At 59.1% G+C, this 56,911-nt stretch carries 54 protein-coding genes, 1 tRNA gene, 2 pseudogenes and 1 riboswitch; of the genes and pseudogenes, 30 read left to right on the forward strand and 27 right to left on the reverse strand.

Translation table 11 applies throughout. The features are described from left to right. On the forward strand, positions 1 to 279 hold a 279-nt coding region (locus tag NB231_RS02990), incomplete at its 5' end, for a LysR family transcriptional regulator (RefSeq protein WP_004999652.1). Positions 280 to 315: 36 nt separating this feature from the next. Here NB231_RS02990 and NB231_RS02995 read toward each other — a convergent pair. The 5 genes from NB231_RS02995 to NB231_RS03010 form a co-directional block, all read right to left on the reverse strand. Next, positions 316 to 1,098, reverse strand: coding sequence for a DNRLRE domain-containing protein (locus NB231_RS02995; RefSeq protein WP_004999654.1), 783 nt, complete (start codon positions 1,096 to 1,098; stop codon positions 316 to 318). Between the two features lie 208 nt (positions 1,099 to 1,306). Further along, positions 1,307 to 1,525, reverse strand: a complete 219-nt coding sequence (locus NB231_RS17375; protein WP_332247687.1) for a type II toxin-antitoxin system HicA family toxin — start codon at positions 1,523 to 1,525, stop codon at positions 1,307 to 1,309. Positions 1,526 to 1,639: 114 nt separating this feature from the next. After that, positions 1,640 to 2,842: an NO-inducible flavohemoprotein gene (gene hmpA / locus NB231_RS03000; protein WP_004999656.1), complete on the reverse strand. Its 1,203-nt coding sequence runs from the start codon at positions 2,840 to 2,842 to the stop codon at positions 1,640 to 1,642. A gap of 44 nt (positions 2,843 to 2,886) precedes the next feature. Beyond that, positions 2,887 to 3,609, reverse strand: coding sequence for a transposase (locus NB231_RS03005; RefSeq protein WP_004999658.1), 723 nt, complete (start codon positions 3,607 to 3,609; stop codon positions 2,887 to 2,889). Between the two features lie 76 nt (positions 3,610 to 3,685). Continuing rightward, entirely contained in the window at positions 3,686 to 4,390 is a 705-nt protein-coding gene (locus NB231_RS03010) for a ZIP family metal transporter (protein WP_408634397.1), read from the reverse strand. A 288-nt stretch (positions 4,391 to 4,678) separates the two neighbouring features. Here NB231_RS03010 and NB231_RS03015 point away from each other — a divergent pair, with 288 nt between their 5' ends. From NB231_RS03015 to NB231_RS03040, 6 genes and pseudogenes are all read left to right on the forward strand, one after another. After that, complete coding sequence (locus tag NB231_RS03015) at positions 4,679 to 5,497, forward strand: ion transporter (protein ID WP_004999661.1); 819 nt, start codon at positions 4,679 to 4,681, stop codon at positions 5,495 to 5,497. 202 nt (positions 5,498 to 5,699) lie between these two features. After that, positions 5,700 to 5,942, forward strand: a complete 243-nt coding sequence (locus tag NB231_RS03020) for an addiction module protein (RefSeq protein ID WP_004999662.1) — start codon at positions 5,700 to 5,702, stop codon at positions 5,940 to 5,942. Further along, entirely contained in the window at positions 5,939 to 6,253 is a 315-nt protein-coding gene (locus NB231_RS03025; protein ID WP_004999664.1) for a type II toxin-antitoxin system RelE/ParE family toxin, read from the forward strand. The genes NB231_RS03020 and NB231_RS03025 overlap by 4 nt, the downstream gene beginning before the upstream one ends. A 120-nt stretch (positions 6,254 to 6,373) precedes the next feature. Beyond that, complete coding sequence (locus tag NB231_RS03030; protein ID WP_004999665.1) at positions 6,374 to 7,192, forward strand: hypothetical protein; 819 nt, start codon at positions 6,374 to 6,376, stop codon at positions 7,190 to 7,192. Positions 7,193 to 8,060: 868 nt separating this feature from the next. Then, a pseudogene (locus tag NB231_RS17385) lies at positions 8,061 to 8,252 on the forward strand (IS4 family transposase); the annotation flags it as partial. 580 nt (positions 8,253 to 8,832) lie between these two features. Beyond that, entirely contained in the window at positions 8,833 to 9,786 is a 954-nt protein-coding gene (locus tag NB231_RS03040; RefSeq protein ID WP_004999668.1) for an IS5-like element ISNmo4 family transposase, read from the forward strand. 143 nt (positions 9,787 to 9,929) lie between these two features. Here the strand turns inward: NB231_RS03040 and NB231_RS03045 are convergent, their stop codons facing one another. Continuing rightward, positions 9,930 to 10,574, reverse strand: a complete 645-nt coding sequence (locus NB231_RS03045) for a hypothetical protein (protein ID WP_004999669.1) — start codon at positions 10,572 to 10,574, stop codon at positions 9,930 to 9,932. Between the two features lie 164 nt (positions 10,575 to 10,738). Here NB231_RS03045 and NB231_RS03050 point away from each other — a divergent pair, with 164 nt between their 5' ends. Next, positions 10,739 to 10,945, forward strand: coding sequence for a phage integrase N-terminal SAM-like domain-containing protein (locus NB231_RS03050; RefSeq protein WP_004999670.1), 207 nt, complete (start codon positions 10,739 to 10,741; stop codon positions 10,943 to 10,945). A 21-nt stretch (positions 10,946 to 10,966) separates the two neighbouring features. On the opposite strand, the pseudogene NB231_RS03055 reads toward NB231_RS03050, so the two are convergent. From NB231_RS03055 to NB231_RS03065, 3 genes and pseudogenes are all read right to left on the reverse strand, one after another. Further along, positions 10,967 to 12,061: pseudogene (locus NB231_RS03055) on the reverse strand (ribonucleotide-diphosphate reductase subunit beta); the annotation flags it as partial. Positions 12,062 to 12,152: 91 nt separating this feature from the next. Continuing rightward, the gene (locus NB231_RS03060; protein ID WP_084766217.1) at positions 12,153 to 14,969 is read right to left on the reverse strand and encodes a ribonucleoside-diphosphate reductase subunit alpha; all 2,817 of its coding nucleotides are present in this window, start codon (positions 14,967 to 14,969) and stop codon (positions 12,153 to 12,155) included. A 116-nt stretch (positions 14,970 to 15,085) separates the two neighbouring features. Then, positions 15,086 to 15,224: riboswitch (adenosylcobalamin (AdoCbl) riboswitch) on the reverse strand. A gap of 59 nt (positions 15,225 to 15,283) precedes the next feature. Continuing rightward, on the reverse strand, positions 15,284 to 16,210 hold the full coding sequence (locus tag NB231_RS03065; protein WP_004999673.1) for a LysR family transcriptional regulator: 927 nt from the start codon (positions 16,208 to 16,210) through the stop codon (positions 15,284 to 15,286). A 108-nt stretch (positions 16,211 to 16,318) separates the two neighbouring features. On the opposite strand from NB231_RS03065, the gene metE reads away from it, so the two are divergent. Beyond that, a complete protein-coding gene (gene metE / locus NB231_RS03070) occupies positions 16,319 to 18,613 on the forward strand; it encodes a 5-methyltetrahydropteroyltriglutamate--homocysteine S-methyltransferase (protein ID WP_040663006.1) in 2,295 nt (764 codons plus the stop codon). Positions 18,614 to 19,142: 529 nt separating this feature from the next. Then, positions 19,143 to 19,826, forward strand: coding sequence for an MlaC/ttg2D family ABC transporter substrate-binding protein (locus NB231_RS03075; RefSeq protein WP_004999677.1), 684 nt, complete (start codon positions 19,143 to 19,145; stop codon positions 19,824 to 19,826). Here NB231_RS03075 and NB231_RS03080 read toward each other — a convergent pair. Genes NB231_RS03080 through NB231_RS03090 form a run of 3 tightly spaced genes read right to left on the reverse strand, consistent with a single transcriptional unit; the run spans position 19,777 to position 24,183 of the window. Then, a complete protein-coding gene (locus NB231_RS03080; protein ID WP_004999678.1) occupies positions 19,777 to 20,946 on the reverse strand; it encodes a lipocalin-like domain-containing protein in 1,170 nt (389 codons plus the stop codon). The genes NB231_RS03075 and NB231_RS03080 overlap by 50 nt on opposite strands. 1 nt (position 20,947) lies before the next feature. Then, positions 20,948 to 23,461, reverse strand: a complete 2,514-nt coding sequence (locus tag NB231_RS03085; RefSeq protein ID WP_004999679.1) for an FtsX-like permease family protein — start codon at positions 23,459 to 23,461, stop codon at positions 20,948 to 20,950. Beyond that, the gene (locus tag NB231_RS03090; RefSeq protein ID WP_004999680.1) at positions 23,458 to 24,183 is read right to left on the reverse strand and encodes an ABC transporter ATP-binding protein; all 726 of its coding nucleotides are present in this window, start codon (positions 24,181 to 24,183) and stop codon (positions 23,458 to 23,460) included. The genes NB231_RS03085 and NB231_RS03090 overlap by 4 nt, the downstream gene beginning before the upstream one ends. A gap of 237 nt (positions 24,184 to 24,420) precedes the next feature. Between NB231_RS03090 and NB231_RS03095 the strand changes: the two genes are divergently transcribed. From NB231_RS03095 to NB231_RS03105, 3 genes are read left to right on the forward strand one after another with little or no spacing between them, the layout of a single operon-like run. Further along, positions 24,421 to 25,215: a hypothetical protein gene (locus NB231_RS03095; RefSeq protein ID WP_040661686.1), complete on the forward strand. Its 795-nt coding sequence runs from the start codon at positions 24,421 to 24,423 to the stop codon at positions 25,213 to 25,215. Next, a complete protein-coding gene (locus NB231_RS03100; RefSeq protein WP_004999682.1) occupies positions 25,212 to 26,384 on the forward strand; it encodes a M48 family metallopeptidase in 1,173 nt (390 codons plus the stop codon). The genes NB231_RS03095 and NB231_RS03100 overlap by 4 nt, the downstream gene beginning before the upstream one ends. Continuing rightward, positions 26,381 to 26,980 (forward strand): hypothetical protein, encoded by a 600-nt coding sequence (locus tag NB231_RS03105; RefSeq protein ID WP_156776879.1) that lies wholly within the window; start codon positions 26,381 to 26,383, stop codon positions 26,978 to 26,980. The genes NB231_RS03100 and NB231_RS03105 overlap by 4 nt, the downstream gene beginning before the upstream one ends. A 28-nt stretch (positions 26,981 to 27,008) precedes the next feature. On the opposite strand, the gene NB231_RS03110 is transcribed toward NB231_RS03105, so the two are convergent. Continuing rightward, entirely contained in the window at positions 27,009 to 27,986 is a 978-nt protein-coding gene (locus NB231_RS03110) for a YbgA family protein (RefSeq protein ID WP_050756140.1), read from the reverse strand. A 95-nt stretch (positions 27,987 to 28,081) separates the two neighbouring features. On the opposite strand from NB231_RS03110, the gene NB231_RS18240 reads away from it, so the two are divergent. Further along, complete coding sequence (locus NB231_RS18240) at positions 28,082 to 28,381, forward strand: DUF3634 family protein (protein ID WP_156776880.1); 300 nt, start codon at positions 28,082 to 28,084, stop codon at positions 28,379 to 28,381. A gap of 101 nt (positions 28,382 to 28,482) precedes the next feature. Here NB231_RS18240 and NB231_RS03115 read toward each other — a convergent pair whose 3' ends face one another. After that, positions 28,483 to 29,463, reverse strand: coding sequence for a YihY/virulence factor BrkB family protein (locus tag NB231_RS03115; RefSeq protein WP_040663012.1), 981 nt, complete (start codon positions 29,461 to 29,463; stop codon positions 28,483 to 28,485). A 367-nt stretch (positions 29,464 to 29,830) separates the two neighbouring features. Between NB231_RS03115 and NB231_RS17390 the strand changes: the two genes are divergently transcribed. Genes NB231_RS17390 through NB231_RS03130 form a run of 3 tightly spaced genes read left to right on the forward strand, consistent with a single transcriptional unit; the run spans position 29,831 to position 31,494 of the window. Further along, a complete protein-coding gene (locus NB231_RS17390) occupies positions 29,831 to 29,989 on the forward strand; it encodes a YqaE/Pmp3 family membrane protein (RefSeq protein WP_004999687.1) in 159 nt (52 codons plus the stop codon). Next, positions 29,986 to 30,381 carry a DUF4112 domain-containing protein gene (locus tag NB231_RS03125; protein WP_004999689.1) on the forward strand — a complete coding sequence of 132 codons (396 nt, stop codon included), beginning with the start codon at positions 29,986 to 29,988 and terminating at the stop codon, positions 30,379 to 30,381. Before NB231_RS17390 ends, NB231_RS03125 begins: the two co-directional genes overlap by 4 nt. 39 nt (positions 30,382 to 30,420) lie before the next feature. Further along, on the forward strand, positions 30,421 to 31,494 hold the full coding sequence (locus tag NB231_RS03130) for an endonuclease/exonuclease/phosphatase family protein (protein ID WP_004999690.1): 1,074 nt from the start codon (positions 30,421 to 30,423) through the stop codon (positions 31,492 to 31,494). A 145-nt stretch (positions 31,495 to 31,639) separates the two neighbouring features. Here the strand turns inward: NB231_RS03130 and NB231_RS03135 are convergent, their stop codons facing one another. The 5 genes from NB231_RS03135 to NB231_RS03155 all read right to left on the reverse strand — a co-directional run bounded on the left by NB231_RS03135 (position 31,640) and on the right by NB231_RS03155 (position 36,570). After that, a complete protein-coding gene (locus NB231_RS03135) occupies positions 31,640 to 32,650 on the reverse strand; it encodes an NAD-dependent epimerase (RefSeq protein WP_004999691.1) in 1,011 nt (336 codons plus the stop codon). A 30-nt stretch (positions 32,651 to 32,680) separates the two neighbouring features. After that, positions 32,681 to 33,958: a Vi polysaccharide biosynthesis UDP-N-acetylglucosamine C-6 dehydrogenase TviB gene (tviB, locus tag NB231_RS03140; protein ID WP_004999692.1), complete on the reverse strand. Its 1,278-nt coding sequence runs from the start codon at positions 33,956 to 33,958 to the stop codon at positions 32,681 to 32,683. 98 nt (positions 33,959 to 34,056) lie between these two features. After that, positions 34,057 to 35,088: a Wzz/FepE/Etk N-terminal domain-containing protein gene (locus tag NB231_RS03145; protein WP_004999693.1), complete on the reverse strand. Its 1,032-nt coding sequence runs from the start codon at positions 35,086 to 35,088 to the stop codon at positions 34,057 to 34,059. Positions 35,089 to 35,343: 255 nt separating this feature from the next. Then, positions 35,344 to 36,009: an MlaC/ttg2D family ABC transporter substrate-binding protein gene (locus tag NB231_RS03150; protein WP_004999694.1), complete on the reverse strand. Its 666-nt coding sequence runs from the start codon at positions 36,007 to 36,009 to the stop codon at positions 35,344 to 35,346. A 123-nt stretch (positions 36,010 to 36,132) separates the two neighbouring features. Beyond that, complete coding sequence (locus NB231_RS03155) at positions 36,133 to 36,570, reverse strand: PRC-barrel domain-containing protein (RefSeq protein WP_004999695.1); 438 nt, start codon at positions 36,568 to 36,570, stop codon at positions 36,133 to 36,135. Positions 36,571 to 37,227: 657 nt separating this feature from the next. On the opposite strand from NB231_RS03155, the gene NB231_RS03160 reads away from it, so the two are divergent. The 5 genes from NB231_RS03160 (at position 37,228) to trxA (ending at position 42,606) form a co-directional block, all read left to right on the forward strand. Then, on the forward strand, positions 37,228 to 37,797 hold the full coding sequence (locus NB231_RS03160) for a PRC-barrel domain-containing protein (RefSeq protein WP_004999696.1): 570 nt from the start codon (positions 37,228 to 37,230) through the stop codon (positions 37,795 to 37,797). 350 nt (positions 37,798 to 38,147) lie between these two features. Next, positions 38,148 to 39,701: a glucan biosynthesis protein gene (locus tag NB231_RS03165; RefSeq protein WP_004999697.1), complete on the forward strand. Its 1,554-nt coding sequence runs from the start codon at positions 38,148 to 38,150 to the stop codon at positions 39,699 to 39,701. Beyond that, positions 39,688 to 41,658 (forward strand): glucans biosynthesis glucosyltransferase MdoH, encoded by a 1,971-nt coding sequence (mdoH, locus tag NB231_RS03170; protein ID WP_156777073.1) that lies wholly within the window; start codon positions 39,688 to 39,690, stop codon positions 41,656 to 41,658. The genes NB231_RS03165 and mdoH overlap by 14 nt, the downstream gene beginning before the upstream one ends. Positions 41,659 to 41,848: 190 nt before the next feature. After that, entirely contained in the window at positions 41,849 to 42,205 is a 357-nt protein-coding gene (locus tag NB231_RS03175) for a DsrE family protein (protein WP_004999699.1), read from the forward strand. 77 nt (positions 42,206 to 42,282) lie between these two features. Beyond that, entirely contained in the window at positions 42,283 to 42,606 is a 324-nt protein-coding gene (gene trxA / locus NB231_RS03180; RefSeq protein WP_004999701.1) for a thioredoxin, read from the forward strand. A gap of 23 nt (positions 42,607 to 42,629) precedes the next feature. Here trxA and NB231_RS16610 read toward each other — a convergent pair whose 3' ends face one another. Further along, a complete protein-coding gene (locus tag NB231_RS16610; RefSeq protein WP_198007223.1) occupies positions 42,630 to 43,211 on the reverse strand; it encodes an acyloxyacyl hydrolase in 582 nt (193 codons plus the stop codon). A 49-nt stretch (positions 43,212 to 43,260) separates the two neighbouring features. Continuing rightward, entirely contained in the window at positions 43,261 to 44,352 is a 1,092-nt protein-coding gene (locus NB231_RS03190; RefSeq protein WP_232210375.1) for a hypothetical protein, read from the reverse strand. Positions 44,353 to 44,625: 273 nt separating this feature from the next. Between NB231_RS03190 and NB231_RS19365 the strand changes: the two genes are divergently transcribed. Together NB231_RS19365 and NB231_RS03195 are read left to right on the forward strand one after the other, a co-directional pair. Continuing rightward, positions 44,626 to 44,844: a hypothetical protein gene (locus NB231_RS19365; RefSeq protein WP_232210376.1), complete on the forward strand. Its 219-nt coding sequence runs from the start codon at positions 44,626 to 44,628 to the stop codon at positions 44,842 to 44,844. Between the two features lie 657 nt (positions 44,845 to 45,501). Further along, on the forward strand, positions 45,502 to 45,861 hold the full coding sequence (locus NB231_RS03195; protein ID WP_040661694.1) for a hypothetical protein: 360 nt from the start codon (positions 45,502 to 45,504) through the stop codon (positions 45,859 to 45,861). A 403-nt stretch (positions 45,862 to 46,264) separates the two neighbouring features. Here the strand turns inward: NB231_RS03195 and NB231_RS03200 are convergent, their stop codons facing one another. Beyond that, a complete protein-coding gene (locus tag NB231_RS03200) occupies positions 46,265 to 46,507 on the reverse strand; it encodes a hypothetical protein (protein ID WP_004999705.1) in 243 nt (80 codons plus the stop codon). Positions 46,508 to 46,916: 409 nt separating this feature from the next. Then, entirely contained in the window at positions 46,917 to 47,585 is a 669-nt protein-coding gene (locus NB231_RS16615) for a PilZ domain-containing protein (RefSeq protein ID WP_198007225.1), read from the reverse strand. Positions 47,586 to 47,730: 145 nt separating this feature from the next. On the opposite strand from NB231_RS16615, the gene NB231_RS03210 reads away from it, so the two are divergent. Further along, positions 47,731 to 48,282, forward strand: coding sequence for a CsgG/HfaB family protein (locus NB231_RS03210; protein WP_004999707.1), 552 nt, complete (start codon positions 47,731 to 47,733; stop codon positions 48,280 to 48,282). 147 nt (positions 48,283 to 48,429) lie between these two features. Here NB231_RS03210 and NB231_RS03215 read toward each other — a convergent pair whose 3' ends face one another. Beyond that, the gene (locus NB231_RS03215; protein WP_004999708.1) at positions 48,430 to 49,377 is read right to left on the reverse strand and encodes an HlyD family secretion protein; all 948 of its coding nucleotides are present in this window, start codon (positions 49,375 to 49,377) and stop codon (positions 48,430 to 48,432) included. 8 nt (positions 49,378 to 49,385) lie between these two features. After that, a complete protein-coding gene (locus NB231_RS03220) occupies positions 49,386 to 49,730 on the reverse strand; it encodes a DUF3302 domain-containing protein (RefSeq protein ID WP_004999709.1) in 345 nt (114 codons plus the stop codon). A gap of 134 nt (positions 49,731 to 49,864) precedes the next feature. Here NB231_RS03220 and NB231_RS03225 point away from each other — a divergent pair, with 134 nt between their 5' ends. Then, positions 49,865 to 50,575, forward strand: coding sequence for an HAD family hydrolase (locus NB231_RS03225; RefSeq protein WP_004999711.1), 711 nt, complete (start codon positions 49,865 to 49,867; stop codon positions 50,573 to 50,575). Next, the gene (locus tag NB231_RS03230) at positions 50,572 to 52,839 is read left to right on the forward strand and encodes a multiheme c-type cytochrome (RefSeq protein WP_004999712.1); all 2,268 of its coding nucleotides are present in this window, start codon (positions 50,572 to 50,574) and stop codon (positions 52,837 to 52,839) included. The genes NB231_RS03225 and NB231_RS03230 overlap by 4 nt, the downstream gene beginning before the upstream one ends. 218 nt (positions 52,840 to 53,057) lie before the next feature. Here NB231_RS03230 and NB231_RS03235 read toward each other — a convergent pair. Continuing rightward, positions 53,058 to 53,134: transfer RNA gene (locus NB231_RS03235), tRNA-Glu, on the reverse strand. Positions 53,135 to 53,244: 110 nt separating this feature from the next. On the opposite strand from NB231_RS03235, the gene NB231_RS03240 reads away from it, so the two are divergent. From NB231_RS03240 to NB231_RS03250, 3 genes are all read left to right on the forward strand, one after another. Next, complete coding sequence (locus NB231_RS03240) at positions 53,245 to 54,885, forward strand: AAA family ATPase (protein WP_198007226.1); 1,641 nt, start codon at positions 53,245 to 53,247, stop codon at positions 54,883 to 54,885. Positions 54,886 to 54,969: 84 nt separating this feature from the next. Further along, entirely contained in the window at positions 54,970 to 56,109 is a 1,140-nt protein-coding gene (locus NB231_RS03245; RefSeq protein ID WP_004999714.1) for a flagellar hook-length control protein FliK, read from the forward strand. Further along, entirely contained in the window at positions 56,096 to 56,437 is a 342-nt protein-coding gene (locus tag NB231_RS03250) for an EscU/YscU/HrcU family type III secretion system export apparatus switch protein (protein ID WP_004999715.1), read from the forward strand. The genes NB231_RS03245 and NB231_RS03250 overlap by 14 nt, the downstream gene beginning before the upstream one ends. A 215-nt stretch (positions 56,438 to 56,652) precedes the next feature. On the opposite strand, the gene NB231_RS03255 is transcribed toward NB231_RS03250, so the two are convergent. After that, a complete protein-coding gene (locus NB231_RS03255; RefSeq protein WP_004999705.1) occupies positions 56,653 to 56,895 on the reverse strand; it encodes a hypothetical protein in 243 nt (80 codons plus the stop codon). Positions 56,896 to 56,911 lie beyond the last annotated feature (16 nt).

Below are 56,911 nucleotides of genomic sequence, written 5' to 3' on the forward strand. Positions count from 1 at the left end.
GGTTGCAGTACGGCTACCGTGACGCGGCAAGTGCAGGATTTGGAGGCGCGGCTTGGTGTGCGACTCCTGGTCCGCATGACCCGCTGGGTTCGTCCGACAGATGCTGGCGCGACCTACCATCGGCACTGCCAGCGCATTCTCGAGGATTTGGCCGAGGCCGACGCCCAGGCCTCCCGCCAGGCGCTAGAGCCGTGCGGCGTGTTGCGGGTCAGCGCACCGCTGTCATTCGGTTGGCACCGTCTGGGGGCGGCCGTAGAGAGAAGGCGACCCCGACCCTAGCCTGCCCCCATTTTCTCTTCAGAATGACGCACTACACTAGCCCTGACGATGCGTGAAACGCCTCAGGCTTCCCCAGATTCCGAGAAATGCGCCGAGCGCGGAAACGATCGCAACAATAGTTTTCATAAATCGGGCCAGTTCAGTATCTTCCCGCTCATAGGTGACGCGCAAGGTCGGCACGCCTGTCCTACCGAAACCAGCACGCTCACGGGACCAGAATCGCACGAACCCCACCGATTCTTTGGAGCCAAACTGTTCTTCGGGAATGATCTCACGCTCACCGCCTGTCAGCTTCGGAATTCGAAAGGCTGAAACAACAAATGTTAACCGCGAACCGCCGCTTCGAACCGCCTTAGAGACGCTCTGAGCGACATCCCATTGGAATAGCTGCGGAAGCTCGGTGCCGTCGATCGCCACGACGTCTTCTGCTTGCTCCAGAGCGGGGCATGCACGGTTGCTCCAGGCCATCTTCGCTTCTATCCAGCTGGAGTCTGAACATCGCGCCACGCTCACAAGGAAGTGGCTATCCGCACGGGCAAGCCCGGTTGACTGCGCAAAGAGGCTTACGGTTGCTCGTGTGACGCGTGTCTTTTTGAAAAAGGAGGACTTGGGGATGTCGGCCAAGCCAAAGCGGATATAAGCGACTATCCGCCCCACTTTACGGCCACGGCCAACGCCAGCCTGAAGAAGGGCGATGCTAGCCGTATTGCCGTCGGGATTGCCCTCAAACACATACACGTCGGCCTGGGCGGGAATGATCTCTGTGGATACCGCCAGTGCAGTCGCCGGCATCATGACGACGGCGGCGGAAAGCAGCACCGCCAACGGAGTCGCCCGTGTGTGTCTACTCCCGATTTGAGCGCGACTTGATGGCATGACCCATTCCCTTACACACAAATCAGGATGCCTCCGTGGGCCTTCACCAAACCATCCGCTCTACATGTGGCATCTAATTAATTGGCCGGAGCATCCGGCGCATACGCGGAGTAGCTTGTCTCGTTCTTCTCAACCACGAGAAGGTATCTTACTACTTCAACCCCACCTGCTTTAGCACGCTATTGAGGGTCCCGGCGGCCAAGTCGTCTCCCGGCCTGCTGGATACAGCCACAAGTCCACGCTTTGTGGGATGCTTGAATTGGCAGTGGCTACCTCGGGCCGTACTTGAAACCACCCATCCGACTCGAGCGTTCGCACAATCTCTCACACCTGCATCCGTGAAGCATGCCTCAAGCGTTTCCTCTTGCATAACGGTGTCGGCGATGAGCGGTCCCGTGTCCGGCCTTGATTGATCCGCCCGATAGACCACTAGAAAACGGTGGTCTGCCTCCTATCGCGGGTCATTTGCATACCGGCTGACTCGTTAGTCGGCCAGGGATTTGGTGGGGCCAAACACCTCGTAGAAAATGACCTCGTCCGCCACATGTAGCATTTTCAGCTGGAGGTACACATCCTTCATCATTGCCAGCGGCCCGCACAGATAGAACTCAGCCTCGCCGATCGGCAACGCGGCTTCAATGGCATCCAGATCAATGCGGCCCTGGTAGTGATAACCTTCACCCAGGTGGTCATTTTCCTCGGGATGCTCGTAAAACACATGCGGCGACACCTTTTGCGCCGCCGCCAGTTCCTGCAGGCGCCTGGCAAAGCTGTGATGGCTGCCGCGAGAGGTGGCGTGCACAAAATGGATGTCACACTTTGAGTTCTGTTCCAGTAGGGTTTCCAGCATGGACTGCATCGGGGTAATGCCGACGCCGCCGCTGATAAGCACCAGCGGCTTGCCGCTGTTCTGGAGGTAAAAATCGCCAAAGGGGTTGCTCAATTGCACGCTGTCACCGACATCGAGCCGGTCATGCAAATAGTTGGAGACCACGCCGTCGGCAACCTCATCGCTTTCGCGTTTCACCGAAATGCGGTAGTGATTGCGGCTGTTGCTGTCCGACAGACTGTATTGGCGGATATGCCGCTGCTGGCTACCCTCGGGGGTGAGGTAGACGGCAATGTATTGACCGGGCTCAAAAGCTGCCAAGGCTTCCCCGTCTGCCGGTTGCAGGTAGAATGAGGTGACCAGCTCGCTTTCCGTTTCTTTCTTAACGATGTTGAAGGTCCGGGTATCGCGCCAGCCGCCCGGCTGTGCCGCTTTTTGCTGGTAGATCTGCGCTTCGCGCTCAATGAACACACCGGCCAGCACACCATAGCCCTTGGCCCAAGCGTCGAGCACTTCCGCCGGCGGCTGCAGCGTCTGTTCAATGGCCTGCAGCAATGCAGCGCCTACCAGCGGGTACTGCTCTGCAATGACCCCCAGACTGGCGTGCTTCTGGGCGATGCGCTCGACTTCGCCGGCGATGGCCGGCAGGTTATCAACATGGGCCGCGAAAGCATACACAGCGCGCGCCAGCGCCTGCTGCTGGTTGCCGCTTCTCTGGTTGCTCATGTTGAACACATTGCTTAACTCAGGGTTTTGCTCAAACAGCAGCTGGTAAAAACGCCCGGTGATATCCTTGCCGTGGGTGGCCAACAGCGGCGCGGTACTTTTGATGACTTCGATTTCCTGAGCGGATATCATGGCTACCTCAAATTTTTTAGGGGACAGACCACAATTTTAGTCTGTCACCCTCCGTCAAATAAACCCGACGACTTTGACTCGCTCTGCTTCTGCGGCCGTCCGGATTTTCCCCGCGTCACCCGCCGCCCCAGCGCGGCCGTCACCTGTGCCTGGAACTGTGAACTGCCCAGGGCAAAATTGCCATTCGTTGCGGCGCGAATCTCGTCGACTGTCCCAGGATCAAGTTGGTAGCGGAAAAGCTCCCGATAGGCGGCTTGCCGAGCCTCGGCGTTATTACCCAAAGCGGTATAGAGCCGGTGAGGTGTCAACAGTGTCGAGAGCTCGCCCTGGGCGTTGGCACGGTAACTCGACCAGGGATATTCGCCCGGATGCCTGACCATGTTCGCGCGGACTGGATTGAGCTCGATGTAGCGATAGCAGCTCAGCACGTAGCCCTCTTCCTGCGTCAGGCAAGAACGAAAGCGACCCTCCCAGAGGGTGCCACTGCGACCCGTGGTTCGATTGACGTACTGGACGTAGCGCTGTCCCAACCGTTTCATCAGCTCGCTGGCTCCGCCCGAGGCTCGAGGTGTCAAAAGCAGATGGACATGATTGGTCATAAGTACGTAGGCATGGATGGCACAAGCGCTCGCCCGCGCGTATTCCTCCAGCCAGCCGAGGTAGGCACGGTAGTCCTCTTCGGCGAAGAAACACGCTTGGCGATTGTTACCGCGCTGAATCAGGTGCAACGGAACCCCGGCCAGGGTAACCCGTGGGCGTCTTGGCATGAGCCTTTCCTGCTTGATTGAATCGAGCGACAGATTACCAATTAAATAGGGGTCCGTCCCCTATTATTTTTATTCCCTAGCTGACCAGCGCATGTCCGAGCATTCCCACCATGAAGCCCGACACGGCGCCGAGTGGCGGCGCCCAGTGCTGCTCGAGGTACGCTTGGGGCGCGAGATCCTCAAAGGTGAAGTAGAGTATGCCGCCCGCTGCGAAAAGCATGACGGCGCCGAGCACATCGGGCGCCGAGCGCAGGTAAACCAGGCCGAGCCACGCTGCAGCAGGGCCGAGAGGCACAAGAGCGCAAAAGGCCACAAGCACGGTAGTGGCACGCATTTTCGTCGTTAGCCGAAGCTCGCGGTAAGCGTTGAAACCTTCCGGGTAGTTTTGCAGCGCGATAAGAATGGCCAACAGCAGACCAACCGCCGGCTCGGTCGCGAGCGTCGCACCCATGGCCATCGCTTCCGGTACAAAGTCGAGCAGCATGGCCATGAGCTGTGCGACGCTGCCGCCCCCTCTCTCGATCAGCCGATCGAGCATAAAGAACGCGCCCCCCCCGCTGCCAAAGGCTGCCAGAGCTTTCCACGTTGGCAGGTGGCGCATGCCCTCAGGCACGAGCACCAGGGCGACGGCTGCCAGCAGAGCCCCACCTCCGAAAGCGATGACGGAATGGCGAAATTCGGTCTCGAGCCACTCGGGCTGGATATGCTCGAGACGCGCCGTCATGCCGCCGAGCGGGATTGCCGCGCCGGCGAGGGAAGCGTATAGGACGGCCATTGTCATTTCGCTCAACACGACATCACCTGGCTCCATTCGCCCGGGGGCTCAATGGGCAACGCTCAAGGGCTGGGCATTCGGCGAAACACGGTCCTCGAGCCCTTCATCGCGACCTTAGAGATTGGGAGCGAGCCGTCGGATAGCGGCGAAACTCGTCCGTGCCCCGCCATAACCCCAAAACACCGGCCAAGGCATGCCGATGTATCAATTGATGCACCGCCGGCCATCTCCACCAGGACGGTTCTTCCGGTAAGCTAGCTACCGCGCCCGACAATCCCGATGCACAGATAAACAATGAGCGATACACCGTCCCACCACACATTACGCGAGCGGCTCTACGAAATCATCTTTGAGGCCGAGACGGCGGCTGGCAAAGCGTTCGACCTCGTCCTACTGCTGGCAATCGTACTCAGCATTGGCGCCGTGCTGCTGGACAGCGTACCGGAGATCAACGCCCGCTATGCCAGCTTGCTGAACACGGTCGAGTGGACCTTCACGCTGTTGTTCACCCTCGAGTACGCGCTGCGCCTCTACTCGGTACGCAACCCGATAGCCTATGCGGTCAGTTTTTATGGCGTTGTGGATTTCCTCGCGATACTTCCAACGTACCTGAGTTTGATTCTGACGGGCGGGCAATCACTGATTGTGATCCGGGCGCTGCGGCTGTTGCGGGCGTTCCGCATCCTGAAGTTGGTGCAGTTCGTAAGCGAGGCCGCGCATCTCAGGCGCGCGCTAATGGCCAGCAGCCGCAAGATCCTGGTCTTCCTAGGCGCAGTGCTGACGCTGGTACTCATCATCGGGGCCATGATGTATTTGATCGAAGGCGGCACGCACGGATTTGACAGCATCCCGCAGGCTGTCTACTGGGCAATCGTCACGCTGACGACGGTGGGCTATGGCGACGTGGTACCACACACCTCTGTCGGCAAGTTGCTCGCCTCCCTGGTGATGGTGCTGGGCTACGGAATCATCGCCGTACCGACCGGAATCGTTACGGTGGAGCTCGCCAATGCGAGCCGCATCTCCGTCAACACGCGTGCCTGCCCCAGTTGCGGCCGCGGCGGCCACGACCTAGATGGAAACTTCTGCAAATATTGCGGCGGGGAGCTTTAGGCGCGGGGTTAAACCATCAAAAACTATCATCGAATAATAGGGGACAGACCACTGTTTTCTCACTTCCAGGTACAAATTGCGGCCTGCGGCCGCGCGGGGACAAACAAAACAGTGGTCTGTCCCCTATTGCACTATTGCCCCACCTTGTTAGGTGCACCCTTCGGCTGTAAGCTAAAAAATGCCTTCTAGCGCCGGAGGATGCATGGATACAGACACTCTAGCCAAGCTGCGTTCCGAAGTACTCACCCTCTCGGAAGACGAACGCGCAGAACTCGCGTACGAGCTCGTGAAGAGCCTTGATGAGCCAGCCGATTCCGATGCGTCCTCGGAATGGGACAAGGAAATCCTGCAGCGTTTGCGCGCCATCGCTACCGGCACAGCGAAGCTCGTGGACCGTGACGAGTTACGGAGAAGGCTTGAGAAGCGGCTCAGATCTCCGCAGTGACTCGTGTCCGAATTCTTGAGCAAGCGGCGGAAGAGGCTATCGAAGCCGCGGCTTGGTACGAGTGCGAACGTCCAGGTCTGGGCGCCGAATTCGCACAGGCTATCGAAGCGGCGCTCGATCTGCTCGAAGAGGAAATTGTTCCTCTCACCAATTTGCCCGGCCAAGCTGGCCGGGAGGGAGCTAAACGGCTCGTTCTGAGTCGATTCCCCTATGACATCATCGTCCGGCAGCAGCCCGAGGAGCTAATTGTCATCGCCGTCGCTCACCATTCTCGACGCCCTGGTTACTGGCGAAAGCGTCTGCGCACCTAACGAGTGGACAATTCGGCCGGCAAGCTATCAGCAAGCCGTGGTCTGTCCCCTATTGTCCCCATACTATTGTCCCCATATCGCTACTCCGTTGGCCGTCACGCTGTGACCTATGGGTGATCTATGCCTGACAATGGATCCACGGTCGATTTAAGTCCTGAGGACGTAAGCCGGCTCTACGGAGCGTTGCGCTCCGAGCTCAATGCCCTGTCCGTGCAAGATATCCGAAACACGGCGGCAGCAGCGGGCATCGACGTCTCGCGCATTACTGCGAAAGCAGAAGCGCTATCCGGTCTTGGAAGCAGGGCGGAAGTTATGCCGGCGGTGGATCGCCTTTTCGGGGAGTTGACGGCGACCGCTAAGATCGCCGCATTGCGGGTGTTAGCCGAGCGTCTGGTCGCAAGCAATGCTGAGCTTGCGAGCAATGTTCAAGGAATTTTGGGACGGCACGGATATCAGTTCATATCTGGGAGCTTCGTCCCTGTCGGCTTGATCGATGCGCGAGAGCAGCATTTCCTTCCACCATCCGCGTCCTCTGAACTCGCACGCGCAATGGCACGATTGATGGCAGGTGATGACAGCGGGGCCATTACGGCCGCCTGCGGGGCGGTCGATCTCGCAACCGGCACGATCTACGAACAGCAAGGTCTAGGCAACCCTGGTCAGGTATCGTTCCAAGCCAAAGTAAACACCGTGCTGAAAAAACTCGTGATTTTTGAGGGAATGCATAGCGAGTACCTCGCAATAGGTATGTCGCCAGCGGATGCAGACGAACTCGTCGCGCATGTTCGGTCTGCGACCAACTACGCGGCACAATCGCTCCAGGTTCTTAGAAGAACAATGGGCGATGTGCACGGGTCGCGGCCGGCGCTTCGTCGAACTGCCTATGATGCAATCAAGTGGGCTTCCGCTATTTGCGGATTGCTGGATGGCCGCGAGTGAAGACGGCGGCCAACAAGTTCATGCAGCCGACGCTCGTACCTCGCGCGGCTGATAAACGGCGTTCGTCGGCGCTGCGCGCCGCCCATCAACCGTTCGAGCCGCACCGCGCTGCGCACGGCTACGCCCCTGTGACAGGTCCGTGTCGCTTCGCGACACTCCCCTGTCAAGGGGTGCCGCTCAACTGCGACCCGTTAGGTTTCATATGAAACTAAACGGATGGCAACGGATCGGTGTCGTGGCCACAGCTCTGTGGATAGTCGCAGTCATTACTGTTGCGAGCGTGGAACGTTGGGGCAACCCAGCGTCCGTCTTCTCGTCAGAGTATGTCTTTCGCTTTGTCGAGCACATCCCGACTGCCGAACAACCCCTACGGAAGCCCGATTCAAAAACGGGAGAGTTGCGTGGGCCGACGCAGGTTGAGGCAAGCCTTTCGCCGTTGCCAATCCTTCGCGCTGCCCTTGTCCCACCCTTGGCCGCTTGGTTTCTTGCGTATCTAGTGGTGTGGACAGTTCAATGGGTCAAAAAAGGACTCAAGACCAGCTAAAGAACGGCAATTGCGCCCGCAAACATGAAACCTAAGGTAAATAGGGGACGGCAGCGGCTTGGCAATGCCGCGTACTTTAGTGGGTGGGACCCCCACCTGGGTAACCGTTAGCCACGGGCCCGGTATTGAGCCTTGCTGCGCGCCTGGTAACAGGCGTGTAGATGCGTAGGTACAAGAGCAGGCGAGGTGCAAGGGTAACGGGTGAAGCCGACCTTGAAGGTGTAGAGCCCCGAAAAATTCAGTTGGAGAGTGCCGACGGGTTTGTCCCTCCGGCAGGCAACAACCCATGCCGCGTCAAGATTGTAATAGGGGACAGACCACTGTTTTATCCTCAACAAAAAGCCTATACCCAGGCAAGTGCCGTCTCTCAATACTGTGTTACGCCTGATTGCTCAGCGCGGGGGCTTTCTCGCCCGCAAGCACGATGGCGAACCGGGAGCCAAAACCATCTGGCTCGGCCTGCAGGAGATCGCCGTCTTCGTCGAGGGTGCCCGCTATGCCCGACAGCTCAACTAGGTATGACGATGTGTGTAATGGGATGGGTTAAAAGCCCCCCGGTTACCCAATTAGAAGGCTAGCGCCAGCTCCAGAGCCAGCAGAGCGCAGCAGCTCAACATTATCTGGTTGCAGTAGTTCAAGTACTGTACGTAAGGCATAGTCCTGACTGCCCCGCTTCCGCCGCTGCGGTATTGAACCTTCATTCCGTTGTTAACCAATTTCATCCCTCCATGATGCGAGGCATTTCGTATCGTACTGTCTAGGCAGTCGCAAATCGCAGAGAGCTCCTGCGTACTTTTGAAGGGAGCGCAACGATTGGCCTTATTCGTAGAAAGGTATTTCTTTAATGTCATTTGTTCGAACGTGTCGAAATCTCGGCCGCAACTTATGTTATTCAAACATGCAAGGACCACCACGGTAGTCGTAAGAGTCTCAAACGCATTGCCATAAAATAGCTTGGTTCTCGAAAACGCATATGATGACGCGACGTGGTTGTCCGGTATACCCAAGCCGCACTGCAAGTTCGTTAGGGAGACTCTGAACTATTCCCGGCCACGCCAGTATAATTGCGGCATTGCCACCGACCCAGGCGGAACCGATGAAACAAACCACCTTTGCTTCGATGAGTTTTGCGGCCAAGAAGCGGCGCACGCGCCGGGAGAAGTTTCTCGCCGAGATGGAGCAGGTGGTGCCTTGGGCAAAACTGGTGGCGCTCATTGAGCCGCACTACCCCAAGGCGGGCCGGCGTGGTCGCCCGCCGATGCCGCTTGAGTCGATGCTGCGTATTTATTTCATGCAGCAGTGGTACGCGCTCTCCGACCCGGCCATGGAGGATGCGCTCTATGAGATCGAGTCGATGCGCCGCTTCGCCGGGCTTGAGCTCATCGACGACGCGCTGCCCGACGAGACCACGATTTTGAAGTTTCGCCGCCTGCTGGAGCGCCACGGCCTGACTGCCCAGATGATGAACGTAATCCACGACGTGCTCGCCGAGCGCGGGGCGCTGCTCAAGGGCGGCACTATGGTCGATGCCACGATTGTGCACGCTCCGGCCTCGACGAAGAACAAGGCGCGCCGGCGCGACCCGCAGATGCACCAGACGCGGAAGGGCAATCAGTGGTATTTCGGCATGAAGATCCACGTGGGGGCCGATGTCAACAGCGGCCTTGCTCACACGGTTTCGGTGACTGCAGCCAACGCCTCGGACATCAGCCAATTGCCGCGCCTGCTGCGCGAGGACGACCGCGCGGTCTTTGGTGATAAGGGCTACGTCGATAACACCCTTAAGCGCGCGGCGCGCCGGGCGGGTGTCTACTGGGGCGTGTCCTTGAAGGCAAGCTCCAAGCACAAACTCACCGGTGCGAACAAGCGCACCAACCGCAAGCGCTCCTCGGTCCGTGCCCGGGTGGAGCACATTTTCCGGGTGATCAAGCGCCAATTCGGTTACACCAAGGTGCGCTACAAGGGGCTTGCCAAGAACGCCGCACAGGTGTTCACGCTGATCGGCCTGACGAACCTGTATCTGGTGAGGAGGCAACTGATGACGAGCTGACAGGCAAACTCCGCCTGCTTGCTCCGAAAAGGGGTTCAGCGGCGCCAAACGGCCCCGTAAATCAGCACTCGGCGGCGGGAAACCGAGCATTTTTACCCTTCCTCTCGTCAGAGACGAATGCGTTTGACTTCAGCTCGAATAGTTCAGACGTTCCTTAGAGTCTGTGACATATCATTGAAGCAAGAGAAGTATTCTTTGAACGTTTCGAAATAGCGCTCCAAATGCTCTTTCTGAAGGTTTTCTTTGTAGTAGTCACGAAAACGGCCTAATTGTTCGGGCTGTGTCTTTGCAAGGCGCTCGCATAACTCGGCTGCCTCCTGGAACAGATGATACTTATTCGGAAGAAGCATCCGGCTGCAAAAATCAAAAAGCACGTAATTCAATTGCGGCGTATCTTTGTACTCGCCGCCCCCATACTCAGACAGAAACCTTTCCGCGATATCCGTCCGATCTCTTAGCGTAAGAGACCATCCCTTTTTTACGGTTGACCAAATCTCCGGTATGCCTTTCTGCTGTAACGCCCACTCCCGGTACTCATTCACAGAGGAAAACGCAGGCAACTCTATTCCGGAATTCCTTTGAGCCTTTGAGAGTTCACGTGTGTGCTCAAGAGATGGGAAGGCGAGGTCACGGTGGATATCTTCTTCCGGGATTGGGAAATCAGGGCTCAAATTGACGACTGTTCCTTCGCCGCTGCCGGCCACACAGTTATACAGTTCGCTGATCTCTACGGAAGCTGTTGCGGGAAAGCAATGCATCCCAATAACCATTTCCTCTTGGCATTCCATACACCTAAATGTGTGCTCTTGGTATGGGTTATGCCCTACCTGAATCCTTACGGTGTGAGCATGGTGGCAAGTAGCGCATTCCAAAAAATGCCGCACAATCATCCTGCCCCCCTTTCTAAATGCTTAGCTGTTACACGTCGAACCCAAGGATTGGGAAAAGCGTCATGGCACAGGAGCCTCGCCTGCTCGATCAGGCCCGCGATCGCGTCCGCTTTCGCCACTACAGTATCCGCACCGAGCAAACCTATCTGGGATGGACTCGTCGTTTCATCCTCTTTTACAAAAAACGTCATCCGCGCGAGATGGGGACGCCGGAAGTCGAGAGATTTCTCTCGGCACTGGCGACTGAGTACAACGTGCGGCCTGAATAGAAATTAGGCCCTCAGCACCCCCTACTCCCAACTCAACGCCCCACCCGTGCGATATTCAGTGACCCGCGTCTCAAAAAAATTCTTCTCCTTTTTGAGATCCACCAGCTCGCTCATCCATGGCAGGGGGTTTTCGGCGCCCGGGAACGCCTCGGTGAGGCCGATCTGGGCAAGCCGCCGGTTGGTGATGAAGCGCAGGTATTCCTCGATCATAGCGGCGTTCAGGCCCAGCACGCCGCGCGGCAGGGTATCGCGGGCGTAGTCCACCTCCAGCGCCATGCTCTCGAGGATGGTGCGCTGGGCGGTGGCCTGAAACTCGGCGGTCCAGAGATGCGGGTTCTCCTGCTTGATCTGGTTGATGACGTCGATGCCGAAGTTAAGGTGTATGGACTCGTCGCGCAGGATGTACTGAAACTGCTCGGCGGTGCCGGTCATCTTATTGCGCCGGCCCATCGCTAGTACCTGGGCAAAGCCGGTGTAGAAGAAGATCCCCTCGAAGCACACGTAGAAGGCGATCAGGTCGCGCAGCAGCCGCTGGTCCGCCGCCGGCGTGCCGGTGCGGAAGTCCGGGTCGCCGAGGCTTTCGGTGAACGGCAGCGCCCATTCCGCCTTGCGCGCCACCGAGGGCACCTCTCGGTACATGTTGAACACCTCGCCCTCGTCCATGGCCAGCGATTCGATGACGTACTGGTAGGCGTGCGTGTGCAGCGCCTCCTCGAAGGCCTGCCGCAATAGGTATTGCCGGCACTCGGGGTTGGTGATGTGGCGGTAGACGGCGAGCACCAGATTGTTCGCCACCAGAGAATCCGCCGTGGAGAAAAACCCCAGGCTGCGCTTGACGATGGTGCGTTCGTCCTCGGTCAGCCCGTCGCGGCGCTTCCACAGCTCGATGTCCCGGCCCATGGGGATCTCCTGGGGCATCCAGTGGTTGGCGCTGCCCTGCAGGTACTTCTCCCACGCCCAGTGGTACTTGAACGGCACCAGCTGATTAAGGTCGGCGCGGCAGTTGATGATGCGCTTGTCGTCGACGCGGATCCGCGCGGCACCGCGCTCGGGCGCATCGAGGCCCGTGGGGCTGCTTGCAGCCGATACGGGTGTTTGGGCGGTTGCGGCGGCGGGCTCGTTCCAGTTCAGCATGATCGGTATTCTCCTTCCTTGATCTTAATGTGGTGCGTCACGACGGAGGCAAAAGCGAGTTTCGTACCCGCCCCTACTGGCAAGCCTCGCATTCCGGATCATCGACGGCGCAGGCCGGCGCCGCGGGTGCGGCGGCCACCCGGTTGAGGGCGCCGTCGGCGACGGTGGACTTCTCCACGTGCGTCGCCCCGAGCGAGCGCAGGTAATAGGTCGTCTTCAGTCCGCGGCGCCAGGCGTTGCGGTAGAGGGCATCGAGCTTCGGCCCCGAGGCCTCGGCCATGTAGAGGTTCAGCGACTGCGACTGATCGAGCCATTTCTGCCGACGGCTCGCGGCCTCCACCAGCCAGTTGGGGTCGATCTCGAAGGCCGTGGTATAGAGCGCCTTGATCGGCTCGGGTACCCGCTCGATGGCCTGCACGGAGCCGTCGAAGTATTTGAGATCGTTGACCAGCACCGCATCCCAGAGCCCGCGCGCCTTGAGCGCCTCGACCAGATGCGGATTCACCACGGTGAACTCGCCGGAGAGATTCGATTTCACGTAGAGGTTGCGGTAAGTGGGCTCGATGCTCGGCGAGACGCCGACGATGTTGGCGATGGTCGCGGTCGGCGCGATGGCCAAGCAGTTCGAGTTGCGCATGCCGGTGCGCCGGATGCGCTCGCGCAGGGCGTCCCAGTCGAGCGTGGTGGAGGTGTCCATGGTGAGCGGCTCGCCGCGCTGCTCGGCGAGCAGGCGAATCGAGTCGATGGGCAGGATGCCCCGGCTCCACAGCGACCCGGCGAAGCTCGCGTACGCGCCGCGCTCCTGCGCCAGCTCGCTGGAGGCCTGGATGGCGTAGTAGCTGATCGTCTCCATGGAACGATCGGCGAAATCCACCGCCTCCCGGGAGGCGTACGGCAGGCCGAGCCGATAGAGGGCGTCCTGAAAGCCCATCACCCCGAGTCCCACCGGCCGATGGCGCATGTTGGCGCGACGGGCCTGGGGGACGCTGTACCAGTTGATGTCGATGACGTTGTCGAGCATGCGCATGGCGGTGCGCACGGTGCGCTCCAACCGCGCGGCATCGATGCCCTCGGCGCCGACGTGGGCGGCGAGGTTCACCGAACCGAGATTGCACACGGCGATCTCATCGTCCGAGGTATTGAGCGTGATCTCGGTGCATAGGTTGGAGGAGTGCACCACGCCGGTGTGCTGCTGCGGCGAGCGGGCGTTGCAGGCGTCCTTGAAGGTGATCCAGGGATGGCCGGTCTCGAAGAGCATGCTGAGCATGCGCCGCCACAGTGCAACGGCGGAGACGCGCTTATAGTTGCGGAGCTCGCCGCGCTCGGCCTGCGCCTCGTATTCGCGGTAGTGGGCCTCGAATGCCGCACCGTAGAGATCGTGCAGATCGGGCGTCTCGTCCGGCGAGAACAAGGTCCAATCCGCCTCGTCGATCACCCGGCGCATGAACAAATCCGGCACCCAGTTGGCGGTGTTCATATCATGGGTGCGGCGGCGCTCGTCGCCGGTGTTCTTGCGTAATTCCAGGAACTCTTCGATGTCCAGGTGCCAAATCTCCAAGTAGGCACAGACCGCTCCTCGTCGCCTCCCCCCCTGATTGACCGCGACCGCCGTATCGTTGGCCACCTTGAGAAACGGCACCACACCCTGGGAGCGGCCGTTGGTGCCCTTGATGTGGGCACCGAGCGCGCGCACAGGGGTCCAGTCGTTGCCGAGCCCGCCGGCGAACTTGGAGAGCAGCGCATTGTCGCGGATGGCCGAGTAGATGCCGTCCAAATCGTCGGGGATTGTGCTGAGATAGCAGCTCGATAGCTGCGGGCGGCGCGTGCCGGCGTTGAACAGCGTGGGCGTGGAGCTCATGAAGTCGAACGAGGCGAGCAGCCGGTAGAATTCCGCGGCGCGCTCCTCGCGGTCGATCTCATTGAGCGCAAGGCCCATGGCCACCCGCATGAAAAACGCCTGCGGCAACTCGAAGTGCGTGCCGTCGTAGTGCAAAAAATAGCGATCATAGAGGGTCTGCAGGCCAAGGTAGCCGAACTGGCGATCGCGCGCCGGCTCGAGCACCCGTGCGAGCCGCTCCAGATCGAATTCGAGCAGCCTGGGGTCCAACAGTTCCAGTTCCACCCCACGGCGCACGTAGGCGATGAAGTAGTCCGGATAGCGCTTGGCCATCTCTTCGAAGGTGGCCCCCGCCTCGACTCCACCGAGAAAACTCAGCGCCTCGCGGCGCAGCGTATCCAGCAGCAAGCCCGCGGCGACGTAGCTGTAGCCCGGCTCGCGTTCGATCAGCGTGCGGGCGCACATCACCAAGGCCGTGCCGAGCTCCGCCTCGGGAATCCCGTCATAGAGATTCCGGTGGGTCTCCGCAACGATCGCCTCCGGCTCCACCCCGGCGATGCGCTGGCAGGACTCCTCGACGATGCGGCGCAGACGGGCCTCGTCAAGCGGTACTTGGCCGCCGTCCGCCCGAGTCACGCGCAGGCGCTCGGCCTGCGCCGCCACAGGCTCGGCCTGGTCTTGCCGGGCGCGGGCTCGCTCCTCGCGGTAGAGCACGTAGGCACGCGCCACGCGGTGCTCCCCGGCGCGCATCAGCGCCAACTCGACCTGATCCTGGATATCCTCGATGTGGACACGGCCGCCGGCGGGCTGGCGACGAGTCAGCGCCTCGACCACCTGGCCGACCAGGCGCTCTACCGTCTCGCGGATGCGTTGCGAACCCGAGGCGTTGGCGCCCTCGACGGCCAAATAGGCCTTGGTCATGGCGACCGTGATCTTGCCCGGGTCGAAGCCGGAGACCTGGCCGTCTCGGCGGATGACGTGAAGGTCTCTGGCGCGGGATTCAGGGTGTTCGAACGATTCAGCTGGCAGGGAAACGGCACTTTGAGCCGGCATGGTCACCTCCGGTATCAGATCCTTCGATCGGAGGAACCCGCGCGCAGTCACCGGGCAGGGCAGCCCTTAAAGCGGAATGCACCCATACCGGGAGCCTTTGACGCGAAGGTCTCCTACAGTCGGACACCGCCGTAAACGGCGGCGCCCTTCGTCTCGGGTGGTGGTCGGGCTTCGCGGTCAAAACCGCATTACCGTTGCGCGACAGCCCCGGATTTGCACCGGTGTTCCCCACCCCCTGCTCTACTAAATATAGGGCAGATAATAAGACTTAATCCCAATATATTGGGTATATGGGTCGAAGGCAAGATGATTGTTCAGGCTTCGAGCGGCTCGATTCCGCTCAGCCGCTCGGCGGTTACCGCGCGTGCAAGCCTCAGGAAGGCATCGATGAACGGGGCCTCCCGGCTCTCCTCCCGGACCGCGGCATACAATGGGCTCCAGAGCCCGCTACGGCCCAAGGGGCGGGCGACCAGCTGTCCCTGATCCCGGTATTCGTCCAGCGCCCAGTTCGGCAGGGCCGCCACGCCGCGCCGGCTCACTACGAGCTGAATGATCATCACCGTGAGCTCCGAGGTACGCACGGCCGCCGGCTCCACGCCGGCCGGCTCGAGAAAGCGGGCGAACACATCCAGACGGCTGCGGCACACTGGATAGGTAATCAGCGTCGCGGCGGCCAGATCCTGCGGCGCCAACCAGGCCTTGCGCGCCAAGGGTGAGCCGGTATGCATCGCCAGGAGCACCTCGTGGCGGAACAGCGGCTCGTAGTGAATTCCCCGCAGATCCGGGTCCGGATCGGAGGTCACCACCAGATCGATTTCGCCACGCACCAAGGCCGGCAAAGGATGGAAGCTGAACCCGAGTGAGAGGTCCATTTCCACCCCCGGCCAGTCCTCGCGGTAGTGGTCCATGGTGGGCAGCAGCCACTGGAAGCAGCTGTGGCATTCGATGGCGATGTGCAGCCGGCCCTGCCGGCCGAGCGCCATGCCCGAGAGCCGCTGCTCGGCCGCCACCACTTCGGGCAACAGCCGCTCGGCTAGGTTCGCCAGCATTTCGCCGGCCGGACTGAAACGCAACGGCCGGGATTGGCGGAAGAACAGCGCCGTATCGAAGTGCTGCTCCAACGCCTTGATCTGGTGCGACAAGGCGCTTTGGGTGACATGCAGGCGCGTCGCGGCCCCGGCCAGACTGCCGGTGGCGCGAATCGCCTGCAAGGTACGTAGATGGCGGAGTTCCAGGTACATGGGAAGTCTTAATATGAAAAATACTAATGTAATTTCTGAATAATTTGAAATTGTCTCATGTTCAGGGAACGTCGACACTAGATGATTAGCAAATCATCGGAGAATACTGTGGCCACGACACATGCATTGGGCTTCCCGAGGATCGGAGCACGCCGCGAACTCAAGCGTGCGCTCGACGCCTACTGGCGGGGTGAGATCGATCAGGACACGTTACGGCGCACCGGGGTCGAGCTGCGTTCCCGACACTGGGCGTTGCAAGCCGAGGCCGGCCTCGACCTCGTGCCGGTCGGGGATTTTTCTTACTACGACCACGTGCTGGACACCTCCGCGCTGCTCGGCGTGATCCCTGAGCGCTTCGGCCGGGAGGTCGGCGAGGACGGCATCGACCTCGACCGCTATTTTCGGATGGCCCGCGGCCGGGCGCCGCGCGGGGAGGACGTCACCGCCTGCGAGATGACCAAGTGGTTCGACACCAACTACCACTACATCGTCCCTGAATTGGCCCATGATCAGCGTTTCACGCTGCATGCGCGCGGGCTCGAGGCGCAACTCGACGAGGCCCACGCCAAGGGTCTGCGCAGCAAGCCCGTGCTGATCGGTCCCCTCACCTATTTGTGGCTGAGCAAGGTTCGCGACGAGCCGTTCGACAAGCTCACCCTGCTGGAGCGACTGCTGCCGATTTACGCCGAGCTCCTCCACCGACTCGCCGGTCGCGGCATCGAGTGGGTCCAGATGGACGAGCCCATTCTGGTCTGCGATCTCGACGCAGCCTGGCAGGCCGCCTTCAAAGCGGCTTACCAACAACTCGCAGCCCAACACCACCCCCGACTGCTGCTAACCACTTATTTCGGTGGGCTGGGCGCCAATCTGGAATGGGCCCTGCAACTGCCGGTCGGCGGCGTGCACGTGGATCTGGTGCGGGCGCCGGAGCAACTGAGCGAAATTCTGCCGCGGCTTACCGAGGAGAAAGTGCTCTCCGCCGGAGTGATCGATGGCCGCAACATCTGGCGCACCGATCTCGAGGCTTGGCTCGAACCGCTGGGGCGTGCTCAGGAGCAACTCGGCGAACGGCTTTGGCTGGCACCGTCCTGCTCGCTGCTGCATGTGCCGGTGGACCTCGCCGGCGAGACGCGGCTGGATGATGAGCTCAAAAACTGGCTCGCCTTCGGGGTGCAAAAGCTCGAGGAGGTGGCGCTGCTGGGCCGGGCACTGCGCGAGGGCCGCGCGAGCATTGCCCAAGCTCTGGAGGCCAACCGCGCCGCGCTCGCCGCCCGGCGAGAGTCGTCGCGCATCCACAACGCCGCCGTCCAACAACGGCTCCGCGCTGTCAGCCCCACCATGAGCCGGCGCGCTTCGCCCTATTCGCAGCGCGCGCCGTTGCAGCGCGCCCGCCTGAAGCTGCCGCTCCTACCTACGACCACCATCGGCTCGTTCCCGCAGACGCAAGCGATCCGAGCGGCACGCCGTGACTATCGAGCTGGACGGCTGGAGCGGGCCGCCTACGAACAGCGCATGCGCGCTGAGATCGAGCACACCATCAAGACGCAAGAGGCATTGGGGCTGGACATGCTGGTCCACGGCGAGCCCGAGCGCAACGATATGGTGGAGTACTTCGGCGAGCTGCTGGAGGGTTTCGCCAGCACTCAGCAAGGCTGGGTGCAAAGCTTCGGCTCACGCTGCGTCAAACCACCCATCATCTACGGGGATGTCCGCCGTGCCGGTCCCATGACAGTGGAGTGGATTCGCTACGCCCAGTCGCTGACCGAGCGCCCGGTCAAGGGCATGCTGACCGGGCCGGTCACCATCCTGCAATGGTCGTTCGTGCGCGATGATCAGCCCCGCGCCGCGACCTGCCAACAAATCGCCCTGGCGTTGCGCGGCGAGGTGGGCGACCTGGAGGCCGCCGGCATTCGGGCGATTCAGGTGGACGAGCCCGCCTTGCGCGAGGGGTTGCCGCTGCGCGGCAGCGAGCGGCCGGCGTATCTAGACTGGGCCGTGCGCGCCTTCCGCTTGGCGACCGCGGGCGTGCGGGATGAGACCCAAATCCACAGCCACATGTGCTACTCCGAGTTCAATGACATCATCCAGGCCATCGCCGAGCTGGACGCCGATGTGATCACCATCGAGGCCGCTCGCTCGGATATGGAGCTGCTGGCCGCGTTCGCCGAGTTCGAATATCCCAATGAAATCGGTCCCGGCGTCTACGACATCCATTCACCACGGGTGCCGAGTGTCGCGGAAATGGCGCAGCAGCTGGAGAAAGCCGCCGAGGTCATAACCCGGCAGCAGCTCTGGGCCAACCCGGACTGCGGCCTCAAGACCCGCGCCTGGGAAGAGAGCAAGCCGGCGCTTGCCAACATGATCGCGGCCGCCCAAGAGCTACGCGCTCGCATCGGCGGCTGAAACCGGGTCTCAGGCGGGCTCGAGTCGCTGCACCAGCGCGCTCAGCACGGCGGTGCAGCGACCGACCATCTTGAAGCTCGCCTCGTCATCCACCCGCGTTCGGCCTTCGTTCAGCACAGCAACGGGGGTGCCCTGGCCGCGCGCACGAAGCGGCAGCCCGACCAGACCATGAGCGAGGAGCCGATCATCTCAGCCGCGCCTACCGGGGCAGCAGGCGTCAGGAGCCGCCATTCGAACTCGGCGAACACCGCTGCAGTGGCTGGGAAACCCGCCCTGCCCTGAAACCCGACCGGCCGGTCAGTCGGCGGCTCGCCGCCTACGTACCCAAAGCTCGTATTTGCTCATACCGACGCGCCGCTCCTATGCGGGGGCTTGGCGGCCGCACGAGTCCGCACAGGAGGCTGGATCGTAGCGCGCTGCAATATTAGCCTATAAAGTTCATACCACGGATCGATGGGTAGAGTGAGCACGGCAAGCCCGTGACGATGTGCCTTTGAATCCTTAAGGCATGCAATATTAGGTGAAGCCCATGACCAACCCCGATTGGTTCGTAATCGCATTGAGCCGCGCACCCATGCTGATGGCGGCCGGTTTGTTGATGTTCAGCCTGTTGGTAAGCGCACAGGCCAGCGCCAGCGACCGTCCCGATACCGCGGTGCGCGCAATGATCAGCGTGGCTCTGCGTGAGCTGAAACGGTGGCTTGCCAGGCTGCGCAGCGAGGGTGATGCCGTGCTAACTCGGCAGCTAATCGAACGCATCACCTTGCCGCATCTTGACCTCACCCGCATGGCCCGCTACGTGCTCGGATCTTATTGGCAAAGCGCCACGCCGTCGCAGTGCGAACGGTTTCGACGGGCCTTTCGTGCGCATTTGCTCCAGCTCTGCAGCCGGGCAATGGCAAAGCATGCCACCGAGCTCACTCAATTCGTCCATGATGTCCGCGTCCATTATCGCCTGGCGCGCTATGACGTGGCTCGCCGCACGGCCACCGTCCAAGTGATCGCAGTGACTCAGAGCTTGGGCTGGGTGCAACTCGAACTGCAGTTGCATGACCACGACGGCAGCTGGAAAATCTACGAAATAACCTCATCCGGTATCAACATCCTGGTTGGCATCCGCTCGGATCTTCAGGCCCAACTGCGCTGTGGCGATCTGGAGACCGTCATCCGTCGGCTGGAGCACCGGGTTGGTCTTCCGAACCATAGCCCGTGAGCTCGAGATAGCCACGGCCACTGATATTTTCGCCGACTACCGATACCGCCCCTTCCCAATAGCGCACGCGCAGATCGAGCTCCTGGTTGGGCATGCGCGCCTCTACGTCGAACTCCAAGTGTTGCGATGGCACCTGCACCCGCCAGGTCACCGGATAAGACACGCCGGTGGCTTCACTGCGCCAATAGCGCAAGGGCGTCAAGGTAAAGTCTGCCGCTGTGAGGTGCTGCGACTCTCCCCTCTTACCGATCACTGTGCCGGCGGAGTGCGGATCAGCGGAACCGTCCCGCCGGCGCAGGCGATAGAGCATGAGGTCGCGACCGTCGTCGAGCTGCAGCGAGAGCCAATCCCAGCCGGCCTGGTCGGCCGCTAATACGCTCGAGCTCCACTCGCGGTCCATCCAGGCGGTTCCGCTTACCGGATAGGACTCGCCCTCCAAACTGAGCGTGCCTTGCGCCTGCAACCGGGTATACGAGTAATAATAGGAGGCGTTGCCGGGATCGGCGCTTTTACGACTGTAGCCGGCATCCCCTTGAAGCACCAAGGGCTTGGCGCTGCTCAGATGCAGATCGATCCCCACACCTTCTTGCTCGGCCTGCAATCGGGCCGGGAAAAGGCTGTCCACCGACTGAGCCCGCACCTGCCAATCGTCGAGCCAAACTCGCACTGGATGAGTCTGCGCACCCGCCAACCCCACGGCACCGCGCTGCGAGCGCTTAAAGAAGCGGAAACGCTCGGGCTTGATATCGCTTACGGCGAAATTGGCCACCCACATCTGCCGCGTAGCCCAATCCGACGCCCTCGGGGGCATTGACGGCGCCATGGCGAACCGAAAGAAGGTGAGTTCGAAACCGAAGGGACGCCCCTGCGCCGTAGCGAGGTTGCCGGTAAAATACCACCACTCGATCCGGTAGTCGGGGTGGGCGCCGTGGTCCTCGGGAAACTGCATCGGCCGCGGACCGGTCACCTTGGCATAGCCTGCCATGTCATCATCCTCGGGCGCGCGGAAAGCCGCTGCCTTAGTGACCGATTGCTGATCGGGATCGGCCGTATCGGCGATGAGCCACCAGCCTATTCCGACGAGAACGGCCAGCGCCAAGGCAGCGAGCAAATAACGCACGTTACTCCTCCCGCAAGCCGCGAGCCGGCAGTGTGCGCGCCGCCCGCCAGGCCGGATAGAGGGCGGCGAGCAAAGCCGCGCCGATCGCCAATCCGACCCCTTCCAGCAGCGGCATGGGGCTAATTGTGAACTCCATGCTCCAGCCGAAAGCCCGGTGGTTAATGACGAACACGAGCAGCCAGGCGAGCAGCAAACCCATCGGGACCGAAAACAGCCCGGCCGCCAGCCCCAGCACCCCGCTTTGGGCGGTAATCAAGCCGCCAAGCTGAATTCGGGTGAAACCGATGGCGCGCAGCACCGCGAGTTCGCGAGACCGGTCGAGCTGCAACGCCATCAATGCACCCACCACACCGACGAAGGCCACCATCGCCGCCAGCAAACGCAGCACCGAAGTAATGACGAACTCTTGATCGAAAACCGCCACCGAGTGCTCTCGGATCGACTGGGTGTCGCGGACCCGAACTCCGGCCAAACCGGCGACAGCCGCCTCCAGACGCTGGTGCACCGCGCCCCGCTCGCTACCGGCGGAGAGATAAACACCCAGCCCCGAGAGCCGATCGTCAGCAAACAGCCGCTGGTAGGCCGGCCGATAGATCAACACCACACCATAAGGCGATCCGTAGTCCCGGAAGATGCCAGCCACCCGGAAGGTGCGCTCACCGAGTGCGGTGCGCAACGCCAATGTCTCCCCTACCTGTAAGCCGTGCTTGTAAGCATAGGGCTCGCTGATCAGCACACCCCTACCGGAGCGAAACGCCAGCCAGGCGGCTTCCCGATCACCGGCGCGGATATCGAAGCTCTGCCAGCCTCGCCGTTCGAGGCCCAGCGCCCAGATGGCCGTAAAGCCGTCCGCGCTTGGTAGGCGATAATGGCGGGAGCGGGTTATGTAGGCTACCCCGGGCAGGGATTCGATGCGTTTGGCAAGGGCATCATCCACCGTACCACCCTCCTGCGTCGTGGCGATGTAGAAATCGGCGCGCAAGGACTGTTGTAACCAGACGATGAAGCTGCCCCGGAAGCTATCGATCATGACCGCCACCCCAATCACGGCCGATATGGCTACCGCCAGCGCGGCAATCGCCACTCCGGTACGGCTGAGCGAGGCGGCCACGCCGCGCAGCACCAGACGTGCAATCGGCCGTTGCGGAACAAGCCGAGCCATCGCTGTGGTCAAGCGAGCAGAGGCCAACGGGGCCAGCAAAGAGGCACCCAGTATCACCGCGAACAGGCCAGTGAAGGCGGCAATCAGACCGGAGCTGGCCACTAGGATCACGCCTCCGGCAAGCAGCGCCACCCCACCAAATCCAGCCGCCCACCGGGCGCCGCGATGCGCCTGACGCTCCAGTTCGCTTCGATCCATTGCCGCCCGGGGCGGAACCGTTGCCGCCTCGAAGGCTGGCGGTACGGCGGCCAGCATCGAGCCAACGATTCCGAGCAGAAACCCTTTGGCAAGGCTGAAGGGCTCGATCTGAAAGCGCATTATCGCCTCATGGAACGAGCTATGTGTGCTGCTGCGGCCCACCAGGTCGACCAGTCCGACACCGAGCACCAATCCCAGCAACACACCAAACGCCGTACCGAGCAGCCCGATGAGCGCGGCGTCGCTCAGCACCTGGGCAAGAATCTGCCGGCGGGTTGCCCCCACGGCACGCAATATGCCGATCATCCGACGCCGTTGCACGACCATGAAGGACATGGTGTTGAATACCAGGAACAGGCCGATCACCAAGGCGAGCAAGGAAAACGCCGTCAGGTTGATTTGAAAGGCGGCGCGCATTTGCTGCATCGCGTTAGCCCGCGCCGCCGCCGGAACCAGAACAATACCGGGCGGCAGCGCGGCGCGAACCCGGTTGACCGCGTCGGCGTTACCAAGGATCAAATCGATTCTTGACAGTCGGCCAATCCGGCCGAGTACCTCCTGAGCGGTGGCGATATCCGCAAAGGCATAGCCGCTCAAATCATGATCGGAATCCTCTGCCACGGCCACCACATGCAGACGTCGTTGCTGCCCGCCGACTTGCACGGTAACCGTACCTCCGGCTACCACACCGAGGCGCTGCGCCTCTTCCGCCGGCAATACGACGCTCCCGGGGTCGAGCAACAAGTCCTGGAGTATTCCCTGCTCGCCTTCGCCCTGCTGTGGCACGGCGCTTGCACCCCGCAATGGGGCGTCCACAATGGGGTCGATGCCAAGCAACGTGAGCGGCCGATTGCCGGCCGCCGCAAGCGTGACACCGCCTGCCAGCACCGGCGCGGCTTGCTGTACGCCAAGCCGCGTGCGCAGTTTGACGTAGAGCGCTTCCGGCAAGCCCTCGGGACCACCAAAAATCTGGTGGGTGATCCGCCCGGTTACCGCCTCCATGGACTGACGCATGGCCGTGCCCGCGCTCTGATTGGCCAAGTCCATGCCGATCACCACAGCCACGCCGAGCGCCACACCGGCCACCGCCAGCAGCAACTGCACCGGATGGCGCCACAGAGCACGCCGGCCGGCGCGCAACACGCTTTGCGTCACTCACGAACCTCCAACAGCCGGCCCTCGTGAATAGTCAGCATACGATCGGCCTTGCCCGCCACCTCGCGGCTGTGGGTCGCCATGACCAGCGTCTTGCCGCTGCTGCGACAAAGCTCATCGAGCAACGCCACCACTCGGGTCGCATGGTCCAGGTCCAGATTACCGGTCGGCTCGTCCGCTAGAATAAGATCGGGCTCGTGCACCAACGCTCGGGCCACCGCGACCCTCTGTTGCTCGCCGCCGGAGAGTTGGTCCGGGTAGGCCTCTTCCAAGCCCACGAGTCCGACCCGATCGAGCCATCGCCTAACCGTGTCCGCAGCACCCGTCAACCCATTGAGCTCCAACGGCAATAGCAGGTTCTCGCTCACCGTGAGCGTGGAAATCAAATTGTAAGCCTGGAAAATGAAGCCGATGCGCCGCCGGCGCAAGAGTGTAAGCTCCCGGTCACTGAGCGCACTGAGTGAGTGGCCATCCACACTCACACAGCCGCTGCTCGGGCGATCGAGCCCGCCGAGGAGATTCAACAGCGTGGACTTACCGGAGCCGCTGCGACCAACGATAATCAAAAACTCGCCGGCCCCGATGGTGCCCGATAGGCCGTCGAGCACAACCCGGCCTTGTGGGAACTCATAGCGTTTACCGAGATCGCGGAACTCGATCAACGGCGCACCGCACGGACGGCGGGACGCCGCACGCCCTACCTCTGCCAGTGGAGCTGCCATATATCGCCACCCTGTCAGGACTGCCCCGGCGAGCATGCCATTGCAGCTCACCCCCTTGCCGGTCCAGGCCGCTGGCCTGTGCCCATATGTCGATACGCTACCATTTTGGTTCGATCGAAGCGGTCAGCCAACGCGCACGTGGGCTTAAATCATTTATTTAGACTACGAATTACTTTGAAGATATCCAATTAAGACGTTAGCGACGGCATAGACTGGTCACCGAGTAGTGGTGCCGTCATGATTAGGAGTGAGCTGCCCAAGGAGGCACAGGATCGTTATGGATTTTGCGCGGTATATGGAATGCGGCGGCTTGGTAAGTATCGCCTGACGCGCGTGCTGGCAGCGCTGGTGGGGCCGCTTGCGCTGGCGGCGTGCATCCAGGTGCAGCCGTATCTGGCGAAAGGGGTTCCTCCGGCCACGAAACCCGTGCGGGTATTGCTCATGCCGCCCAACGTCGCGGCCCTAGAACTGACCACGGCCGCAGCGCCCTTGCCGAGAGCGGACTGGACCGAGCTGGCGCAGGATAGCTTGGTAGAGGCCGTCGCCGACACCCTTAAAAAGCACGGTGCGCAGATGATCCGCTACCGTCGCGCCACGGAAGTTATGCCGTATGCCGAAGATCACCTCGAGGCGATCGCGCTGCACGAGGCGGTACTGCAGACCATTCTGACCTACCGCTATGCGCCTGCGCAGCAGCGGGCCGCGTTGCCGACCAAGCCGGAGGGGCTGGACTGGACACTGGGCGAGAGCGTGACGCGGATTAAAACCGATTATGCTGCAGACTACGCGCTTTTCCTGACCTACCGGCAAGCCACCTCCACGGTCGAACGTGCTCTGTTCGCGGTGGTTAGCTTCGTACTGTTCGGATTTATCCAGCCCACCAGCCAATCGATAGGGCTCGCCTCATTGGTCGATCTGAACACCGGAGCGATCATCTGGACCAACCTGTTGCAGGGTCAGTCGCTGGATGTCAATCGCCCGGATGGTATCCGCGATCGTGTTGAGCAACTGCTCTCGGGGCTGCCGCTATGAAGCACTGCCCGCTCGCTATACTGGTCCTGACGGCCGCGCTCGGCGGATGCGCGGTCCAGGTCGCGAAGCTGGAACCGGGCCGAGCGCAGCCGACAGAAGTCTCCGAAAGGGGCTTATGGTTCGCCTCGCGCAAATCTGAACAAAGCGTGGCGATCTCCGGCCGGCGCGTTAAAAATCCTCGGCTCGAAGAGTATGTTGCGGGCGTGCAATGTCGGGTCAGCGCGGCTTATTGTCCAGAGATCCGGATCTATACCATGCAGATCCCAGACTTCAACGCTGCAATGGCACCCAACGGCTTCGAGCAGGTCTGGACCGGGCTGCTGCTGCGGGTCGAAAACGAGGCCCAACTGGCCACGGTGCTCGCCCACGAAACGGCCCATTACACGCTGCGGCACGCCCTAGAACAGTTCCAAACCACCCGTCGGACCGCCAATCTGCTACTCGCTACCCAGCTCGGCCTGCTTTTTGGGGGTATCGGTGTCATCAGCGCAGGACCGGTCGGATTCAGTACCGGCAATATCGGCCAATTGATCGCCATGGGCTATCTGGCCGCCTATTCACGAGAACAAGAGGCCGAGGCAGATCGACACGGCTTCGAGCTGATGGCCAAGGCGGGTTACGCCCCCGGCGAGGCGGCCAAAGTCTGGGCGAATCTCATCGAGGAACAGCGCGAATGCGCTCTGCCGACCCCGCCGGCCCTGTTCGCAAGCCATCCACCGTCGGCAGAGCGGCTGCAGAGCCTGCGGCAATTGGCGGAACGATCCGGTAGAAGCGGAATCACCGGGCGCAGCGATTTTCTCGCAGCGACACTGCCGCAGCGCGGCAAGTGGCTGCGGATGGAGCTCGCCACGCGACGCCTTTGCCGCGTACGCGTGCTGCTCGAACGACTGATCGAGCAGGGAGAGAATCTCGGCGAACTGTACTACTATCGGGGCGAGCTGTACCGGTTGCGCGGTGGGACGGGCGATTTTGAACGCGCGGCCGAAGCCTATCGCAAGGCTCTGGATTATCCAAGCGCACCCGTTGCGACCCACCGCGAACTCGGACGCGTCCTGTGGCGCGCTAACCGGCCGATCGAGGCGCGCCAAGCCTTTCGCCGCTACCTGAAGATGGCGGAATCAGCCGACGACGCCGCCATGATCGGGGCCTATTTGGAGCGGTTGCCGTGAGTAGTGCGCCCCCTTGCCTTTTGGTGCTACTGGGCCTCGGTGCCGCAGTGCTCACTGCGTGCGGCGATCCGCTCATGGTCAAACCCGGCGAGCACGACGAGATCGGTGAGGCGTATCGGGTCGACCCGCAGATCGAATGGAGCCGCCAGCAGGACCGCAAGCTGCAAATCTGGACCGTGGATGGACCACTGCTCGAACAGCTGCGCCTGTATGCGGACATCGCGGACGGGGACTCCTTGCTCCCAACACCGCGGCGTTCGATATCGAAGCAGAAAGGGGAGCAGCGGCCGAAATATCACAAAGGCATGCGGGCCCATGATGTGATGGAACTTGTCGCCACCACCCTGGCGCAATCCGGTGCGGTCGATGTTGGAGCCGGGCGATTACGGCCCGCCGAATTCGGTGGGCGATCAGGCTTTCGTTTCGACTTGCGCTTTGAGTCGGATCTCGGTGTGGCGTATCGGGGGCTTGCGGCAGGAATGATTACCAAAGACGGCCGCCTACACCTCATTCTGTATATGGGCGCACAACCACATTACTTCGACGCTTACGAAGCCATTATCCAACGCATCCTGAACTCAGTCGTTTTGCTGTAAGCGCAGCGAATATCTGGGATCAAACGGGTTAGATGTGATTCCAGAGGCTGAGCCCCGCCGGTTGCCAGCTCAGATAGAGCTGCTTGTCGATATAAGGTTCAGGATGGCGCCGAAAGTGATGGCGCAGCAAGGTCACCGGCACGATGAGCGGCACCACGCCCTGTCGGTAATCGTGGATGAGAGCCACCAGCTCGGCCTTGTCTTCGCTATCTAACTGCCGCTTAAGGTAACCCATCACATGAAAGAGCACATCAGTGTGCTGAGATCGGGTAGCGCGGCAGGCCAAGGCGTTCATAAAACCCGCGCCGTATTCGACCGTCAACGGCTCGATGGGCTGACTTCCCACCTGGGCGATGAGGCGCCCGAGCCCCTTCGCACGATGCGTACCGTGCGCCATGAGTATCAGCTTGTGCCGGGTATGGAACGCAACGAGCGCCTCGGGTGTTACCCCTTCTTCCAGCAACTCCTGCCAGCGTCGATAGGCATAGAGTCGCTCGATAAAGTTTTCGCGCAACGCCGGATCATTCAGCCGCCCTTCCTCCTCGACGGGCAATAACGAATTTGCCCGCATAATCTCGGCGGCGTAGATTCCCCGACCGCTGCCCCGCAGCGAGCCGTCACGCCCATAGACCTTGACCCGCTCCATGCCGCAGCTCGGGGATTTACTCTTGAAAATATAGCCGCTGATATCGCCAAGCTCCCGGGCCATTCGGCGCGCGTATTCGGCGAGTGGACTCGTCACATCCGCAGACTCGTGGCGCGTACCGACGGCCTTTGGCCTCTGCGGTTCACCCACTAGACGAATCGGCTCGCGCGGTATACCCAAACCAATGGCCACCTCGGGACAGACTGGTACGAGCTCGAAATACCGAGCCAGCCGATCCGACACGAATCGATCCCGCTTGTGCCCCGCATTGAAGCGCACTGGCTCTCCTAGCAAGCAAGCGCTGACACCGACCCGAATCCGCCGCTCGACACGCTGAGACCGACTGTTTGACCCGTCCAGCGCATTTCCAACTGCGCCATCCAGGTTGGCTGAACGAACCGCTGCAGGTATTCTTCTGGTCCTCATCAGTAGTTATCGCTGCATAAGAGTCTGACATGAACAACACATTACGCCCCATGCTCAGCCGATTCCAATCGGTATATCGGTTGGAAATCAGCAGCCGAGCGGTCTACATCAAGCATGGTAAGCCACCACAAGGCTTTGTCTCCGCGGTTTCCGAGGTGGTGCGCCTGCATGGCATAGACAGTGGATTGATCGAATGTCTCGGCCGCGGCTGCAGTGCACGGCTCCGTTTCTCCAGAGGATTCCCCGAACGGGGCCGGCAGGCGATCCGCAATGTCTGGACACCTCCGAGCACACCACCCCCAAAAGGGGGACGCCGGGCGCGGGGTTAAGACGTGTCTGCCATCTCCTGGATGGCCGCCGCGCCAACCCATCCTGTTACAATTACCCATCGCAGCCCACGCCGGATTAATACTTTGCGGCATCGCCGCCATTATTTATCCTTATCATCCAATGCTTCCCCAAGAGTATCGGCAACATAAGCACCGCGCTGCCCCATGGAGCGAGGTTCCCCTTTAGTCGTATCGACCATCGTCTGGTGTTCCATCTGGGCATTTAGCTCAGCTCCAAAAAGAATCACGAATGCCGTCAAATAAAACCATAACAAAAGAATTATGATGGCACCAACCGAACCATAAGTGTTGGCATATTTACCAAAATTTCCCACATAAAAAGAAAACAACATGGAAGTGATAACCCAAAGCACTGTAGCTGCTATTGAGCCAACACTAACCCAATTCCATTGAGGTTCGCTCCGGCTCGGACCATAGCGAAACAGCATAGCTAGCCAGAAAACGAAGCAACCTGACAAGAGCAACCAAGGAAAAAACGACAGCACTGTCGACAAAGCGCCCGGAAGATTTAAAATGCTTAACAAGATTGGTAAAGTTACAATAAGACCAAGGGCTAAAACAACCAACATAATCATGCCAAAGGTAATCATCAGGGCAATCTTGTTAAATTGCAAAAACCCTCTCTTTTCCTTTTCATTATAAACTATGTTTAAAGCAAGCATAAATGCTTTTGTTCCTCGTGTCGCGCTCCAAACTGCAAACAACACACCGCTAATAACTCCTGCGCTCATTGCGGATGTTGCGCTTGCTGTGATTCTCTGCAATTGCTGGCTAATCAACAGCTGTGCCTCTTCCGGCAGGATTCCACCATAATGCGTAAACTGCTGTTGGACATCAGCCGGATTAGCAACTAATCCATAGAGTGAAACAATTGCAACCAATGCCGGAAATATAGACAGCAGAGCATAAAATGCAACCCCCGCAGCAATAATGGAAATATTGTGATTAGTGATGTCATCCTTAAGGCGCAACGCAATATCTCGCCATCCATTTAGAGGAATCTCCCAGGGTCGGCGAGCCATTCTTCCTCTCTCATGAAAAAAAGCTTTTTTTTGCCTCATCTCATGCACCCTCATAGAGAATTAATAGGGACGCCTCTAAGTAGTAAACACAATATAGCCAAAGAGCGCCATACCTATCGGCCTTACTCCATCTCACCAAGAGACTGCAGTCCAATTTTGGCAGTACATCGATGTGGAGCCTTGGGTGAGCAAATGCCTGCTCGGCTCCACAAAGGTGTGCCACGATAAAGGTGTGCCACGATGGCGCTTGCCAAGAGCGCCGCACTGGTTGTCTAATGACCCTAGAGATCGGTGCTGGGAAACAAAACGTTTTTATACTCTTTAAACTCTCAGCGCTCTCGGTAGAGACCAACACACCTGATCTCAGCGTGGAGAGATCGTTGCAACGCAGTTGTGAGGAAAACAAATGGATTTAATCCGCATTATATTCGCAATTCTGTTGCCGCCGCTTGGCGTCTTTCTGCAAGTGGGCCTAGGCGGCGCGTTCTGGCTGAATATTCTGCTTACTCTGCTCGGCTACATTCCCGGCATCGTGCATGCGGTCTGGATCATCGCCAAGCGATGAGACAAGGTGAAATATTCTCTGCAACGCAGTCGCCTGAGACGTTAAAGCGTTTCAGGCGACTGCAGCGTTTGGCACAGCTGCTGGATAGCGAATTCCAGATACCCGGTACCCGCTGGCGCTTCGGGTTGGATCCACTGATCGGACTGGTACCCGGACTTGGCGATGCCGCAAGCGCCGTTATCTCACTGTGGCTCATTGCGGAGGCCAAACGCTTGGGCGCGCCTTCGGCAAGCCTACGGAAGATGCTCCGAAACGTGCTGGTAGACTCCGTAGCGGGTAGTATTCCCGTACTGGGAGACGCGTTCGATGCCGGTTACAAGGCCAATTTGCGCAACGTGGCGCTGCTCGAACGCGCACTCTTCGAGCCTGGGCGAAAAGAGACCACAGGATAATACCCTCCCTTACCCAACAACAGCAGCGCACCTGGAACCATGCTATCGGAAACCGTCAAAACGCTCGTGGTAACCCTCGCTCTGGTTCCGGCGCTGGCAACAGCCATTCCGCTAGTACGCAAAACCGATTGGTGGATCCGGTTGTTCGATTTCCCGCGCCTGCAGGTCGCAGTGATCGGGGTAGCGGCATTGGCTATTTATCCATGGGTGTTCGAATATTCAGTGGTTGATTATACGGTCCTGACCGCCGCGTTCGCAGCGACCCTCTGGCAGCTCCACTGGATCTTGCCTTACACGCCACTGGCCAAAAAACAGGTGATGACCGCCCGCAAGACGGTACCGCAAGAAAGAGTCAGGCTGCTGGTGGCTAACGTGCTGACACCCAACCGACGGGCACCGGACCTCCTGCACCTTATCGAAAAGGCAGATCCTGACGTCGTCTTAACGCTGGAGAGCGATGCGTGGTGGGAGCAGCAGCTTACCGCACTCGAGCCGCGCTACCCTTATTGTCTCAAGTGCCCGCTGAATAATCTCTACGGCATGCATTTGTATTCACGCCTGGAGTTGGTCGATCCCGAGATCCGCTACTTGGTCGAAAAAGATATCCCCTCTATGCATGCCGAGCTTGTGTTGCGTTCGGGCCATCGCTTGGAGCTGCATTGCCTGCACCCCGTCCCGCCGAGCCCGACGCAGAACGAGACCTCGGCGGAGCGTGACGCGGAATTGCTGATCGTAGGTAGGGCAGTAGGACAAGGCAATCGCTCGGTCATCGTAACGGGTGATCTCAACGACGTCGCTTGGTCCCGAACCACACGGCTGTTCCGAAAAATCAGCGGCTTGCTCGATCCGCGCATCGGGCGCGGACTATTCAGCACATTCCACGCCGAATATCCGTTCCTACGCTGGCCGCTGGATCACTTATTCCACTCGGACGATTTCACATTGGTGTCGATTCGAAGGCTGCCTTACTTTGGCTCCGATCATTTCCCAATCCTAATCGAGTTGCAGCACGAGCCTCGCGCCGAACCGCATCAACAAGCACCGTCAGCCGACGCCGAGGATCGACGCCGCATGCATGAAAAGATCAACGCGGTCGCCCACACGCCACTGTAACCCCGCGACCGGCGCGAGAGCCGCTCGTCAAGATGCTCCATGAGCTTTAAAAAACAATCGCTTGGCCCGCCCCGTTCAACAAATACCGAACCGCATGGACCATAACGGTTTGTTTGCTGGACGCCGGGCCAGTTTGAGCTCGATCTCAGGCGCCCTGATAATAAGCCTGATACCACTCCACGAAGCGCTCCACACCAACCTCGACCGGGGTATTCGGCTGGTAGCCGACCTCATCGCTCAACGCACTGACATCGGCCCAGGTATCCGCCACATCGCCCGGCTGCATCGGCAGCAGCTGCTTATCAGCCTTGCGGCCCAGGCAATCCTCCAGCAGCTCGATGTATTTCAATAGCTCCACCGGGCGGCTGTTGCCGATGTTGTAGAGCCGGAACGGCGCATGAGCAGTGGCCGGGTTCGGATGGTCGCTCCGCCACGTCGGGTCGGCGGACGCCACCATGTCGCAGGCATGCACCACACCCTCGACGATGTCGTCGACGTAGGTGAAATCCCGCTTATGGTGGCCGTAATTGTAGACCTCAATGGGGCGCCCCTCGAGGATGGCGCGGGTAAACTTGAACAACGCCATGTCGGGTCGCCCCCAGGGGCCATAGACGGTAAAAAAGCGCAGCCCCGTGGTCGGCAACTGGAAGAGATGGGAATAACTGTGCGCCATCAGTTCGTTGGCACGTTTGGTGGCCGCATAGATGGCGAGCGGATGGGAGACGTTTTGGTGCTCGGCAAAGGGCATCTGCGTATTGGCGCCGTAGACCGAACTGGTCGATGCGTAGACCAGGTGCCCGACCGCGTTGTGCCGACACCCTTCCAACACGTTCATGAAGCCGACGACATTGCTGTCGACGTAGGCGTGCGGATCCTCGATCGAATAGCGCACACCGGCCTGCGCGGCGAGATGAATGACGCGGTCGAAGCGTTCGTGGCGAAACAACGCGGCCATGCCATCGCGCTCGGCCACATCCAGGCGCACAAAGCGGAAGCGGTCTCGATCCTCGATACGCGCTAGGCGTGCCAGCTTGAGATCGACGTCATAGTAGTCGTTGAGATTGTCGAGCCCGACCACCTCGCGGCCACGGTCGAGCAGGTATTTCGCAACATGATAACCGATGAAGCCGGCGGCTCCGGTGACAAGGAACTTCATATCGTTGAACCTTTCACTGACACGAGGCGGTCATAGCCGGCCGTCCACCGCGTATTCGGGAAACATATACTTGATATCGTAAAGCACTCCGCGCGGCTTGAGCAGGGTACGGATCCGCTGCACGCCCATCTCTCGAAACTGATCGTGGGCAACGGCCAGGATCAGGGCGTCGTATTGGCCGCTTTGCGGCTCATCGATCAGCGTCATGCCGAACTCTTCCCTCGCCTCATGCGGATCGGCGTTCGGATCATAAACTTCGATGTCTGCACTGTACTCGCGTAGCTCGGCGATGATGTCGACCACCCGAGTATTGCGCAAATCCGGACAGTTCTCCTTGAAGGTCAAGCCCATGATAAGCACTTTGGAGCCGACCACCTGCAGCTTGTGCTGCGTCATGAGCTTGATGACCTGAGCGGCCACGTAGCTGCCCATACCGTCATTGATACGCCGCCCGGCGAGGATTATCTCCGGGTGATGGCCGACGGTCTGGGCCTTGTGGGTCAAATAGTATGGATCGACACCGATGCAGTGCCCCCCTACCAAACCGGGCCGAAACGGTAGAAAATTCCACTTGGTGCCGGCCGCCTGCAGCACCGCCTCGGTGTCGATGCCAAGCCGCTCGAAGAGCATCGCGAGTTCATTGATCAAGGCGATGTTCACGTCTCGCTGGGTATTTTCAATGACTTTCGCCGCCTCGGCAACGCGGATGCTGCCCGCCAGATAGGTGCCGGCTGTAATGATCGAGCCATAAAGGTCGTCGACGAATTGCGCGATCTCGGGCGTGGAACCGGAGGTGACCTTGACAATGCTGGAGACGCGGTGCTCGCGGTCGCCCGGGTTGATGCGCTCGGGACTGTAGCCGGCGAAGAAGTCATGATTGTAGCGTAAACCCGAGACCCGCTCGATGACCGGCACACAAACTTCCTCGGTTGCACCCGGATAGACCGTGGACTCGTAGATGACGAGATCACCCGCGGTGATGACCCGCCCCACCGTTTCGCTCGCGCTGCGTAGCGGCTGCAGATCCGGCTGGCGATGACCGTCGATCGGGGTCGGAACGGTAACAATATAGACGTTACGGTCCTGCAGATCCGCAACGGCCTCCGTATAGCGCAGCCGCCGAGCCGCGGCGAGCTCCTGAGGCATCACCTCGCGGGTGCTATCCCGCCCTTCGGTGAGCTCGGCGATGCGTGCCGCATTGATGTCAAAACCGACGGTGTCGAGCTGCTTGCCGAACTCGACCGCAAGCGGCAAGCCGACGTAACCAAGGCCAATGACCGCGATGCGGGCCTCCTCAAGCTGGATCATCCTATATCCCCCCTAACTTCCTGAGAACCCAGACACTCGCCATGGCGCGGCGAATGGGCTGCACTCGACTCCACGATGCCAAAACCAAGACGTGCCGTTTAGCGCTTAGTGCTCGATTTCATCACAGCATTAGCCCGGGCGAGAAATTCGGTAAAGAAGGCGGCGAACACCCCCAGCATAAGTCCCAAGACGCCGGCGAGCGCCAAAATCACCACAGGACCCGTTCCAATCGGCTCCGGCAATCGTTGTGGCACGAGCACCGCCCGGGTCGGCTGCAGGGCCGCTGCTCGTGCCTCGATCTCCTGCATGCGGAGCTGTTGCGTGCTTTGATCGACTTGATTCTGCTTGAGCCGGCTCAGAATCCCGTCGCGTTGTGCCGGAATCCATTTCCCAAGCTGCTCTTGAAGGTCCGCGATGGTCTCCTGGAGCGTGCGGATGTCCCCGTTGAGCACGATCAGCCGCATATCGGCCGAGTCGGACAAACCGCGTTTGAGCAAACCATTGCGCTGCTCACGCAATGTCTGCAGGTCCGTGCGAACGATTTGCAGCCGCCGCTCCACCACCTGATTCCAGCTGCCGAGACGCTCGAGCTCCCCCTGCACTAGCTTTGCCTCCGCCGTCAGCTGCTGCAGGCGGGATTCAGTGCCCTCGCGCTCGCGCTCGGTAGCCTGCCGAGCTGCCTTGAAACGGGGGCTTAGATCAACCTGAATCTGCTGGAGCACATCGTGTAGCAGCTTTAGGTAAGTGCTCCGCTGCGCAGGCACGCCTTCGCCGCTCACTACGATCAGCAGCGCACTGCCCTCCGGGGATCGCGCCTTGAGCTTGAAGCCTCCTTGAGCATCAGCGGCCAAAAGTCGGGCGCGTGCGAGTGGGATGTAGGTCTCCTGAATCTTGGCGAGCACTGCACCGACTGGCTCGATTGGTTGCAAGGCATCACCGCTGAGCACCTCACCAATCTGAATCGCCGTTTCATATTGATAGCGCGGCGGTTTGACCAGCACCCAGGCCAAACCAAGGAGCACACAGAGCAACAGCACACCGGCGATCGTCCATTTACGACGAACCAGGATGATCCATAAATCAATTAAACTGATTTCATCGTCGTGATCTGACGCATACAGCAACGGCATGCGCGCATCGTGAGTAAGGGAAGGGTATTCAGAGGCCATTAGCTTCGCTATCCAACACCTACGCTCTCCAAGCGCAACAGAGACGCACTATACCGATTCGGAAAAAAACCGCGGAGACGGGCCGCCCGAATCGAGCTGCAGTTTACCAAGCACCACCGGCTTAGCCCCAATTCGGCATTCGCTATATACCACGCCCGAGCGATTTAGAGTAACTCTCTTTGCCAACAGTTGATGGCAACACTGAATCCCAGGTACTCAGCGCTCCGAACTGACGGGGGGAACCATACGGGTATTGCGCTGCTGCAGCTCATCGAGAAATCGATCAAGCCCCTCTTGGCGAATCTGCGCGCGGAAAGAGCTGCGGTAAGTTTGCACCAGGCTGGAATAATTTACGCTCACGTCGTAGACCTTCCAACCCGCCGCGGTTTTGTGCAAGCGGTAGTTAACCGGAAGATCCGGACCGTCGGGCTGTTCAATCACCGTCCTGACCATAACCCGGTTATCGGGGGAGCTGGGTTGCATACCTTCGAAGCGCACGGTTTGCCCCGAGTATTCGGATAGGGAATAGCCATAAGTCTGCACGAGCAGCGCCCGAAACTCCTTGACAAAGCGCGCGCGCTGCTCGGGGCTGGCCGACCTCCAGTTCTGAGCGAGTACGAACCGACTCATGAGCTCGAAATCAAAATGGGGGATGACCAGATCTTTGACCTGCTCATAAATACGCTCTGGATGCTCTTTCAGCTTGTCTTGATGCGCCTTCAGAAGCTTCAATACCTCTTCCGTGGTCTGCATGATCAGCTGATCGGGAGGCAGTGGCTTGGTCGTTGCCAGTGCGGACAAATGAATGGCCGCGAACAGCCAAAGCGCGCTTGCCAAGGCTAAAATACGCCGCGACCGACTCTGCCCTGCTATCGAATCCATCGTCCTACCTCCGGAGCTCCACTGACAACACGAGTACGATACTAAAACCGCCGTGCCCCTTGTCATTAATTGTTGTTTGCAGGTGCGAGGGCCGAACCCGCGCGGCTCGGCCCAACAGTGCGATCATTCGGCTTGGGCTCCCTCGCTCTGCTGCTTGGGATGAGCGCGTGACGACGGCTCATAAGCCGAAAACTCGGCACTCAACATGTCCCGAGGGACATTGAGCAGCACCTGAGTATAATCCTCCGCGAGCCTCACGCGCCGCCACGGTACCTCATAATTGTAAGCACCATAACCGAACACACCGCCAATTCCGACCACCAGAGCGGCAACCTCGCCAGAGGCGGGATCGATCAAAACGTTGATCACCACACCGAGATTAGCGCCTTCCTCATTGCTTACTCGCTTGCCGACAATGCCGACGGGCCCGGAGGACGATGACCCCGCATGCGGCCTTGCCGCTTGTTCTATCGGCCCGGTCTGCCGAGCCAAAACCGAGCCGGCCACTCCAAGCCCGAGAGCACCGAAAAAGATCAGGCTGATGATATGTGTCGTTTGCATGGTGGACCTCCACCTGCAGCTGTGCGCAGAAGTAATGAACGGGCACTGTCCGATTCGTTAGGAGCCGTTGAATTTACATCAACTCTTAACGTTGGTATGCATTTCGCTTATAAAGCTGGCAATCGACGCGATTCAATATAAGTTCTGTCGCAATTCACCGACGTTTAATTTGTTGTTTTTTTGCAACAAATTGATTTGTTTGAGCTATCTCACGTCGTTATTAAGCAACGCCGCCCACACTCCTACCGTCAACCAACCCTCTTTAAAGAAACGTCTCGGCGAGCGATTCGTAGCGGCTGGGAGGGGAACAGGCATCCTCGGCGAGACTTCATACCCCACCGGCTGAGTTTTCTCAAGGCGCTTCCCTGGCAGGAGGGAACACGGCGAAGATCACGGGGCATCCAAGCACCAAGACACGGCTCGATTCTAGCCACCGCACCGTTCATCGCCGGACGCAACTCGGGCTATCGAGCCGGCCCCCACGAAAGTCCGTCGGCCCGAGGCGACAAATTTGTTCTAACCTATGCGAGAAAACGCCTAGCACATCTGAAAAGCTTATTTAGATTACTGTTTTATATTCCAGAAATAAGGTTGGCACCACATTTGCTTAATATATGGATAAAGGTTGTTTCGCCAAACTTAAGGAGCGTTCCCGATATGAAGAACATAACAAGCCATCTTTTGCTAGCCGCTCTGCTCATTGGCCCCGCCTCGTTTGCGCAGGCGGCTGATCAGCGAGCTGCCGATAGCCAGCCCGCGGAGCACGCCCAACGCACCCAACCCGCCGCTCCTACGCAGGAAGGTATCGAGCAGACTGAATCGAGGAGCGGTTCAAGCGAGCCGACCGAGAAAGCACCGGAGCAGTCCAACGCTTTCGAAACGCCTATGTTCATTGAGCAAGAAACCAGTGAGCAGATTTTAGCGAGCCAACTTCTCGGCTACTCGGTAACCAATCTGAAAAACGAGAACGTCGGCCACGTCAAGGATCTGATTTTGGATCAGAGTCAACGCCCGGTTGGCATGGTGATTTCGGTAGGCGGGTTTCTCGGATTAGGCGCCAAACATATCGCCCTGCCAATGAGTGCGGTTCAAATCAACCGCGCAAACAAAATTGTCCGGCTCAACTTCAGCAAGGAAGAGCTAAACAAGGCACCGTCCTTCACAGCGCAGAAGCCGGCACAGAGCGAGCGCAAGGAACAGGAGTCAGCTGGTCCGGACATGTATTGATTGGATTTGTTTAGATTTTGCAAGAGAGGCTTAGAAGCAGACGCTCCGCACGGATTGCGGGCTTGCCCGAGAAGGGCGGTCCTTATCGCCAATATCGGGCAAGCGCTTCATGGAAAAGTCTACCAATAAGTTTCGGATATCGGGAACTACTCTAACGAAACACAGTCTATTTTATTCATATGTCGTTCTGACAAATGCCGACCTATCCGATTTGCGGCTCTCATCGGAATGGTCTCCAAGCGGCCGAGCCAAAGAAAGGCTATTTCTACCGAGCGCCACTCTACTCCCTTCCGGTAACCCCTCGGGATTCGGTATCTGTGTTAAGTTTGAGTTGTAAGAAGGTATGTTCAATGTATCGTGTCTCCGATGTCCTAACACTGGCTTTCGTTATCGCTGGTCTAACGCTAGCAACGGCGGTTTCGGCAGAGAATTCCTCAGAGAAACTTTTCGGCCAGATCGCAAAAAAAGCGCGCGAACTGGCCGCACAACCTTATCAGGCGCCGCAGGAGAAGCTACCGGATGCCCTTACCCGACTCAGCTACGATCAGTATCGGGATATCCGATTTCGCCCGGAGCGCACGCTCTGGAACGGGCAAGCCCTGTTCAGTATCCAGCTTTTCCACTTAGGGTTTCTTTATCATGACCCCGTTACGATTAATGTCGTAGAAAATGGCCAGATAAAGACTTTGAGTTTCGATTCAAAATTATTCGATTACGGAAAAAATACCGCTCTAGCGCAACACCTTCGGCACGTTCCAGGCTACGCCGGATTCCGTATCCATTACCCACTCAATACGCCCGACTACAAAGACGAAGTTATTACTTTCCTGGGCGCATCCTATTTTCGAATGCTTGGCCAGGGGCAAAACTACGGAATCTCAGCCCGTGGCCTGGCGATCGACACGGGGCTGCCCAGCGGTGAAGAATTCCCCCGGTTCCGGGAGTTCTGGCTGGTCAAGCCGGAATCGACTGCGACGACATTGATCCTATATGCCTTGCTCGATAGTCGATCGGCCACCGGCGCCTACCGCATGGAATTGATCCCAGGGAAAAATACGGCTTTGGAAATACAATCGAGGCTGTTTGCGCGTACCACTGTCGAAAAACTCGGGGTGGCGCCCCTGACCAGCATGTTCCTGCACGGTGAAAACCGGGTCAGTTTTGCCGACGATTATCGCCCTGAAGTGCACGACTCCGATGGCTTGCTCATGTATACGGCTGCAGGGGAATGGATTTGGCGTCCGCTGAGCAATCCGCATCGACTGCACATAACGGAGTTGATGGATAAGGACCCGCGTGGGTTCGGGCTCGCCCAGCGCGATCGCAACTTCAATCATTACCTGGACCTGGAAACCCACTTTGAAGCACACCCTAGCCTCTGGGTAACCCCGCGCAGCGGTGATTGGGGCAAAGGCGCTGTGCAATTAGTGGAAATACCAACCGGTGAAGAGATCAATGACAACATCGTAGCTTTCTGGGTGCCGGACATACCCTTCAAGGCTGGCGAGCAGCGCAACTACAATTATCGACTGGAGACATTTACCTCCGCCCCGGCCACAGAAGCACTAGCGCGAGTAAAACGAACGCGGATCGGCTGGGGCGCGGTTCCGGGAGCCCCACAAAAACCAGCGCGTAGCGAACGCCAATTCATTGTCGACTTCGGCGGCGGTGAACTGCCTTCACTGACTGCTGCGCAGCCGGTGCAGGCCGTATTGACCCAATCATCCGGAGAAATCCTCCATAGCACGGTGCAACAACTACCTAGCAGGCAGGGTTGGCGGGTTGCGTTCAAGCTCAGCCCAGATGGCGAGCAACCCGTCGACATGCGCCTATATCTCACTCTGCACGGACAACGCCTAAGCGAGACCTGGAATTATGTTTGGTACCCCGATGCTATTCAGTGACCATTCGGAAGAATCACCCCGGCGGTCGAACAACCGCCCGCTCAGAGTACCCGGCCCCCGGCTGCGTGCCCTGGGCTTCATCGCCGTGGTTCTGACGACTACGGCGTACGGGATCGCCGTGATGTTCGACATCCTTCGAGCCAATGGAATCACGTTGCTTGAAGGATCGATCTTGATCCTGTTCGCCGTTGCTTTCGCATGGATCACCGCAGCCTTTTGGACGGCCATGGTTGGGTTCACCCTGCGGCTGTTCCAACTTGACCCATTGACGTTGCGCCGGCAGCGAACGCCACGGACCGACGGCATGCCCATCGCTACGCGCACGGCAGTGGTCATGCCGGTGTACAACGAGCACACCGTCCGCGTCATCGCGGGCGTGGAGGCCACCTGCGAGTCGCTTGCGGCGACCGGCGCGGCGGACAAGTTCGATTTCTATCTACTCAGCGACAGCACCGATGCGGCCATAGCGACGCGGGAAAAAGCGGCCTGGGGCGCGCTACAACAACGGCTGGCAGGCGCGTTCCGTGGCCGACTGCTCTACCGGCGCCGGGCTAGCAACACCGGCCGCAAGCCCGGCAACATCGCGGATTTCTGCCGCCGCTGGGGAACCTATTACGAGTTCATGATCGTGCTGGACGCCGATAGCGTCATGACCGGCGCGGCAATGACCAGCCTGGTTCGCGCCATGCAAGCCAACCCACAAGCCGGCCTGATCCAGACCGTACCGATACCGGTACGCCAGCAGACGATGTTCGGGCGCTTTGTGCAGTTCGCCTCCGAAGTCTACAGCCCCATGCTGGCCACGGGGCTGAGCTTCTGGCAGACCGGCGCGGCGAACTACTGGGGGCATAATGCCATTATCCGGGTGCAGGCGTTCACCGAGCACTGCGGCCTGCCGACTTTAGCCGGCGCCCCGCCCTTCGGCGGAGAGATCCTGAGTCATGACTTTGTCGAAGCGGCGCTGCTGCGGCGCAGCGGCTGGCAGGTCTATCTCTTTCCCGAACTGCAAGGAAGCTATGAGGAGATACCGGACAACATTCTGGATTTCGTCAAACGCGACCGACGTTGGGCTCAAGGTAATCTGCAGCACCTAAAATTACTTGCCGCACCCGGACTGCGGCCGCTGAGTCGGCTCAATTTTCTGCTGGGCGCGACGGCTTATCTGTCTTCGTTGCTATGGCTTGTCATGCTGGCGCTGAGCTCCGCAGACGCCATAGAACAAGCGTTAACGGGCACACAGTTTTTCACTTCCGGCTATCAGCTTTTCCCCGACTGGCCAATCGTCAAGACGGGCGAAATCGCCTCCTTAGTGTCGATCACCATCGGAATGCTGCTACTGCCGAAAATCCTCGGTGTCGTATTGTGCCTCTTGCAGCCCCACCACCGGCAAGCCTTTGGTGGCACAGCACGCCTCCTGCGAAGCTCTTTCATAGAGACCGCGTTCTCCGTGTTGATCGCGCCGATCATGATGACCTATCACGCCTATTTTGTGGTGAGCATCTTGCTGGGTCAGCCGGTCTCGTGGGGACCCCAAGAGCGGATGGGGCGGCGTGTCACTTTGCCCGAGGCTTTACGCTACACTTTCGCAGCAACGCTGGGAGGACTCATATGGGGTGGCGCAGTCTGGATCCTGGCACCGCAGTTTTTCTGGTGGCTGCTGCCTGTTCTGCTCGGTTTGTTGATAGCTGCGCCTTTAGTCTGTTTGTCGAGCAGCCCGACCCTCGGTAAGGCCTTGCACCGGTGCGGAGTCTTTCTGGCGCCTTCAGAGACGAAGCCGCCGATGGTCTTGCAACGACTGCAACAATTGATCTCGGCCCGACAGGAAAACTCACTGCAGCCTGATTGGCTGCCCTCTCTACCGCCGGTTCGTTACCGCGAGATGCCGAGCCAATGCCTCGCGCGGCGGTCACGGGTCAAGGGTTACTACTGGCACTTCTGGGCTCGACGTAGAACCTGACGGCGCGGAATCTGGCTGCTTGCGGTCAGGCGCTGGACGATTCGCCCCGAAATCCAAGGGGCATTGTCGAACCAGCGGTTGCATCGCCGTGGCGCGCGTGCGAGGCTTTGCCCGTTGTCCCGCCCGCCCTGCCACTTCAAGCTCGATCCAACGGCTCTACACGTTTTCATCACTAACAGGAGAGTTCGTCATGAAAATCATGATCACCGTCACTTCCGGCACTGATGACCCCACCCGTGCCACGCTCGGCATGCTGGCTGCCAAAGCCGCCGTCGAGCAAGGCCATGAGGTGACCGTCTGGCTGCAAGGTGAAGCCGCCACCCTTGCAAATCGCAATGTCTATCCCTTCATCATAGGAGTCAACATGCCATCAATGCAGGAAACCGTTGAGTTCCTGGTCGGCAACAAGGTGCCTTTGTGGGTATGTCAGGCGTGCGGCAAAGGCCGCGATGTCGGTCCCGACAATTGGGTCGGCACGGCCAGCTACAAAAAGATGGGAGATTTCGTGGACGCGCTCCTTAGTATGGACAAAAACATCGAGTTCTGATCGCTTGGCCACAACAGCCGCCTACAACTTATTTTGAAGCTTGCGAGACGCTTCCTTGCCTTAAGAGGTATATGACAATGACTGCGGTGTTAGAACTCACCGACCAGAACTTCCACGCGGAGGTTCTGCAATCCGACCGCCCCGTACTGATCGACTACTGGGCGGAGTGGTGCGCCCCCTGCAAGGCCATAGGACCCATCATCGAGGCTCTCGCCGAAGAATACGCCGGTCGCGCCAAGGTGGGTAAGCTCAATGTCGATGACAACCCCGACACACCGATGCGCTATGGTGTGCGCAGCATTCCTACCTTGATGTTGTTCAAGGACGGGGAGATTCAAGCGTTGAAGATCGGGGCAGATTCGAAGGCCGAGCTTGCGCAGCTCATCGAAGCCCATCTATAGCCATAGCCACCGGACCCGCATCATTAGCTACCCCGAGCTGTACCCCAAAAGTCCATCGACAGCGGTGTACTGATGCTAACCAATATGTTGTCGGCTATGTTGTCGGCGCCGGGGTTGCGGTCGTGGATGAATGCATTGGAGATATGCGTATAGGTCACACCCAAACGCAAATCGGCGGGCAGCCAGTCATTGCTCAGCGGTTGATAAAAAAGCGCGGCGCCGAGATGGAACTCGAACACGCCGCCCAGATTTTTGCTATGGCCCCGCGCATAGCCACCGATACCCGCCGATGGCAACAAATGGATTCGATTGAGCACACGCAAGGCCACATAAGCCCCGCCGTAGCCAAACACCCCGCCATCGGTATTGGCCGAGAGGCCCAGAATCGGTCCAATTCCTTGGAATCTGGCTGCGGCGGTTTGCTCGAAAAGCCGATAAGCTGCGTAGTATTGCAGGCTCGCCATGGGAGATACGGCTGTCTGATCCCGCACACTGAAGGCACCGACGCCAACGGCAAGCTGGGCCGGCTTCTCGGCAGCAAGCGCGCATGGTGCGGCCAACGATAGACTGGAGCTGGCGAAGATCAGCGCGGCTCGCCAAATCATAACGCGCTCCCGGAGCAGGCTCTGCACCATACGCCAAGATCAACACAAATCAATTAGCATTCGGCCAAGAGACCTGAATCCCGGAGAAAGCTTGATATTGCGCCGCGGAATTACTGGCTGAGCTGTCCGCATAGCGATAGCTACCGCGCAACGATATTGTGATATCCGGTCGATTATTGCCCTGCGGCGGTTGGAAAGTCCAGTCGAGCGAACTCTCCACAGCCACCGCCCCGTCCTCGACTTGCTGCTTCGAACTGTAGCGGTGATGCGCCCGGAAATTCAACTTTGCTGCAAGTCGGTCCGGAATCAGCAAGGCCGAGCCGCCGAGCGCTCCCCTAATCATCCGGATCTCGTTGTCGGGGCCTTGCCCCTCGATCAGACTCCACTGCAGCACCGGTGTCAAATTTAGCCAATCGCTTAACGGCAGATGCAGATTAAGCTGCGTGCGGTTGCGTTCCAGATTGGTGGCCTTTTGCCCAGGCACGTGTAGTATGGAGCGCCTGTAACTCACCTCCCACCACCAGGGACCCGGCGTAAAACGTGCCGTCAAAGCCGCGCTACCCATATAGCGATCCGAGATGTCAGCCGTTTCGCCCACTGGTGTTTTCCCGAGGCTGCTGCGCTCATGCTCCAGAGACAATGCGTAGCTCGGGCCAGCGAACAATCGCCCCAAACCGGCGAACCCAATCGATTTCTGCGCCGTGTAATGCAAATCAGCTGTCACTGTATTCATATGCAGTGTCGGCACCTCAGCATCATTGGCGACATTATTAGCGGCTCGGGCGAGACCCAGGCGAGCGTCGAGCCCCCGCCAATGTATCTCCGCCGCAGCTCGCGCGACCGCTTTATCGCGTGCCACATCCCTGGCGGTGGCGCTCCAAAACGTACGACCGGCCTGCTCCCAGCCCAGGGTCAAACCCCAAACGAGAGGACGGCTGCCGAGCATATACGTTTGATCGGCATATTTCGCCAACAGCGAATAGGCCCGGTCCGATTGCGGCTCATGCAGCGAAGCCCAAGCGCTGTGATCCCGGCGGCTTTGTGCATACTCTCCATGCAACGTCAGCCGTTGACTAAGCCAACGGCTGTTGATCGCCAGACTCCAAACCCTATTGTGACTGGCCACCGGACTGCTTGGCATGGAGCCAACCCTGTGATCGATGTAAACCCCGTCGATCGTCAACCACTGCGAGTTTTGGTTTAAGGGGAGTACACTAATGCCTACACCTTGCGCACCCTGCCCCGTGTGGTTCAGCCAAAGGAGTCCTTGACCAAACTGCAAGGTCGGATCGCTGCGTTGACTCAATCCCGCCAGTCGGGTGTGAAGCACATGATTATCATTGCGCGACTCTTTGCCAGTGCCGGGTAACGTCGGAAGCTCGTCGTTCGGAGCCGGAGAGAGTGGGCTAGCCTTATGGCCAATACCGTCCTGCAGCGCTCCCGTCATGGGCAGGCTCGCGCGGCCGAACTCGGAGCCTGGACCAACTGTTGTGCTCGCCAACGCGGCAGGAGCGGCACTGCTGCACAAAACCACCAAGGCTATTGCACCGATGCCGGCCGCTTGCAGGTTGGCGAGCAACACGCTGCGCGATTTTATGACGACGCCACGCAGGCGGCCGAGGTGCCTGCATGAGTCAGCATCTGAGTCGAGCGGGCGTGACGCTTTCCTCGCAGTGAAGCGCATTTCCGAATTCCTGAGCCCCATGGTCACATCGTGCGGTCGACGACAACCGCATCCCCTCGTCCATTTAATAAGCATTCGCTTAAGAACGCCTTAGCCGTCTACGCAACCTTACATCTAGTATATCTAGCGCTTGGCACCCCTACAGCCCGGAGTACCCTCCATGACCGCGAACCGACTGCGCAGTTACTGCCTCCGGAATCAGCCGTTGCCGGCCTCCTCTTGTTAGCAATTGTCGGCAGTTAAGGGAATGAAAATGTGACCTGGTAAGCGATATTGTAGAAGCGCCTCGTGAAAGAGAAATTTATGCGGAACGGTTTGCATATGACGCGCCAAACTTGTAACAAAGGTGGCGAGTGCTTAGTCGAATCGTCCGATTTCGAAACGCGTTGACAAATAGACTCCCTTATGCCATTAGAGAAGATGTAACGAAAGCGATAAGTAAGCTTCGACCAGCCTTGCCGCCCCAAACAGCGTCCCGTCTAACGGCGGGAGCGAAAAGCCGTAACACAAAGCCTGCTCAAGGAACGTATAGGTCTAACATAGAGATCCATAGGCTCAGGACCGAGGCGTTGGGATCCGTAAAGAAAACCCGTGAGAGGAACAGTCATGAAAAGGGGCTTGTTTATTTGTGCCGCTTTGGGCGCACTGGCCTGCGCTGCACAGGCGGCACCGGAACTGGGGAACACTTCAGGACCGCTGAGGTTGACAGCACCGCAGATGGACACCGCCACAGCTGGTTCGGCCAGCGTCTGGATCAACAGTGCAGCCGTGGGCTCGCAGTTAATTCAGCGCGCCAACTTCGGTCTGACGGGGACCAACAACTCCAATATTCAAATTGTGATCAATTTTGGCTTTGCCGACCTGCGCGAGAAAGTCCGTGCCGATGCAAAAAAGATCATCATTCCCTCGTCTCCCGGAGGGTCCGTTAGCATCGGCCAAACAGTTTTTGTGGGGCAAATGCAATAACCACCTTTTAGCTACGCATCACAGCCACGGTGTCCGAGCGCTCTGACATGGCGGTTATGGCGAGCGGCGCTTACCCGCGATTGTAGCGACTGAGCCAGAGAACCAATAGGTTTGCTGGTGAACCCGCATGCCAGAGCAGCCAGGCGGATTAGGCTGGATGGCCCACACCACCGATGAGCAGCGCCTGCAGCCGTAGCTGCGGCCCAGAGGTTGGCAGTTAGGCGAGCAACGGCACCGATCGAGGTAATTGGAAGCTTGAGTTTCGGCGCTTTCTCGAGCATCCACTATGGGGAATTCCTCGGCTTTCCCTCAGCTGTAGTACTAGACGCCAGCAATTATTGTTGGTGGATCGAACAGCGGGGACCTGCTTGGCCCCCGCCGCGTGAGTTGCTGGGCTTCTAGCTCAGGCGCTCTGGCTCTGGACGATGACCCCGTTGAGGTTGAAGGTGTTCGGACCACCGATCCCCACTGCCGTATTGTTGACCTTGGCCACCTGAATCTGATTGGTGAACTTCTTGCTGATGCTGCTCGGGTAGCGTAGATGGGGCATGAGGTAGCCACCGTACCAGCCGCCCTTCACGTGCAGGCTCGCCTGCCGGTCCAAGGTCTCGGTCATGCTCAGGTCACGGATCATGATGCTCGCCATGGTCTTGATCTCCTAAAAGTTACGTTCGATCGTCGATTAAAAACTCGTCTGGTCTTGGCTCCGAGAGCATCTCGCTCTCGTTGCTTAGATAAAGGCAGATCGCGTGCCAATGGCGAAATAAAAACCGAATTAATTTATATGAAACTGTTTTTAAAAAAGTTTATTTTTAAAATTCGGGATGGCTCAGCAGCCAGGTTGACCGCCTAACATCTGATTGTGTTTTTTATTAGAAAACAAATTACATTAAAATGAACTTTATAATGCAACAATATAACAAGGCGCCTGGCTATCCGCCGCTGGCAACACAGCCATCCGGCTCGATCACCAACCGCGACAGAGCGCCCACCATTCGTCCCAATGCGGCGCCGGCGCAGGGAGCTTCCACTGAATTGATTTCAGAACCAAGACATCACCGAAGCGGCGCAAGACAAAGATAGGGTTCAAGCGCGTCGTACAGCTCCCTCTGCTCGTGATCGAACGCGATACCTAAAGCCCAGTCCGCCCCCTCACGATCCAGGCGCCGCACTACTCCGAGAGCCTGGAAAGGTTCGGTTTGACCCGGCAGCGCTAGAGTTACCGTCACTGGGCATCCCGCTGACGGCGAGGCCTTTTCTCGTTCGAATCGGCCAACGATCCGGCAGCCTGCAGTGCTCACGTCCAACATGAGGCCCGGTTGCTGGCCACTGCCATCATATGCTACGAGACAGGGCATGCGGCAGGTTGTTCTCGGCTCACGCCGCACCGAGACATGCTCGACAAGCCGCGGGTAGTGCACGAATACGAGGTATTCGGGATCGGTCACGAGCCGCGACACAGCCGTGCGGAAACCATAAACTACGCCTTCGCGCAAAAAGCGCAGGATAAGCAGATCCTCGACTCTGAGGCTCAAAAGCCGCAATACCTGGCTCTCAGGGCTGCCGCACGCCTCGCGTAGAGCAATGTAGGCATCGGGCACTGCGCCCAACACCTCGGCGCGTACGCGAGCCCTCTCGCCCACTCGCTGAATATTCACCACACGGCCCGCCGTTACTGCAAGATGAGAAGGCGGTGTCGACGTTTCCAGTTGCTTATCGGTCACGGCGCTACACTTGGTCCCGAGTAGATGCTTCAATGCGCCTCAATGTAAGCCAACCGAGAGTATTGCCCGACGAACGGCTTCACCCTGGTGGCACAATTATTACAGTCGATATCCGACACTCGGCAGCACAGTGCCAGTCTTGCGCATGATGATCCAGCAGTCCAACTGCTTCGTGGTCGTCGAGCGCGGCGGCGCCATGAACAATATGATGCAGGAACGCGCCCTGGAACAATCCGGTGAAATGCGCTCGGGCAGCCATTTCGGCAAGGGCCAGATGGTATCCGCCGATTACTCCATGAGCCCGAGCATCCAGTTTTCCGCTGCAGGCACCGGCGGCGTCGGCGGCAGCATCGGCAACCTGTTCGGATCACTTGGCCACACCCTCGGTTCGCTGGCCGGCGGCCTGAAATCCAATGAGGCGGCCACCACATTGCTGCTCGTCGACAATCGTTCAGGCGTACAAGTTTCATCCGCCGTAGGCAGCGCCAAGAACTTCGATTTCAATGTCTTTGGCGCCGGCTGGGGTAGCGGTCTGTACGGAAGCGCGAGCGGTTTTACCAAAACACCGGAAGGCAAGGTAATAACCGCCGCCTTTGCCGACTCCTACAATGAGATGGTCGGCGCGCTGCGCAACTATAAGGCACAGACAGTGGAAGGCGGACTCGGAAAAGGCGGCAAGCTCAAAGTCGGCGAATAATGACCTATTGAAACACCCCCCACAGCGGCTGCATAGCGGTGGCTGCTGTGGGGTTTGATTTGCAACCGATTTGCAATGAGCCTTCAGGCCGCGCTATGCAGCAATCTGCCCGGCTTTCAGCCGTCGGCTTTTTACCCTCTATTCGGTTCAATGAAATGGGAACACATAGTTCATCCATGCCGACATGCGCAGCAGGATTTTGCGCATGATAGCGACATGATGAACATGATCGCTGTACAATGCCATCTGACCATAGGCACCAGCGGGGAGTTGGTGACGATACTGGTCGAATGACGGATCCGTGATACGGATATGAACTGGAATCCGCCCCGGATCCGCCGCATCGGTCGCCAGGGTACCGGAAGGTTGCAACTGTCCTTCCGCCAGGATTGGTAAGATGATATCGACCTCGCCATAAAAAACTTTGCCGGGGATACCATCAAACGCAATCTCGGCTTCGTCTCCTTTCTCCAGCCGCAATAGGCTGTTCTGGCGAAACCAGCCGACATAGGCATTCGCTTCCTGATGCACGAATACCATAGACGGCCGCAACGGGATATTCACGGCCATCATCCCGGGGCGCAGAAATACCTGCGAGACGTAGCCACCGGTGGGCGCTCGGACAACGGTTTCATTCAAATTATACCGGGCCGCGATTAGTTGATTGCGAAGGTCGTCATAACGGGCCTGGGCAAGGTCTCGGTCCCTGCGAGTACCGGCATTACGGCGCAAGAGCTGTTGAGCGCGACCAAGGTCGAGTTTGGCCGATTTCAACTGCGCCGTTAAAGAATCCACAGCCGCCTGATACGGCGTTGGGTCCAAAGTGAACAGCACCTCCCCTTTTTCCAGCAGTTCGTTAGGTGTCGCATCGACGGTCAACACGAGCCCTCTGACCGCCGGAATTATGGGCGTCGTGAACGCGTATTTACGGGCCTTCTCAGAATACGGGTGGTTGTAGTTCATCAGCATAATCAGCGTGCCGATTAAGATCACTCCGCCTAGCACTGCCGTGGGCACCGTCCATTTATTCAGCGGCAACTTGAAGATCTTGAAGATAACGACGCAAATAGCAGAATATGTCAGGATAAGAAGCATATCCACGACTACACCTCCGAATCGGCTTTGGACCGCTGTGCTTCGAACCGATCCAGACGGACCCTCAATTGCGTGACCTGCAATTCCAGATTGACCAGATGGGTATGATCGGATTTGCCATCCTTGAACCCCCAGCCACGGTCCTCCCGATAGAGCGTCGCCCAAATCCAAAGAAAGGGCCAGATGATGTGCAGGGTCAGCAGGCTGATCCAGCCCGCCACATGAATGGCATCTTGGTGGGGATGATTGCGATGTTTAGCAATCTCGTATGGAATATCGTGAATGGCGATGATGCCGTAGAACAGCACGATCGCCACGAAGAACAGCAAGAACAGGGCGACATAATCGAGCATGGATCCGTATCCGTGGTTTGCTAAAAAGTCAGAGCAAGCAAGTATAGGCAATACAACTCCTCTTTTCTCTATTCGAATTACGTTCCCCCAGCCGCTGCTGGGCACTCCACAGCCTCCTCCTTTCAGGCTTATTTTTGGCTGGGAAAGACTTTCAGAGCAGCTTTTTTAAGTCGCTGCTCGCCGGTAATATAAAGGCTGTCGCCGCATCGGGCGCGCAGGGGCTTCTGAAACTCATCGCCGTCACACACGCCGGCATGACGAGCGAGGAGTTTAAGGCGACCGTCACTGACTGGCTGAAGAGCGCCACGCACCCCAAGTTCAACCGAACCTACCTGGGGTGCGTGTATCAACCGCAGCTCGAGTTGCTGCAATACCTGCGCGACCACGGCTTTAAAACCTTCATCGTCTCCGGCGGCGACATCGATTTCATGCGTCCGTGGACGCAAGCGGTCTACGGCATCCCACCCGATCAGGTGGTCGGCAGTTCCGCTAAGGCGAAATACGAGGTCCGCAACGGCAAGCCCGTGATCGTCAAGCTCCCAAAGATCGATTTCATCGACGACAAGGTCGGCAAACCGGTCGGTATTTACAAGTTCATCGGCAAACGCCCCATCCTCGCTTTCGGCAACTCCGACGGCGACTTCGAAATGCTCGAATATGTGACCGCAGGCAGCGGCCCACGTCTCGGGGTCATATTGCATCACGACGATGCGGAGCGGGAGTATGCTTACGATCGCGCATCACACATCGGAAAGCTCGCCCGCGGGCTGGATGAAGCTCAAGCACGCGGCTGGATCCTCGTGAGCATGAAATCCGACTGGGCAAACGTTTTTCCACAGAAATGACAGCAAAATTGATATCCTTATTTTTCAAAAAATTACGGTACACCCATTGCGTCTATTATCTATACTTCTTGTTGGTGCTCGCGTTTGCCTTTCCCACCCGGGCCGCCGCTCTTGCACCATCGTCCGCGTCCCGAACTTCTCCAGGCAATCATGCAGATTATGTCGGGCTGGCCAAATGCCGTGAGTGCCACGCCGCACAGACCGAATTATGGCAAGGCTCGCACCACGCCCTTGCCATGCAGCCGGCGACCGACAAGACAGTATTGGGCAATTTCAACAACATTGCTTTCAGCTACGCCGAAACAACGTCCACTTTTTTCAAACGCGGGAACACATTTTTCGTACGCACCGACGACGCCGATGGTCGATTAAAGGCGTTTGAAATCAAATACACTTTCGGCGTATCCCCATTACAGCAGTATCTGGTTGAGCTCCCAGGAGGACGCCTGCAGGCCCTGAGCATTGCCTGGGACTCCCGCCCCGCCGAGCAAGGCGGACAGCGCTGGTTTCATCTCTATCCGGGTAAAAACATTACCCACGGTGATGCCCTGCACTGGACGGGACGGCACCAGAACTGGAATTTCATGTGCGCGGAATGTCACTCAACGCATTTGGAAAAAAATTATGATCCGCAACAACGCGTCTACCGCACGACATGGTCCGAAATCAACGTATCCTGCGAAGCCTGCCATGGACCGGGAGCGAAACATGTGATCTGGGCAAATAAAGCGCACGTGCAGAAGGGGGCGGAGGCGGACAAAAAAGGCCTGACTCATCGGTTCGGTGAACGGAGAAATATTCGCTGGACGCATGATGCCAAAACCGGCCAATCGGTACGCAGCGCACCGCGCACCATCGACACCGAAATTCAGGTCTGTGCCGCCTGCCACTCACGGCGCGCGCAACTGTTCGAGGATGACCGGACGGGACAACCGCTGATGGACAGCTTCTTGCCGTCCTTACTCGACGAGGGCAATTACCACTCCGACGGTCAGATCGACGGCGAGGTCTATGAATACGGGTCCTTCATTCAAAGCCGCATGTATCAGGCCGGTGTCACCTGCAGCGACTGCCATGAACCGCATGGCCTAAAACTACGCAAACCGGATAATGGCGTATGCCTGCAATGCCATAGGACTGAAGCCTACGAGACCAGAGAGCATCATTTTCACACTCCGCAAAAGGCAGGTGCCCACTGTGTGGACTGCCACATGCCGCCGAAAAACTTCATGGTGATCGATGCCCGACGGGACCACAGCCTGCGTATCCCACGGCCGGACCTCTCTGCTCGACTAGGCACGCCCAATGCTTGCAACAAGTGTCATACGGACAAGACGGCACGCTGGTCTGCAGAGAAAATCCGACACTGGTACGGTCATAATCCCCGCGGCTATCAAAACTACGCCAAGGCCCTGCAGGCGGCGCGTAGCCACACTGAAAATACCTCGGCCGAACTGATCGCTTTACTGCAAGACATGAATCAACCGGCGATTGCGCGGGCCACTGCAGCGCGGGAACTACAAAACTGGCTGAATCCGGAATCTTTCCAAGCCCTGGCGACGGCATTGCACGACACCGACCCGATGGTGCGACTGGCTACGCTTGAGAGCTTACGGCCATTACCGGCGAATACCCGCTGGCAACTGATTCGACTTTTCTTGCAGGATCCGGTACGCGTCGTGCGCATCAGCGCGGCGGAACTGCTGGCCGATATTCCAGCGGCGCGGGTGCCGGCCGCAGATCGAGAAGTCTTGCAAGCGGCCATCGCGGACTATATGGCGGCACAGACTTTTAATGCTGATGATCCGGCGGCCCACGTCAACCTAGGTAACTTCTACACGGTGCAAGGGAAAAAGGCGTTAGCAGAACGATCCTACCGTTTGGCGATCGATCTCGATCCCAGTTGGGTGCCCGCCTATGTGAATTTGGCCGATCTGTTTCGCCGCATGGATCAGGACAGCAAGGGCGAGCAAGTGCTGCGCTCTGGAATTAGGCGACTCCCCCAAGCCGCCGACCTACGTTATAGTCTAGGTCTGCTACTGGTTCGGCAAGAGGACCTACCTGCGGCGTTGGTTTCGTTACGGCAAGCCGCCGATCTGGCGCCGGCTAATGCGCACTATAGCTATGTGTATGCGATGGCCTTGCAAAACGCCGGCCAGCTACGCGAAGCCCGTGCCGTTGTTGACGAAGCCCTGGAGCAGGCCCCCAACGATGTAATGCTCGGCCGACTGCGCAGCCAATTAAGAAAGTACAGCCATGAGTGACATACGATATCGACGAGGACGGCGCCGCTTTGCGCGGAACGCTTAGCTGACACAAATGCTGACAAGCCGTAGCTGCATGGCGGTTAGCAGATCAAACCGCCATGGACAAAGCTTAGCCGTATGCCCTGAACTTTTTCGTGGCCAAACAAAATCTAAGTCGGTATATTGAGAAAAGCTGGCAAGATTTAGAGGTTATCTCAGCAAGGCTCTGTTTTTATTGGCGTCCCCAACGGGATTCGAACCCGTGTCGCCACCTTGAAAGGGTGGTGTCCTAGGCCAGCTAGACGATGGGGACGGTATTTTCCGGGAGCGGGTAATCCTAAGCAGCACCCGAAAAGGTGTCAAGCAACCTTTATCGATATGGTATCGTTTCGGCTAATTTATCAGCCTATGGGGTCCAACGGCATGAGCCACGCCAGCAATCCCCTTTCCTTCGACGAGCAGCAACTCACCCAGCTCGGACTACTTCATCCGCCCTTCACCGCTGAAAACTTCCAGTTCGAAGACGCGGATATCGAGGCCGCACGTAACTTAGCCGTGCACCTGCTGCAGAGCAGTAATCGAGTGATCATCCTCAGTGGCCCGGCTGGCGTCGGTCGAACCGCGTTTTTGCGCCAAATCGCGACAACAGACCCCGACGAACTCGATTGCTGCATGCTCGACGGCTTACCGCAGCTACACGTCTCGAACATCGTAAAGATGCTTGCCATGCGGATGGGGGCTTCTGAGGTCGCGCACGACCCCGATACCCTGGCGGCCCGGCTTCGCCAAGCGGAGGCATCGGGCTATCGACCGGCGTTGCTAATCGACGACGCCCACCGCCTTGAAGAAAACATGCTCAAGGGCTTGCTCTTGCTCCGCGAGGCGCTTACCAAGGCCGGTGCCCGACTGCCGATCCTGCTTGCAGCCCCGACCGAGTCGGACAGCATGCTGCGCCAACTTACGGCAACGATCGCCGAACAAAACGAGCGCAGTGAAATCGTCCTGCCCCCTTTCACCGAGGAGCAAACAGCCAGCTATCTCGATCAGAGTCTCGCCGCTGCCGGCGAGTACACGGGGGAGCTGCTCTCGGCCCAGCAGAAACAACAAATTCACGAGCAAACCGGGGGCATTGCCGCACACATCAATCAGGCAACGATCAGTCTTCTCACCGATACTGCTCGCAAACGCAGCTCCGCTCGCCCGGCGCTCCTGCGCTCACGGCGGCTCTATGCCGGCGTTGCCGCCGCGGCGATTCTATTAGTCGGCGGACTGCTGTTGACCCGCCATCTTAGCGGACCAACAACAGCCACGGAGTCTACGGAGGGTATACTATTGGCTTTGCCGTCCCACCCGGACGACGCCCCGGCCACCTCCCTAGCTCAGACCGGCGAACTAGGCGCGGATGAGGCGGAAACGCTCTCCGACCAACCGCTCACCCCGAGACCGGAAAGCCCATCAGCACCGGATGTAGCGCCAACGCCCAGGGTAAGCTCGGCCCCAAATTCACCCGCTCCGACAGTTGCACAAAAGGCCGATCCCGAGTCGGAACAAGCCGCACTGCAGGCCGACTCGTCGACTGCCGGCTCGCCGTTGCAGCAAGCGCCGTCCGTGGCTTTGAATACGCTCGGCTCGGCGAGGACTCCAAGCGCACCCCCGGAGAAACCGGGAAATCCGGCTGACAAGCACTCCGAACTCAGCGCCCTGGCCGCTGAGACTAAGACTGAGGCCGCGAATCCTACCAAGGTGACGATGCGCAGCCCGACACCAAGTGCTGCGTCGAAATGGCAGGAAGATTGGTTGGCCAACCGAGCGGGTAATCATTACACGATTCAGCTTATCGCCGGCCATCAGAAACAGACACTGGAGCGATTTTTAGAACAACATCCGCGGGTGGAGGACAAAGCCCATGTCGTGCAAGCTCGACACCAAGGGCGAGCCTGGCATGTTCTCATTACCGGTGACTACCCCTCGCGCGAGGCGGCCCGAAATGCTTTGCGCCGGCTACCCCGCGCGCTACGCGATAGCGGCAGCTGGGTTCGCTCCTTCGCTTCGTTACGATCGTAATCGGCGAGCCGGTAGCCGGTTCCGGCTATCGGCCCCGTGCCAGCCAGGGCAACCGAACGTGATGCAAACGCATGGGGGCAGGTAATGGCGTTGCGCCCGGTAGGCCCTGCTACCTCCGGCGTTCTACTGCCGCTGCCTTCGTCGGACCGATTACCGGCGGCGCTGCGCGCGGGCCACACCGTCCGCGCGCGGGTGCACACCGATGCCGCTGGGCAGTTGCTGATGACAATCGGCCGGACACGCCTGCCGGTGGCTGGCCAGCTTGGGCTGCACGCCGGCGAGCAACTCACCGTGCGCTTGGTGAATACGGCCAGCGGAGCGGCACTGGAAATACTGACCCGCCGAGGAGCGCCCACGAGCCCCGCGGCGATAGCGTTGCTGCGCCAAGCCATTCCCCGGCAAGAAAATCTCGGCACGTTGTTGGCGACATTGCGTGCGCTGCGCGTGCAGCCACAGCAGAACTGGGGTGGGCTCTCGGTCGAGCAACGTCAGAGCATCGACGCGCTGCTTGCCCGGCTCGCTCCCAGTGCCCGTTTGCAGCAGGCCGATGGCGTGCGCGTGACCCTGAGGGATTCGGGGATTTTGCTAGAGTGGCTGTTGCCGCGCTACCCCCAGGCGGCTGGACAAATCGCGCAAGCGGATTTCAAGGTGGCGCTGCTGCGGGTAATCGCCCAGCTCCGCAGCAATCCCGCCGCCGGCCCGGCGGCAGCAACGGATACCGGCCTGAATAGCCAACCGGGGTTATTGAATAATCTACTGCACCAGGCTGAAGGGGCGCTTGCCCGGTTGCATCTGTTGCAACTGCAACCCACGGAGAGCCCCGCTCGAGTGGATCTCGCCTTGCAAATCCCACTGGCTCACGGCAACGACACCGACGAATTGTATCTGCGGATTCGCCAGGAAGCAGCGGAGCGCGAAACTACGAGCAAGCGCGAGTCAGGCGTGGAAAAAACCGGCTGGGAAGTAAGCCTACGGTTTCGTTTCGCCGGCAACGAGGCGCTTGCGGCACGGCTGCACATCGTAGGGCGGCGCGCAACCGTCACCTGGTGGACCGAGCAGCCTCGCCTCGCCACCGCCCTGGAAGTCGCTCGCCCAGTACTTGTCGATCAACTGCAGGCGCTTGATCTAGAGGTCGCTTCGATACGTTGCCACCGCGCCCCAGCCCCGCACGATCCCACCGACACCACGCGTCCCCGAGGAGGATTGGTTCATGAAACCGCATGAATCGGGTGCAGGCGGCCGCATGATCGAGCATGACCGACGCCTTGCCGTCGCGCTGGAGTATACTGGCCACGGCGCGCCGCGGGTCACCGCCCAAGGCCACGGCGCGCTGGCCGAAGAGATCATCCGATTGGCGCAGGCGCACGATATCCCGCTTTACCCAAATCGAGATCTGGTGCAGGTGCTCGCCCAAATCGAACTCGACCAGGAGATACCCGAACTGCTCTACCACGCGGTGGCTGAACTGATTGCCTTCGCCTATCTGGTGCGCGGCAAAGTGCCGGAGGGATTTCAAGCCGACGCCGCCACGCGTGGCGCAGCTGACAAATAACCCACCGGCCGTCGTTCGAGACATCTCGTTACGCACAACTTAAAAGGTGCCTATAACAGGATGCTTTCAGGTTGATTCAAGCTGGTCAACCATTCAGACGGCTCACTACCTACTGAGCCAGCAGAAGAATTTCAATACACCAAAATCTTTTTACAATGAAACACGGCGAGAGCTGTCTGCTCCCGCCGTGTCGTTAGCTCTCTGAGCCTGACGGCTCAGGCGCTCTGGCTCTGGACGATGACCCCGTTGAGGTTGAAGGTGTTCGGACCACCGATCCCCACTGCCGTATTGTTGACCTTGGCCACCTGAATCTGATTGGTGAACTTCTTGCTGATGCTGCTCGGGTAGCGTAGATGGGGCATGAGGTAGCCACCGTACCAGCCGCCCTTCACGTGCAGGCTCGCCTGCCGGTCCAAGGTCTCGGTCATGCTCAGGTCACGGATCATAATGCTCGCCATGGTCTTGCTCTCCTAA

Source organism: Nitrococcus mobilis Nb-231, assembly GCF_000153205.1.
GTDB classification, from domain to species: domain Bacteria; phylum Pseudomonadota; class Gammaproteobacteria; order Nitrococcales; family Nitrococcaceae; genus Nitrococcus; species Nitrococcus mobilis.

Excerpts from the sequence above, each read along its gene's own strand:
- NB231_RS03135 (WP_004999691.1), bottom strand. The coding sequence starts at position 32,650 with ATGAAGTTCCTTGTCACCGGAGCCGCCGGCTTCATCGGTTATCATGTT.
- NB231_RS03145 (WP_004999693.1), bottom strand. The coding sequence starts at position 35,088 with ATGCCGTTGCTGTATGCGTCAGATCACGACGATGAAATCAGTTTAATT.
- NB231_RS16610 (WP_198007223.1), bottom strand. The coding sequence starts at position 43,211 with ATGATTTGGCGAGCCGCGCTGATCTTCGCCAGCTCCAGTCTATCGTTG.
- tviB (WP_004999692.1), bottom strand. The coding sequence starts at position 33,958 with ATGATCCAGCTTGAGGAGGCCCGCATCGCGGTCATTGGCCTTGGTTAC.
- NB231_RS03065 (WP_004999673.1), bottom strand. The coding sequence starts at position 16,210 with ATGTACCTGGAACTCCGCCATCTACGTACCTTGCAGGCGATTCGCGCC.
- NB231_RS03030 (WP_004999665.1), top strand. The coding sequence starts at position 6,374 with ATGCCTGACAATGGATCCACGGTCGATTTAAGTCCTGAGGACGTAAGC.
- NB231_RS03130 (WP_004999690.1), top strand. The coding sequence starts at position 30,421 with ATGCTATCGGAAACCGTCAAAACGCTCGTGGTAACCCTCGCTCTGGTT.
- trxA (WP_004999701.1), top strand. The coding sequence starts at position 42,283 with ATGACTGCGGTGTTAGAACTCACCGACCAGAACTTCCACGCGGAGGTT.
- NB231_RS03010 (WP_408634397.1), bottom strand. The coding sequence starts at position 4,390 with ATGACAATGGCCGTCCTATACGCTTCCCTCGCCGGCGCGGCAATCCCG.
- NB231_RS03215 (WP_004999708.1), bottom strand. The coding sequence starts at position 49,377 with ATGCTTCTTATCCTGACATATTCTGCTATTTGCGTCGTTATCTTCAAG.
- NB231_RS18240 (WP_156776880.1), top strand. The coding sequence starts at position 28,082 with ATGAACAACACATTACGCCCCATGCTCAGCCGATTCCAATCGGTATAT.
- NB231_RS19365 (WP_232210376.1), top strand. The coding sequence starts at position 44,626 with ATGGCCAATACCGTCCTGCAGCGCTCCCGTCATGGGCAGGCTCGCGCG.
- hmpA (WP_004999656.1), bottom strand. The coding sequence starts at position 2,842 with ATGATATCCGCTCAGGAAATCGAAGTCATCAAAAGTACCGCGCCGCTG.
- NB231_RS17390 (WP_004999687.1), top strand. The coding sequence starts at position 29,831 with ATGGATTTAATCCGCATTATATTCGCAATTCTGTTGCCGCCGCTTGGC.
- NB231_RS03195 (WP_040661694.1), top strand. The coding sequence starts at position 45,502 with ATGAAAAGGGGCTTGTTTATTTGTGCCGCTTTGGGCGCACTGGCCTGC.
- NB231_RS03095 (WP_040661686.1), top strand. The coding sequence starts at position 24,421 with ATGATTAGGAGTGAGCTGCCCAAGGAGGCACAGGATCGTTATGGATTT.
- NB231_RS03115 (WP_040663012.1), bottom strand. The coding sequence starts at position 29,463 with ATGAGGCAAAAAAAAGCTTTTTTTCATGAGAGAGGAAGAATGGCTCGC.
- NB231_RS03250 (WP_004999715.1), top strand. The coding sequence starts at position 56,096 with ATGAAACCGCATGAATCGGGTGCAGGCGGCCGCATGATCGAGCATGAC.
- NB231_RS03165 (WP_004999697.1), top strand. The coding sequence starts at position 38,148 with ATGTATCGTGTCTCCGATGTCCTAACACTGGCTTTCGTTATCGCTGGT.
- NB231_RS03090 (WP_004999680.1), bottom strand. The coding sequence starts at position 24,183 with ATGGCAGCTCCACTGGCAGAGGTAGGGCGTGCGGCGTCCCGCCGTCCG.
- NB231_RS03175 (WP_004999699.1), top strand. The coding sequence starts at position 41,849 with ATGAAAATCATGATCACCGTCACTTCCGGCACTGATGACCCCACCCGT.
- NB231_RS03015 (WP_004999661.1), top strand. The coding sequence starts at position 4,679 with ATGAGCGATACACCGTCCCACCACACATTACGCGAGCGGCTCTACGAA.
- NB231_RS03200 (WP_004999705.1), bottom strand. The coding sequence starts at position 46,507 with ATGGCGAGCATCATGATCCGTGACCTGAGCATGACCGAGACCTTGGAC.
- NB231_RS03240 (WP_198007226.1), top strand. The coding sequence starts at position 53,245 with ATGAGCCACGCCAGCAATCCCCTTTCCTTCGACGAGCAGCAACTCACC.
- NB231_RS03125 (WP_004999689.1), top strand. The coding sequence starts at position 29,986 with ATGAGACAAGGTGAAATATTCTCTGCAACGCAGTCGCCTGAGACGTTA.
- NB231_RS03220 (WP_004999709.1), bottom strand. The coding sequence starts at position 49,730 with ATGCTCGATTATGTCGCCCTGTTCTTGCTGTTCTTCGTGGCGATCGTG.
- NB231_RS03040 (WP_004999668.1), top strand. The coding sequence starts at position 8,833 with ATGAAACAAACCACCTTTGCTTCGATGAGTTTTGCGGCCAAGAAGCGG.
- NB231_RS03075 (WP_004999677.1), top strand. The coding sequence starts at position 19,143 with ATGACCAACCCCGATTGGTTCGTAATCGCATTGAGCCGCGCACCCATG.
- NB231_RS03060 (WP_084766217.1), bottom strand. The coding sequence starts at position 14,969 with ATGCCGGCTCAAAGTGCCGTTTCCCTGCCAGCTGAATCGTTCGAACAC.
- NB231_RS03155 (WP_004999695.1), bottom strand. The coding sequence starts at position 36,570 with ATGCAAACGACACATATCATCAGCCTGATCTTTTTCGGTGCTCTCGGG.
- mdoH (WP_156777073.1), top strand. The coding sequence starts at position 39,688 with ATGCTATTCAGTGACCATTCGGAAGAATCACCCCGGCGGTCGAACAAC.
- NB231_RS03245 (WP_004999714.1), top strand. The coding sequence starts at position 54,970 with ATGGCGTTGCGCCCGGTAGGCCCTGCTACCTCCGGCGTTCTACTGCCG.
- NB231_RS03020 (WP_004999662.1), top strand. The coding sequence starts at position 5,700 with ATGGATACAGACACTCTAGCCAAGCTGCGTTCCGAAGTACTCACCCTC.
- NB231_RS03050 (WP_004999670.1), top strand. The coding sequence starts at position 10,739 with ATGGCACAGGAGCCTCGCCTGCTCGATCAGGCCCGCGATCGCGTCCGC.
- NB231_RS03005 (WP_004999658.1), bottom strand. The coding sequence starts at position 3,609 with ATGCCAAGACGCCCACGGGTTACCCTGGCCGGGGTTCCGTTGCACCTG.
- NB231_RS03045 (WP_004999669.1), bottom strand. The coding sequence starts at position 10,574 with ATGGAATGCCAAGAGGAAATGGTTATTGGGATGCATTGCTTTCCCGCA.
- NB231_RS03210 (WP_004999707.1), top strand. The coding sequence starts at position 47,731 with ATGATGATCCAGCAGTCCAACTGCTTCGTGGTCGTCGAGCGCGGCGGC.
- NB231_RS03100 (WP_004999682.1), top strand. The coding sequence starts at position 25,212 with ATGAAGCACTGCCCGCTCGCTATACTGGTCCTGACGGCCGCGCTCGGC.
- NB231_RS03160 (WP_004999696.1), top strand. The coding sequence starts at position 37,228 with ATGAAGAACATAACAAGCCATCTTTTGCTAGCCGCTCTGCTCATTGGC.
- NB231_RS03150 (WP_004999694.1), bottom strand. The coding sequence starts at position 36,009 with ATGGATTCGATAGCAGGGCAGAGTCGGTCGCGGCGTATTTTAGCCTTG.
- NB231_RS03190 (WP_232210375.1), bottom strand. The coding sequence starts at position 44,352 with ATGCCAAGCAGTCCGGTGGCCAGTCACAATAGGGTTTGGAGTCTGGCG.
- NB231_RS03230 (WP_004999712.1), top strand. The coding sequence starts at position 50,572 with ATGACAGCAAAATTGATATCCTTATTTTTCAAAAAATTACGGTACACC.
- NB231_RS17375 (WP_332247687.1), bottom strand. The coding sequence starts at position 1,525 with ATGCAAGAGGAAACGCTTGAGGCATGCTTCACGGATGCAGGTGTGAGA.
- NB231_RS03255 (WP_004999705.1), bottom strand. The coding sequence starts at position 56,895 with ATGGCGAGCATTATGATCCGTGACCTGAGCATGACCGAGACCTTGGAC.